The sequence below is a fragment of the Micromonospora sp. NPDC047812 genome (assembly GCF_040704175.1).
GTDB lineage: Bacteria > Actinomycetota > Actinomycetes > Mycobacteriales > Micromonosporaceae > Micromonospora.
In genome coordinates this window covers 225,664-283,334 of sequence record NZ_JBEYRY010000002.1, presented here as the reverse complement: position 1 = coordinate 283,334, position 57,671 = coordinate 225,664, and the positions used below count along the sequence as shown (strand labels likewise).

Below are 57,671 nucleotides of genomic sequence, written 5' to 3'. Positions count from 1 at the left end.
CTCGCCACCGCCAGCCTCTACGACCCCGCCGGCTCGCTCGCCACCGGGTACGCGATGACGTGGGCGTTCGGCAACTACCCCGACGCGCTCGCCGCGTACTGGCCGCAGTTCGGGCGGTCCTTCGGCTACGCCGGGGCCGCGCTGGTGCTGGCGCTGCTGGCCGGCTACCCGCTCGCGTACGCCATCGCGCAGAAGGCCGGCCGGTGGAGGAACCTGCTGCTCGTCTGCGTGGTCGCGCCGATGTTCACCAGCTTCCTGGTGCGTACGCTGGCGTGGAAGACGATCCTGTCGGACAACGGCTGGCTCGTCGGGCTGCTGCGCGACGTGCACCTGCTCGCCCCCGACGGGCGGCTGCTGGCCACCCCCGTCGCGGTGGTGCTCGGCCTGACGTACAACTTCCTGCCCTTCCTGGTGCTGCCGCTCTACGCGAGCCTGGAGCGGCTGGACCCCCGGCTGCTGGAGGCGGCCGGCGACCTCTACGCCGGCCCGTGGCGGACCTTCCGCCGGGTCACGCTGCCGCTGTCCATGCCTGGCCTGGTCGCCGGCACGCTGCTGTTCTTCATCCCGGCCAGCGGCGACTACATCAACGCCGAACTGCTCGGCACCCCCAACGAGTACATGATCGGCAACGTCATCGACTCGGCGTTCCTGGTCCGGCTGGACTACCCGCAGGGCGCGGCGCTGTCGTTCCTGCTGATGGCGGCCATCCTCGCGGTGGTCTTCGGCTACCTGCGCCGGACCGGCCCGAAGGAGGTGATCTGACCGGTGGGACACCGTTTCGGGCGCTGGCTGGCCGACCGCTGGGTGGCGGGTGTGGCGCTGCTGGTGCTCGGCTACCTGCTCCTGCCGGTCGCCGTCGTCGCCGCGCTCTCCTTCAACCGCCCCTCCAGCCGCCTGTCGTACGACTTCAACGAGTTCACCCTCGACAACTGGCGCAACCCGTGCGCCACCTCCGACATGTGCGACGCGGTGGTGCGCAGCGTCCAGATCGGCTTCGTCTCGACCGTGGTCGCCACGGTGCTCGGCACCCTGATGGCGTTCGCGCTGGCACGGCACCGGTTCCGTGGCCGCGCCGGGATCAACGTGCTGATCTTCCTGCCGATGGCCACCCCCGAACTGGTGATGGGCACCTCGCTGCTGGCCCTCTTCGTCTCCGCCGGGGTGCCGCAGGGCTTCTGGACGGTCGTCGTCGCGCACGTCATGTTCTGCCTGTCGTTCGTGGTGGTCACCGTCAGGGCGCGGCTGGCCGGGATGGACTCCCGGCTGGAGGAGGCCGCCATGGACCTCTACGCGAGCGAGTGGCAGACCTTCCGGCGGATCACCCTGCCGCTGGCGCTGCCCGGCATCGTGGCCGCCGCGCTGCTCGCGTTCTCGCTCTCCTTCGACGACTTCATCGTCACGAACTTCAACGCCGGCACCACCGTCACGTTCCCCATGTACGTCTGGGGCGCCGCCCAGCGGGGCATCCCGCCCCAGGTCAACGTCATCGGCACCGCGATGTTCGTGCTCGCGCTCGTACTGACCCTGACCACCACCCTGCACCCCCGCCGCAAGAACCACCCCACGTAACCCACCCGCGCGGGCGGGAGAAGAGGAGGGGCCCCTCGCCAGGCGGGAGCGTGGCGAAGGGCCCCTTGGACCCGGGGTCGGCCCGGGGCGGTTCGGGCTAGAGGGTCAGGGTCCAGCCGTCGATGTAGCCGGTGTCGCCGGAGGCGGCGTCCTGGACGCGCAGGTTCCAGGTGCCGTTACGGGTCTCCGTGGAGAGGTTGACCGTGTAGGTCTGGTTGATGTTGTCGGCGGAGCCGCCGGTGCGGTTGTGCAGGGTGTAGGCGCTGCCGTCGGGGGCGACGAGGCTGACGGCGAGGTCACCGACGTAGGTGTGCACGATCTGCACGGCGACCTTGCTGGTCGACGAGGCGGTGCCGGTGCAGCCGGCGATCGCGACGCTGCTGGTGACCGTCGCGTTGTCGCCCACGGTGACGTTGTTGGCGTTGGTGCCGGTGCAGTTCGTCGTGCCGGAGCCGCCCAGGTTGAGCGTCCAGCTGTTCACGTAGCCGGTGTCGCCGGCGCCCGCGTCCTGGACCCGCAGCTTCCAGGTGCCGTTGGCGACCTCGGAGGAGAGGTTGACGGTGTAGGTCTGGTTGATGTTGTCGGCGGAGCCGCCGGTGCGGTTGTGCAGGGTGTAGGCGCTGCCGTCGGGGGCGACGAGGCTGACGGCGAGGTCACCGACGTAGGTGTGCACGATCTGCACGGCGACCGTGCTGGTGGAACCGGCGGTGCCGGTGCAGCCCGCGATCGTGATGGTGCTCTCCACCGTGGTGTTGTCGCGGATGGTCACGTCGGTGCCGTTGGTCTGGGTGCAGCCGGTGGGCGGCGGGGGCGTGGTACCGCCGTCGCCGACGTACAGCAGCTTGTTGGGCGAGCCGGTGCCGGGGCTGGTCACCGCGTTGCTGGTGGCGTCGGCGACGAGCTTGTCGCGCACCTGCTGCGGGGTGAACGTCGGGTTGGCGGCGACCACGAGCGCGGCGGCGCCGACCACGTGCGGGGTCGCCATCGAGGTGCCGCTGATGCTGTTGGTGGCCGTGTCGCCGGTGTGCCAGGCCGAGGTGATCGAGCTGCCGGGGGCGAAGATGTCCAGGCAGGTGCCGATGTTGGAGAACGACGAGCGGGCGTCGGTGTTGGTGGTCGAGCCGACGGTGATGCCGGCGAGGAGACTGGCCGGCGAGCTGTTGCAGGCGTTCGCGCCGTAGTCGTTGCCGGCGGCCAGCCCGTAGGTGACGCCGTCGGCGATGGACCGCGCCACCGCGTCGTTGAGCGCCTGGCTGAACCCGCCGCCGAGGCTCATGTTGGCCACCGCGAGCTGGCCGGCGGCGTGGTCGCCGGTCACCCAGTCGACGCCCTGGATGACGCCGGCGTCGGTGCCGCTGCCCTCGCAGTCGAGCACCCGGACGCCGACCAGCGTGACGCCCTTGGCCACGCCGTAGGCGGTGCCGCCGACCGTGCCGGCCACGTGCGTGCCGTGCCCGTTGCAGTCGTCCGCGCTGCCGCCGTCGATGGAGTCGAAGCCGGAGACGGCCCGGCCACCGAAGTCGCTGTGGCCGAACCGGATGCCGGTGTCGATGATGTACGCCTTCACGCCCGAGCCGGTGTTCGGGTAGGCGTACGAGTTGTTCAGCGGCAGGGCGCGCTGGTCGAGCCGGTCCAGGCCCCAGGAGGGGGTGGGGCTCTGCGTAGCGCTGATCCGCATGGTGTGGTTCTGCTGGACGTAGCGCACCGAGGGGTCGGCGGCGAGCCGCTTGGCCTCCGCCTCGGACATCCGGGCCTCGAACCCGCGCAACGCGTTCTGGTACGTCCGGTTGACCGCGCCCCGGTGCCGGCCGGCGAGGTCACGCGCCTTCTTCGTGACGTCGGTCCGGCCCACGGAGGCGTCCTTGAACACCACGATGTACGAGTCGTCGACGGCGGTGGCGCCGCCCGCCATGAGGATCTGTCCCTCGGCGGGGGCGGCCGTCGCGGGGGCGCCGAACGCCACGGCGGTGGCGACGGCGGCGGTCAACACACCGACGCGCCAGCGGCGCGCGGCGGGGTAGGGGAGTGTCATCCCTCGGGTGTTCCTCTCGCTACACGACGGCGGGTACGCCATCGATCGCAATTGATCAAAGTGAGCAAGAGCGTAGGGCCTCCACGGCAAAATGTGGAGACGTGAGGGGATCTTGTATTAGGGGGGTGGACTGCGGTAAGGGATCAACCGGGCTCACTGCCGCGCGGAGGTCTACGCTGCTGCGTGTGGACCCGGTCGCCTTTCACGTCGCCTCCCGCCCCGCCCACGGCGAGGGCGAGCTGACCGTCCACCACCCGTACGACGGGCGCGCCGTCGGTCGTACCACCCTCGCCACCGCCGACCAGGTCGAAGCGGCCGTCGCGGCAGCCGCCGGGGTGGCCGCGGTGGCCGCGGCCCTGCCCGCGCACGCCCGCGCGGCGGCCCTGGACCACGTGTCCCGCCGGCTCGCCGAGCGGGCCGAGGAGTCCGCGCGGCTGATCACCGCCGAGAACGGCAAGCCGCTGAAGTGGGCCCGCGCCGAGGTCGCGAGGGCCGTCTCCACCTTCCGCTGGGCCGCCGAGGAGGCCCGGCGCTTCTCCGGCGAGCTGCAACGCCTCGACACCGACCCCGCCGCCACCGGGCGCATCGCCCTGGTCCGGCGGGCGCCAAAGGGGCCGGTGCTCGGCATCGCGCCGTTCAACTTCCCGCTGAACCTCGTCGCGCACAAGGTCGCCCCGGCCATCGCGGTCGGCGCCCCGATCGTCGTCAAGCCCGCCCCCGCCACCCCGCTGTCGGCGCTGCTGCTGGGCGAGCTGCTCGCCGAGACCGACCTGCCGGAGGGGATGTTCTCGGTCCTGCCGCTGCCGAACGAGCGCGCGGCCGAACTGGTCCTCGACCCCCGGCTGCCGGTGGTCTCGTTCACCGGCTCCGGGCCGGTCGGCGCGACGATCCGTCGCCGCGTGCCCGAGAAGCACGTCACCCTGGAGCTGGGCGGCAACGCCGCCGCCGTGATCTGCGAGGACTGGAACACCGACGAGGACCTGACCTTCGCCGCGCACCGCATCGCGACGTTCGCCAACTACCAGGCCGGGCAGTCGTGCATCGCCGTGCAGCGGGTCTACGTGCACGAATGGCTCTACGACGCGTTCCTGCCCCGCCTCGTCGCGGCGGTGCAGGAGCTGCGCGTCGGCGACCCGTCCGACCCCCTCACCGACGTCGGGCCGCTGATCTCCGTCGACGCCGCCCGCCGCGTCGAGGCGTGGGTGGACGAGGCCGTCACCGCCGGCGCCACCATCGAGCTGGGCGGCCGGCGCGACGGTGCCACCTACCCGCCGACCGTGCTCTCCGGCGTGCCGGCGGACGCCAAGGTCTGCGCCGAGGAGGTCTTCGGCCCCGTGCTGGTGGTCGCCCGCGTCGCGCACGACCAGGCCGCGTTCGCCGCCGTCAACGACTCGGCGTACGGGTTGCAGGCGGGCGTCTTCACCCACCGCCTCGACACGGCCTTCGCGGCGCACCGCACGCTGGAGGTGGGCGGGGTGATCGTCGGCGACGTGCCGTCGTACCGGGCCGACCAGATGCCGTACGGCGGGGTGAAGGGCAGCGGCGTCGGGCGCGAGGGCCTGCGCAGCGCCATGGACGACTACACGGAACCCCGGGTGATGGTGCTGACCGGCCTGTCGTTGTAGCGGCGCGTCCGGCGCCGCCCGCTCACCAGGTGCCGTCGTCGCGTACGCGGGCCGGCGCCCGGCCGAGCAGCAGGGTGGTCAGCGCGGCGTCGATGTCCTCGCCGAGGAACCACTCGCCGGCCTGGTCCAACGCGAAGACCCACCCCCGCTCGTCCACGGCGAGGATGCTCTCCTGCCGCTCGGTGCCGATGGGGAAGAGCCGTACGCCGAGCACCGCGGCGAAGTCGGCCAGCGTGTCGGCGGTGTGCGCGACCTGTCGTGGACGGATGTCGAAGCGGGAGATCCACACCTGCTCGCCGGGACCGCGCCGGGCGCCCACCAGGCTCGGAAAGGCGGTCAGTGTCGACAGGACCGCAGGGAAGTCGGGATGCGTGGACGTCTCACCCCTGACGGCACTGACGTCCCTGATGGCGGACAGGGCGACGATCTCGTCTCCGAAGTGCGGCCGCCAGCCGGCCGCGACGAGTGCCTGCGCGACGTCCGGGTGAAACCGGCCCGGCGCAGGGTCGGGCTGCGGGTCCGGCTGCCACGGCATCGTGAAGGCCCGGTCGGACCAGGGCAGGACGTTGAAGTCCACCAGCAGGTCCACACACGAGTCGCAGGGGCGGTCGGCGAGGCCGCCGTTCGGATCGCCCGGCTCGCGCACCCGGAAGACCTCGAACCGGCCGGTCTGGAGGATGTCCTTCGCGTCGGCCATGCCGAGCGGCGCGATGCCCTCGGCGGCGCGGCGGTGGTCGTAGTCGTGCAGGACGTCGGAGACGACGATCAGCTCGGCGTGCCGGTCGCCGCCGCGCACCAGGTGCCCGGGGGGCAATCCGTCCAGGTAGGACCGCACCAGCGGGTGGTGGTTCAACGTGACGTCGCCCTTGGCGCCCTGCGCGCGGAACAGCCGCCCCCCGACCGTCAGGTGCGCCGCCGTAGCGGGCGTCGGCAGCCGGCGGATCTCGCGGAGCAGTTGGCTCGCCGGATCGACCGTACGGGGCACCGCGGGGCCCTCCGGCCGGCTCCGGCGGTACATCTGCGCGACCACGTCGACCGGCACCCGCGGCCAGGTGGTCACCTCGCCGGTCAGCTTGTCCACCACCGTGGTCGGCAGGTCGCCGGGCATCGTCCTCGCCTCGATGGGCACGGTGGACGTGATGACGTAGCCGAGTTCGAACTCGTCGACGCTGGGGCGGCACTCGTGTCCCAGGCGCTGTGACTCGCGGCGGGCCCACACGGCGGCGAGCTGCTCGGCCTGCTGGCGATCGATCACGGCTTGAAAGTACCGGACCCCACGGATTCGTGGCGCCCGGTATGGTTCGCCCTACCGACGGTAACCGGGGGAGGGTGGCGTTGGCCGAGAGTGTGGACCGCGACGCCAACCGCGCGCTGCGGGCGCGGTTCGACGAGGTGTACGGGGACTACCAGCGACTGAGGTCCGGTCTGGACGAGCTGCAGGGTCGGCTCGCCGAGCTGCGGGTGACCGAGCGCTCCGAGGACGGTCAGGTGACCGCCACCGCCGGTGCCCGGGGGGAGGTGATCTCGGTCGAGCTGCACCCCTCCGTCTTCCAGGACCGGGACGCCAAGGCGTTGAGCCGGAAGATCACCACCACCGTCCACCGGGCCGGCGCCGCGGCGGTCGCGGCCACCCAGGAACTCGTGGCCGGCTACCTGCCCGCCGGCTCCGGGGCGACTGACTTCCTGCGTACGGGTGACTTCGGTTCGTTGCTGGGCCGGGCCGACGCCGTGCTGCGCCGGGGCGAGTGATGGACGGTCAGCTCTGGCTCGACCCGCAGCGGGCCCGGCGCGGGGGCGTCGACCTCTCGCTCTCCGGTCAGGCGATCACGGCACGCCGCCGCCAGGCGGGCGGCGCCATCGCGGCGGCGAGCGACCGGTCGCCGTGGGGCAAGGACGACATCGGGGCCGCGTTCGAGCAGAAGTACCGCGGCTTCGAGGAGCTGGTCCTGCGCACGTGGGAGGGCGTGGGCCGGCACCTGGAGGGCCTCGGCGCGGACGTGGTCCGGTCGGTGGATGCCAACCTGCGGACGGACGCGGCGAGTGCGGGTCGGCTCGGCCGCGTCGGCGACCGGCACCAGCAGCGCTGATCTGCTGAGGAGACCCGGATGAGTGTGTTGCCGAGCCCCATCCCGCACCCGCTCGACTACTCGCCCTGGCAGTTGCCCGGCTGGGTCTACGAGGCCCTGGACTGGGTCATCGGTGTCGAGTGGCCAGAGGGGAACGAACGCGCGGTCTGGGAACTCGCGGACCAGTGGTACGCGGTCGCCGCCGCGCTGGCCGGACCGCGCGCCGACGCCGTTGCCGCCGCCGGTGAGGTGCGCAGCGGGTACGGCGGCGTCGGGGCGGTCGCTGCCGCCTTCGACACCGCCTGGCGTCGGGTGGCGGAGGGCGACGAGGCGCCGTTGCCCGTGCTGCTCGCCGTCAGCACCGAGCTGGGTCGGCTGGTGGAGGAGTGCGGCTGCGACATCGAGGGCGCCAAGCTCGAGGTCTGGATCGAGCTGGGCATCCTGGTGGTCGAGCTGCTGTCGCTGGCCGTCGCGACCGTGCTCACCGCCGGCGCGGCCTCGCCCGCCGCCGGGGCGGCGATCACCGCCACCAGGCTGATCGTGCAGCAGATCTTCAAGCGGCTGATGGCGCAGCTGGCCCGCAAGTCGCTCAAGCAGGGGCTCAAGGAGGCCGGCGAGCGGGCGGCGAAGGAGGTCACGAAGGGCGGCGTGCGGGGGTTCAGCCGTCGCGCGGCGCTGAGCGGTGTGTCCGAGGCGGCCGAGGAGAGCGGCATCAACCTCGCCACCCAGGCGTACCAGAATTCGACCGGCCGCCGGCACGGGCTGGACGTGACGGAGTTGGGCACCACGGCGCTCGGCGGTATGGCCGGCGGGGCGGTGGCGCCGCTGGCCGGTCTCGGGCGGCACGCCACCGGCCGGGGTGCCCGGATCGGGGAGCACTTCGGCCGCGAGATGGCCGGCGAGGTGATGGCCGATCAGGCCGCGAGCCTCGCCACGGGCCAGGGGCTGACCTCCGTGGAGGACGCGGCCCGCGCGGCCGCGTCCGGCGCCCGGGGTTCCGCCACCGCGCAGGCCGACGCGGCGTTGCAGGCACGGCTGACCGGCCAGATGAGCGACCTGGCCGGGATGCCGCTGACGTCGACGGGAGCCGGCGGGCTCTCGACGCCTCCCGAAGTGCCGGCAGCGGATGGGCCACCTGTCGCCCAGCCCAGCGCGGGGGTGGCGCCGTCCGTCACCGTGCCCGACGCGGGAGCGGGTCCCCCGGTCCACGGAGCGGGGGCATCGGTCAGCGCGCCAGATGAGGGCCAGCGAGGGGTGACCGCTGCGGAGACGGCACCGTCGGCCCGGCCGTCGGCGGAGGCCCAGACGGGGCCGAACGGTCCCGCGACGACCACCGCCGCCGCCCAAACTGGTGACACGACCGCGCCTGTGACCGCTGCCGGAACCGAACGGGCCGGCGCGGCCGTCGCGACCACGTCGCCCGCGCTGCCAGAGTCCGCACTCAGCCCGACTCTCTCCTCTGTCACGACGGCAGCGCCCGTCAACAGCGCCGCCGGGGGCGTCTCGGCCGGCGTGGAGGGTCAGGCGACCGTTTCCGGAAACGCCGCGAGCGGCGCCGCCTCCCTCAACGTAGCGAGTGCTGCTGGCCCGTCGAATGCGCCGCCAGCGGCTCCGGTGAACGGGCCCAGCACCGGCGTGGGCACCGCGACGGTCGGGCCGGCCCCCGCCTCGTTCCCCGAGCCGAGAACGGTTGCCTCCGTCCCCGGTGCGGGTGACGTTCCGTCGGTCGCCAATCCCGAGCCCGCCGTCGCACGAGGATCCACCGGAGCGGTGCCGGCACAGCCGCAGCCGGCACCACCGACGATGCTGCCTTCGCCCGATGCACCGGCAGCCGAGCCGAATCCGCACGTCCGTAGCGACACGCCGGCACCGGCCGGTCAGCATGATTCGGCCGGCCCCCGGGTCAGAAGCCCCGAGTGGTACGCGGCCAAGTGGGCCCTCGACCGGGACGCGTTCGAGAGACGTCGCTACCGCGGCTACTACGAGTCGCAGCGGGCGTGGTTCGAGGACAAGCGCCGTTATGACGAAGCTTTGCGCCTCAGGGCCCGCGCGGACGAGCACCACCAGAGGGCGCGGGACTTCGCCGCCCACGCCTTCCATCTGCACCAGACGGGCCAGGCGCGCCAGGCTGACGGGTGGCAGCGGGCAGCGAACGACGAGATGCGGGCGTACGGGGAGTACCTGGACTACGCGGAAGCCGTACTGGCCGGCGGCGTCGTGCCGTCCGTCGTGGGCGTCGTCGATCCCGCGGACTTCCGCCGGATCAACGACGACGTCGGTGACCTGGCATACGGTGCCGTGGAGACCGCCGACCGCTCGGCCTTGACAGGCGACGACCATCCGCCGCCGATCGACCGGTCCCGGAACTACGGCCGGCCCGGCGGTCTGCGTCCACCGCTGGCCCTGCACCAGACCGACATCGAACGGCAGGTGCCCCGAGAACCCGACGGGAGTGTCCGGCGCAACGCCGACCCGCGAGTGGGTGGCTGGTTCGGGTTGGTCAACGACGGCGGACCGCAGGCCGACCCGACCCGCGGCATCAACTGCATCGACTGCACCCTGTCGATGTTCGACACCTGGATGCACGGTCGCCCCCGGGTGGCCGCTCCCCGCACCTTCGACGCCTACCTGGCCGGCGACATCACCTGCCCCATCAACGGCGAACGCGACGGCATCGGGCGGGTGGAGGACATCACCGGAGGCCGCTTCCAGCGCCTCTGCCAGCCGACCGAGGACGTCCAGGGCGTTGAGCGGCAGCGGGCCATCGACACGGGATACCGCAACCTCCACGACCAGCTCCGCCTCGGGGGCCACGGCAGCTTCGCCTTCGTCATCAACAACTGGGAACAGGGCGGTTCCCACATCTGGGTCGCCCTCAACCAGAACGGCACCATTCTCTACCTCGACCCGCAGACCGGCGCCGTTTCGACGACGCCCCTGTACCTGCACCAGGGCGTCCCGCATCCGCACAACGCCGTCGACACCGAGGTCCTGGTGATCGGCTCGGACGGCAGACCGATGCCGCTGGGCGGGCTGCGGCGGGGGCGGTTCAGCCAGCGACCGGACCTGCCGGAGTACCCACCCGTCGAAACCGACCAGGGATACGGCGAACTGTTCCTCAACCGCATGCACCTGCTGGACGGGCCGGGCTCGGCTCCGTCCGACGGGTCGATGCCATCGGGGCTCCCACGACAGTCCGACGAGGCAGGACCGGCTCCCGACCGCAGCGACACACCGTCCGAGGACCTGCGGACGGCGCGGGAACGCGCGCAGGCGGACCGGGCGGGGAACCCGGTTGCCGTCGGCGTGATCCTGGCCGCAGAGCCCGACCTGGGACGGGTCTTCGCCGCCGGTGTGACGCCGGCCGAGGTGGCGGCCGGCGTAGACCCCCCGACACTCCGGCGACTCGTACCGCAACTTGACGACGCGGGCGCCGAAGACGTGGCACGGCTGTTCGCGGATCCACGCGTGCAGCGGATGCTGGAAGAGACGTGGCGGCAGCCGCCCAAGGACGAGCCGATGTTGGCCGAGAACCTCGTCCGACAGTTGGCGCAGCGACCTGACCTGGCGCGGATGGTCCTCGCTACGCCTGAGTTGGCCACGTCGCTGACGGCTCGACCGTTGACGATGCTTCATCTAGCTGCACAGCAGCAGGCGATCGACGTCCTCGGCTCTGTGCTTGACGACATAGCGGAACGAGGCGCAGCCTCGATCGCCTCCGAGGGAGTCCCTGACGTTCTACCGACGCCTTTGAGCGACGCGCAGCGGCAGATCAGTGCCAACTTTCCCGCCGAGGAGGAAAGAGCATTACAAGCCGGCTTCGACATGGCCCGTAAGAGTGATGACGGGTATCGTCGTGAGTATCTTGATCAGTTGTACGCCGACGCAGCCGAGGCGCAACGAGAGGTCCTGGCGCTTGCGGAGCGATTGGCCGCAGATGCTCCTGGCTTCGCTAAACCTGCTGGTCGTCCTGGGCCAAAGGATAGGAGGCGAGCCGAGGACAAGATTGCCAAGTATCGGGGTAACGCTTCTATGCTCACCGATCTTGCTGCGGCAAAGGTCGTGTTCCGTGACCTGTCGGATCTTTACGTGGCGCTAGACGTACTCCATCGATATGAAGGCGTGCACGTCGTCGAGTTCGAGGACCGCTTCCTTGGTCCCCAGGAGAGTGGTTATCGAGACATTCAGATGTCATTGCGGATGTCGAACGGTCACATCGCGGAGTTTCGCTTGCATCTCGAAGCACTGGATGAAGTGGCGTCCTGGGAGCATGCCCTGTACAAGGTTCGGCGTGACCTCAAAGCGGTGGCGAAGGAGCAGGGCCGTATCATGTCTCCGATGGAGCGAGCCCTTTACAATGGCGTTCTCAAAGAGGAGCAGCGCCACTTCTGGCAGGCGCTGCAGACGACGTTGCGCGGAGGCTCGCAGGAATGACCGAGATGCCCGGCCTCACGCTTCCAGCTTATTTCAGCTATTACAAGTCGCCGGTGAAGATGACTGGTACGCCGGATGGCGGCATCAAGGCGTGGCGTCTGTCGCACGACACCGGCGGGTGGGAGTCCGCCGATGATCTCATCGAGGAAATCTTGTTTGCCGTCGGCGGGGAGATCAGCTCGCTGACCGTGGACTCCTTCATCCAGTGGACGGAGCATGATCGTGGTCGCTATCTGCAGGGCGAGGGGCCGGTCTTCGCGTTGTACGAGACAGTCAGGGCGATCGTAGAGAGCGCCCAGGCCGAAGGGCGACGTTTGACGACGACGGAACTGGCGTTGGTTCGGGGGATCAGGCGGAAGACGTTTGTCATGTTCGAGGAGCAACTTCAGCAAGCGGGTGACCCCGCGGCTGATCCTTCCTTAGGTGCTGAGGGAAGTAGCCCTTCCTGAATTGATACCGCGCCGGGTGAACCTGTGGCGGCTCCGGTTGGGCCTCGATGGGCCCGAGGTGGCTGACCCCTCCGCAGCCATGCCACCGCCGTCCCTCTCAGCGACACGTACACCCGGCGAATCGGCGACACGCACACCCGGCGAATCGGCTGGTCGAACAAGTCCCTGCACCTCCGACGGCGCCCTCGCTCCGACGGCAACTTCTCCGGATGAGCGGACCGAGCTCGTCGAGTGCCTGCGGGAGCAGCGGCTCACCTTGGGCTGAAGTGCGTCGACGGGCCCGCGGAGGGCGCTCGCGCGGCAGGGCTGTGGCGCCGTCGATGCCGTCATTACTCGGTCTGTCGGCACTTGACGCAGGATGGAGCGACTGGTTCCGGCGGACGGTGGCCGGTCGGGACGCGCGAAGCACCACGGCTCGGGAGACCGGCCAGTAGGCGTCTGCCGCCCTGCAGGGTCGCGGAATCGAGGCGGCTTGCCGGGCCGGAATACCATGGCGAAATGGCTGAATCAGACAATGGGCAGAAGTCGTCCGGCCCTGGTAGGTGGCGTTCCAACACCTGGACCTGGCCGGTCGGCCTCCTGCTCGGTCTGGTCATCGGCCTGGCCGCACTGGACGGGGCCGCCGGTGTGGGCGTCGGCATCGTGATGGGGGTGGCCTTCGCCGTCGCCCTGGGAGCCGGCAGCACCCAGGACGACGACAGCGCGGACGAGGACAGCGACGGTGAGGACGACGTCAGTAAGGACGCCGTCAGCGATCCCGGCAGCGAGGACGGCGACGGGCGGAACGCTTACGAGCAGGACGCCGGGCGGCAGCGCGTCGGCCCGGAAAGTGCCGGGCCTCCGGGTACCGACGGGCAGGGCGCCGATTCGGCGCGTACCGACGGGCCGTCGTGACGTCGGGCGAACCCGGGGCCGTGCGGGTGGAGACGACCGGGGCCCCGGACCCTCGGACGGTCGCGCCGGGCAGCGTGGCGGAGGCGCTGGCCGTACAGGAGCGGTTGCGGCCGCTGGTGGACCTGGTCGGGCCCGGTCCCGCCGAGCCCGCGACGGTGGCCGGCCTGGACGTGGCGTACGCCGAGAGTGGTGACCGGCTCGCGGCGGCCGTGACCGTGCTGGACGCCCGGACCCTCGCGGTGGTCGACTCGGCGGTGAGCGTGGGCCGGCCCGCGTTCGCGTACGTCCCGGGGCTCTTCGCCTTCCGCGAGCTGCCCGCGCTGCTCGACGCGCTCGACCGGCTGACCGTGCGGCCCGAGCTGCTGGTCTGCGACGGGCACGGGCTGGCCCACCCGCGCCGGTTCGGGCTCGCCTGCCACCTGGGCGTGGTGACCGGCCTGCCGGCCATCGGTGTGGGCAAGACGCCCCTGCTGGGGGAGTGGACGCTGCCGGCCGACCGCCGGGGCTCGTGGGCGCCGTTGCGCGACGGGGACGAGACCGTGGGTCGGGTGCTGCGTACCCGGGACGGCGTGAAGCCGGTCTTCGTCAGCGTCGGGCACCGGATGAGCCTCGACGACGCGACCGCGCGGGTGCTGGCGTTGACGCCGCGCTACCGGCTGCCGGAGACCACCCGTACCGCCGACCGGCTCTGCCGCGACGCCCTGGCCGCCGCCGAAGCGACCGCCCGGCCCACCTGAAGCCGCCGCCGAAGCGACCGCCCACGCCACCTGAAGCCCGCCCCGGAGGGGCCGCCCCGCCGTCCTGGGGTCGCCGCCGGAGGGACAGCCCGCGCCACCTGAAGCCGCCGACGGAGCGACCGCCCGCGCCGTATGAGGCCGCCGCCAGTTCCGGCGACCAGGCCCGACCGGCACGCGAGGCGACCCGCCGCCGGCCAGGTACGCGGACCGGGTCGCGGGGTAATACGGCGCACATCCGGGGCGCTCAATGACCGGGCCCCGACCGGGCCCGGTAGTAGCCTGACCGGCGGACCCCCGTCGGGGGAGGAACGGCGAGGTGATCATGGCGGTACGTCGGCACGCGGCGCGGCTCGCGACGGTCTGCGCGTTGTTGGGCGGCCTGGTGGCGCTCGGCGCGACGCCGGCGCTCGCCGCAGGCGACTCGGTCCGGGTGCGTTCGGCCGGCAGCTTCACCGCCGGCGGTTCCGCCGGGGGCGTCTCGATCGAGGTGCGCAAGCGCAGCGACGGCTGCGTGCTGCTGCGTACCGCACTGGGGCTGCGCCTGGCCGACCTGCGCGCCGACCAGGTGAGCGCGCAGGTCAACGTGGGCGGGCGCTGGTTCCCGGTGCCGCTCTCCGGCGGCCGGGGCAGCGCGGCCACGTCGGCCACCTCGCCGCTGAACCCGAGGCTCTGCAAGGGCAAGAGCATCACGGTGCGCTACCGGGTGGCGTTCGCCGCCGAGGTGCCGGGCGGCCGGCTGACCGTGAGCGGCGCGGCCAGCGACGCGCTCGGGCGGGCCCTGGGCCGGGGCGCGGTGGCGTCCCGGGTGGTCGGCGACCGGGCCACGCCCTCGCCGACGCCGAAGCCCTCGAAGAAGCCGTCGCCCACCCCGAGCGCGGTCGCCACCCAGGTGCGGGCCGGCGCGGCGGACCCGGACCTGGCCGCCGGCCAGGGCGCCGGCGCCGTCAGCAACGCCGCCGAGGAGGAGTCCTCCGGCGGCTCGGTGGTCATGTTCTTCGGCATCGCCATGGTCGCCGTCGGGATCCTGCTCATCGTCCTGCTGTTCCGCCGCTCGCGGGCGGACAAGGAGCCGGCCGACCAGGGCCACGTCCCGCTGCCCCGCAACCCCGGCGGCACCACCTACCGCTCCGGGCAGGGCCCGGCCGCCGCCCCCGGCCCACCCGGCCAGGTGTACGGGCAGCAGCCTCCCGCCCCCGGCCTGTACGGCGGCACGCCCGCGCCGCCCCCGGCCGGCGGTGCGCCCGCGCCGCGCCCGGCCGGCGGCGTGTACGGCAGCCGCCCGGCACCGGCCCCGGAGGCCACGCAGGTGGTGCCCGGCGCGCCCGCCTCCCCGCCCGTGTCGGCCCCGCCCGCGAGCCCGAGGCCGGCGCCCCCGGTGCCGGGGCAGTACGGGGCGCCGCCGCCCGTGCCGCCCGCCCAGGGCAAGCCCGGCGACCCGCCGCCGGAGACCGGTGGTGGCGACCACACGGTGTTCATGCCCCGGCTCCCCGGCTGAGCCGGGCCGCGCCGCGCCCCTCCGATACGCTCAGGCCGTTGAGGACCTGCGGCGCAAGGAGCGAGACCGGTGTCTGATCTGTCCCAGATCGTGAAGGCCTACGACGTTCGTGGGACGGTGCCGGACCAGTGGGACGAGCAGGCCGCCGAGGCCCTCGGCGCAGCCTTCGCGCAGGTGCTGGACGGCTTCGGCGAGCAGGACGAGGCGGTGCTCGTCGCGCACGACATGCGCGCCACCGGACCTGGTCTGGCCGCCGCCTTCGCCGCCGGCGTCCGCGCCGAGGGGCGCGCGGTCGTCGAGTTGGGCCTCGCCTCGACCGACATGCTCTACTACGCCTCCGGGGCGCTGGGGCTGCCCGGCGCGATGTTCACCGCCAGCCACAACCCGGCGCAGTACAACGGCATCAAGATGTGCCGCTCCGGGGCTCGCCCGATCGGGCAGGACAGCGGGCTGGCCGAGATCCGCGAGCGGGCGCAGGCCCTGCTGGACAAGGGCGAGCGCCCGACCGGGACGCCGGCCGCGCCGGCCGAGCGGCGCGACCTGCTGGCCGACTACGCGGCGTACCTGCGGCAGCTGGTCGATCTCTCCGGCGTCCGTCCGCTGAAGGTGGTCGTCGACGCCGGCAACGGCATGGGCGGCTACACCGTCCCGGCCGTGCTCGGCGACACCGTCCTGCCGGCGCTGCCGCTGGAGATCGTGCCGCTCTACTTCGAACTCGACGGCACCTTCCCCAACCACGAGGCCAACCCGCTGGACCCGGCCAACCTGGTCGACCTCCAGCGCGCGGTGATCGAGCACGGCGCCGAGATCGGTCTGGCGTTCGACGGCGACGCGGACCGCTGCTTCGTGGTCGACGAGCGCGGCGAGCCCGTCTCGCCGTCGGCGATCACCGCCCTGGTGGCGGCCCGCGAGCTGGCCAAGCACCCCGGCTCGACGGTGATCCACGGTTTGATCACCTCCAGGGCGGTGCCGGAGATCATCCGCGAGCACGGCGGCGAGCCGGTCGTCTCCCGGGTCGGGCACTCCTTCGTCAAGGCGGAGATGGCCCGGACGAACGCGATCTTCGGCGGCGAGCACTCCGCCCACTACTACTTCCGGGACTTCTGGTTCGCCGACACCGGCATGCTCGCCGCGCTGCACACCCTGGCGGCCCTGGGTGAGCAGTCGCTGCCGCTGTCCGTGCTGGCGAGCGAGTACGAGCGGTACGTGGCCTCGGGTGAGATCAACTCGACGGTGGCCGACCAGGCCGCCAAGGTGGCCGAGGTGCGGGCCGCGTACCCGCAGGCCGACGCCGACGAGATGGACGGGCTGACCCTGCGCTTCCCGGACGGCGCGTGGTTCAATCTGCGCGCCTCCAACACCGAGCCGCTGCTGCGGCTCAACGTCGAGGCCCCGACGCGGGAGCGGATGGCCGCCCTCCGTGACGAGGTGCTCGACCGGGTTCGCCGATAAGATCGCCTGCGCCGGTCGGCACCGTCGATCGGTGAGACCGCATACGTGGAAGGAGCCGCGCCGTGGCCCTGGACCCGCAGTTGCTGGAAATCCTCGCCTGTCCGGACACGCATCACGCCCCGCTCGACTACGACGCGCAGGCGCAGACGCTGACCTGCACCGAGTGCGGCCGGATCTTCGAGGTCCGCGACGACGTGCCGGTGCTGCTGCTGGACGAGGCGCGCGGCCCTTCGGAGCAGTCATGATCGACGGCACGGCCGGGGTCAGCGGCCGGCGCGAGCCCGACGAGGCACTTCTCGACGACCCGGCCGCGCTGGCCGAGCACGACCCGGGCGGCATGCTGCGGCACACCGCCTCCGCCGGGGCACAGGTCCGCGAGACGGCCGCCCTGGCCGCCGAGGCCAACCTCCAGGTGCTCGCCGACGAGGGCCGCCCCCGGGCGGTCGTCATCGCCGGCATCGGCACCGCCGGGCGTACGGGCGACGTGCTGGCCACCGTCGCCGGGCCGCGCTGCCCGGTGCCGGTCATCCCGCACCGCAGCGCCGGCGTGCCCGGCTGGGTGGGCGCCGCCGACGTGGTCATCGCCGTCAGCGCGTCCGGTCGCAGCCCCGAGGCGCTGGGTGCCGCCGAGGCCGCGCACCGGCGGGGCGCCCGGTTGGTCGCCGTCGGCGCGCCCGACTCGCAGTTACAGTCCGTGGCCGAGCGGGCCCGGGCGCCGTTCATCCCGGTGCCCCGGCGCGCCCCGGCCCGGGCCAGCCTCTGGGCGCTCACCGTGCCGGTCCTGCTCGCCGCCCGTACGCTCGGGCTCGTGAAGGTCAACGAGGCGGACCTGGCGGAGACCGCGGCCCGGCTGGACGCGGAGGCCGACCGCTGCCGTCCCACGGCCGAGTCCTTCGTCAACCCGGCGAAGTCGCTGGCCCTGGGCCTCGCCGGCTCGGTGCCGATCGTCTGGGGCTCGTCGCCGCTGGCGACGGTCGCGGCCCGCCGGTTCGGCGACACCCTGTCCGCCAACGCCCGCTACCCCGTGGTCAGCGGTGCGCTCGGCGAGGCGGGGCGCGGTCGGGTCGGCCTGCTCGACGGCGTCTTCGGCGGCCTGGCCGAGGGGGAGCGCGACATCTTCGCCGATCCCGACGCGGATGAGCCGTCGGGCACCCGGCTGCGGTTGGTGCTGCTGCGTGACGGGGGGCTGAACCCGGAGGACGACGCCGACGAGCCCCTCGACGTCGAGGAGCGCCGCGCGGACGCCGTGCAGACCCTCGCCGAGCGGCGGGGCGTGCGCTGCGACGTGGTGACCGCCGAGGGCGGCTCCGCGCTGGAGCGGCTCGCCTCGCTGGTCGCCGTGCCGGACTTCGCCTCGATCTACCTCGCCCTGGCACACGGACTGGACCCGATGGCCGTGCCGGCCATCACCGAAATGAAGGAGCTGGCAAACCAGTGAGCGATAGCAGGGAACGGGTCGAGCGGCGCGCCGCGTCGATGCCCGGCGGTGCCGCACGACGGAACGGAGCGACGGCGTGAGCGCCAACGGTGGTACGAAGGCGATCGTCGCCGCCCTGTTGGCCAACTCCGGCATCGCCGTCACCAAGTTCGTCGCGTTCCTGCTGACCGGGTCGTCGTCGATGCTGGCCGAGTCGGTCCACTCGGTCGCCGACGCCGGCAACCAGGGCCTGCTGCTGCTCGGCGGGCGGCGGGCCAAGCGCGCGGCCACCCCTCAGCACCCCTTCGGCTACGGCCGCGAGCGCTACATCTACGCGTTCATCGTCTCCATCGTGCTGTTCAGCGTCGGTGGCCTGTTCGCCCTCTACGAGGCGTACCACAAGTGGTCGCACGCCGAGGGCATCACCTCGTGGCACTGGGTGCCGGTCGCGGTGCTGGTGGCCGCGATCATCATGGAGATCTTCTCCTTCCGCACCGCGATCGTCGAGTCCAACCTCGTCCGGGGCAACCAGTCGTGGGTGAAGTTCGTCCGGCGCGCCAAGGCGCCCGAGCTGCCGGTGGTGCTCCTGGAGGACCTGGGCGCGCTGGTCGGTCTGGTCTTTGCGCTCTTCGGCGTGGGCATGACGCTGATCACCGGCAACGGCCGGTGGGACGCGGCGGGCACCGCGATGATCGGTGTGCTGCTGGTGGTCATCGCGATCATCCTGGCCATCGAGACCAAGAGCCTGCTGCTCGGTGAGGGCGCCGAGGCGCACGACGTCGCCGCGCTGGAGAAGTCGGTCACCGACGGCCCCGAGTTCGAGCGGATCATCCACATGAAGACGCTCTACCTCGGCCCCGAGGAGCTGATGGTGGCCGCCAAGGTCGCCGTGCCGGCCGGCGTCACCGCGGAGGTGTTGGCGCAGAGCATCAACACCGTCGAGGATCGGATCCGCGCCGCCGTGCCGACCGCCCGGGTGATCTACCTGGAGCCGGACATCTACCGCGCCACCGCCGAGCGGGCGGGCGCCGGGAGCGCGTCGCCCTCCGAGCCGGGTGAGGTCGCCGGGCGGCCCGGGAGCTGACCGGTGGAACTGCTGCACGGACCGATCCGCGACTACGCCTGGGGGTCCCGCTCGGCGATCGCCGAGTTGCAGGGGCGCCCGGCGCCGAGCGACGGCCCGGAGGCCGAACTGTGGCTGGGCGCCCACCCGGGCGGCCCGGCCCTGGTCGACCGCGACGGTGCCCGGGTGAGCCTGACCGACCTGCTGCTCGCCGAGCCGCACCACTGGCTCGGCGAGCGGCTGGTCGGCCGGTTCGGCACCCGGCTGCCGTTCCTGCTCAAGGTGCTCGCCGCGGACGCCCCGCTGAGCCTCCAGGCGCATCCGGACGCCGAGCAGGCACGCGCCGGGCACGCCGCCGACGCCGCCCGCCCCGACGGGCAGCGCAACTACGTCGATCCGTACCACAAGCCGGAGTTGCTGGTCGCGCTCTCGCCGATGGAGGCGCTCTGCGGGTTCCGGGACCCGGTGGCCTCGGCGGTGGCGCTGGCCGGCTTCGGCGTACCCGAGCTGGAGCCGGTGCTGGCGGCACTGCGGACCGGGCCGGCGGGCCTGCGCGACGCCGTACGGCTGCTGCTGACCTGGCCCGCCGACCGGCGCGACGCGCTGGTGGCGGCCGTGGCGGCGGCGCCGGTCGCGGGGCCGGACGCGGAGTTGGCCCGGGACCTGGCCGCCGCTTACCCGGGCGATCCCGGGGTGCTGGTGGCGATGCTGCTCAACCGGGTGCGCCTGGCGCCCGGCGAGGCGATCTGGATGCCGGCGGGCAACCTGCACGCCTACCTGCGCGGCACCGGCGTGGAGATCATGGCGGCCAGCGACAACGTGCTGCGCGGCGGGCTGACGCCGAAGCGGGTGGACGTCGAGGAGCTGCTGCGGGTGCTGCGTTTCGAGGTGCTGCGCGACCCGGTGGTGCCGCCGCTGGAGGTCGCCCCGGGCGTGGTCACCTGGCCGGTGCCGGTGGAGGACTTCGCGCTGCACCGGGTGACGGTGGGCGCAGGGTTGCCGGAGGTGACGGTCGAGGTGCCCGGGCCCCGGGTGGTGCTCTGCCGCTCCGGCGAGGTCTGCGTTGACGACGGGGCCGGCGCGGTGACGCTGGCGCCCGGGCGGGCGGCCGTCGGGAGCGCCGCCGCCGGGGCGCTGCGCCTGCGCGGCGCGGGGGAGGCGTACGTCGCGAGCTGCGGCCTGCGCTGAGGCGTGGAGCTGGGGCGCGGGCGGCGGCACAAGTCCGACTTTCCCGGAATAACTTGACTCTGCTGTGGCTGGGTGTGACCCTGTGAGTACGCAGCGTTATCGCGACGAAGGTCCGAGAACGCGCGGGGGAACCAAACCGGGGGGATGCACGGGGCGGGCGGCTGGTGGACGGGACACCGTTCACGACCGACCGCCCCGTGCGCTGTCCGCTGATGTCTTCGTGCTCTCTTCACCGGCCGGTCCTCGCGGCGGCGGTCCGCGAGCGTAAGGTGAATGGTCGCGCAGCACATCGTCCGACAGGAGATTTCATGACCAGCACCCTCCCGGCGTCCGCCAGCGGCACGCCGTCCGAGGCCCGGCCGAGCACTCTCGCCGAGGGCGACTACAAGGTGGCGGATCTGTCGCTCGCCGAGTTCGGGCGCAAGGAGATCCAGCTCGCCGAGCACGAGATGCCCGGCCTGATGGCGATCCGTCGTGAGTTCGCCGACGCCCAGCCGCTCGCCGGTGCCCGGATCACCGGGTCGCTGCACATGACCATCCAGACCGCCGTCCTCATCGAGACCCTGGTCGCGCTCGGCGCGCAGGTCCGCTGGGCGTCCTGCAACATCTTCTCCACCCAGGACCACGCCGCCGCCGCGATCGTGGTCGGTCCGGAGGGCACCCCCGAGGCCCCGGCCGGCGTCCCGGTCTACGCCTGGAAGGGCGAGAGCCTGGAGGAGTACTGGTGGTGCACCGAGCAGGTGCTCGCCTGGCCCGACGGGCAGGGCCCGAACATGATCCTCGACGACGGCGGCGACGCCACCCTGCTGGTGCACAAGGGCGCCGAGTTCGAGAAGGCCGGCGCCGTGCCGCCGGTCGAGTCCGCCGACTCCGAGGAGTACGCGGTCATCCTCGGCGTGCTGCACCGCTCGCTCGCCGAGGACGGCCAGCGGTGGACCCGGATCGCCGCCGGCATCAAGGGCGTGACCGAGGAGACCACCACCGGCGTGCACCGGCTCTACGAGATGCACCGCGCCGGCACCCTGCTCTTCCCCGCCATCAACGTCAACGACTCGGTGACGAAGAGCAAGTTCGACAACAAGTACGGCTGCCGCCACTCGCTCATCGACGGCATCAACCGGGCCACCGACGTGCTGATCGGCGGCAAGATGGCGGTCGTGCTCGGCTACGGCGACGTCGGCAAGGGCTGCGCCGAGTCGCTGCGCGGCCAGGGCGCCCGGGTCGTGGTGACCGAGGTCGACCCGATCTGCGCGCTCCAAGCGGCGATGGACGGCTACCAGGTCGCCACCCTGGACGACGTCGTCGACAAGGCCGACATCTTCATCACCGCCACCGGCTGCTTCGACGTCATCACCAACGAGCACATGGCCCGGATGAAGCACCAGGCCATCGTCGGCAACATCGGCCACTTCGACAACGAGATCGACATGGCCGGTCTGGCCAAGCGTTCCGACGTCGAGCGGGTCAACATCAAGCCGCAGGTCGACCTCTGGAAGTTCGCCGACGGGCACGCCATCATCGTGCTGTCGGAGGGCCGCCTGCTGAACCTGGGCAACGCCACCGGCCACCCGAGCTTCGTGATGTCGAACTCGTTCGCCAACCAGACGATCGCCCAGATCGAGCTGTACACCAAGACCGAGGAATACCCGATCGGCGTCTACGTGCTGCCGAAGCACCTCGATGAGAAGGTCGCCCGGCTGCACCTGGAGGCGCTCGGCGCCAAGCTGAGCACCCTGACCAAGGAGCAGGCGGCCTACCTCGGCATCTCCGTGGAGGGCCCGTTCAAGCCGGAGCACTACCGGTACTGACACCGACCGCACCGACCGGGCCGGCCGCTTCTCTTCCAGCGGCCGGCCCGGTCGGCGTTTCCGGGGCGGGAGCGCGCGGCCACGGGTCGAGCCCGCCGGCGTCCGCGCGGGCGGGCCGCGCCGCCACGGGTCGAGCGCGCGGGCGGACGCGCGCCGCCGGGCGGTCAGTCCCGGGGGGAGCGGCGACGGGCGGGGCGGATCCAGCTCCACACGCACCAGACGAGCCAGGCCACCGAGACCACGGCCGCCAGCGTGCGCAGGCGCAGCGCGTCGAGCAGCAGCACCACGGCGAGGACGGCCAGCCACGGCCCGAACGCCCTCACGACCGCCACCGGCCGAGCACCATCCGGCGGACCAGCGGCGGAGCGATCCACGACCAGACGCAGAAGAGCATCCAGGCCAGGGCGAACAGGCCGCCGAGCACGTCCAAACCGGCGGCGTTGAGCAGCACGATCACGCCGACCGCGAGCAGCCAGGTGCGGAAGATCCCCAGCCGGTAGAGCGGGCGCAACGGCAGCAGCAGCGGGTGCGCGTACACCCGGGTCTCCCAGGCGGCGTCCGCGTAGTCCGCGTCGGTCGGGTCGTGCGCCGCCGCCTGACCGAAGGCGCGGTGGGCGTCGGCCACCCGGCCGCGCTGGGCGGCGGCGACGCCGTGCAGGGCGAGCGCCACCGGATTGCCCGGCCACGCCCCCAGGAACTCCCCGGCGACCCGCTCGGCCGCCCGGTTGTCACCCCGGGCGTACGCGAGCTGGAACCGGGAGGCGAAGACGGCCGGCGCGTCCGGGACGATCGCCGCGGCGCGGGCCACCAGGCGTTCCGCCTTGTCGGTCTGGCCGACGGCGCAGCAGAGGTCGGCGTACTGGCAGAGCAGCCACGGGCTCTCCGGCTCGATGGCGAGCGCGTCGAGCAGCGCCCGCTCGGCGAGGTGGTGCTCGCGGCGGTGCCGCAGCGCGAGGCCGAGCCGGCCGAGCAGTTCGGCGTCCGGGCCGTGCTCGGCGAGCCCCTGCCGGGTCACGGCGACCACGTCGTCCCAGCGGTCGAGGACGGTCAGCGCGCCCGCCCGCAGCCGGAACGCGAGCAGGCTGGTGGCCAGCGGGGCGGGCAGCCGGTCGACCTCCGCCAGGGCCTGCTCCGGGCGGTTCACCTCCAGCAGCTGGGCCACCCGGGCGAGCTGCATCTCCGGGGCGGTCACGCGACGGCCACCAGGAAGACCAGCACGGCCTCGGCGAAGCCGAGCAGGAGCACCGCCCCGAGGCCGGGCAGCCACAGCGAGGCGGGCTGGCCGCCACGCAGCTCGTACGCCCGGAACTGTCGCTTCTGGGTGGTGGCGGCGACGAGCCAGACCAGCCCGCCGGCCAGCGCCCCGACCAGTCGTACGGGACGGTTGCCGCCGTCGTCGAAGACCGCGAGCGTGATCGCCAGCCGGGCGACCAGCCCGACCAGCCCGGCGCCGAGCACCGCCAGGCGTGCCGGGCGGGACACCCCCAGCCGGTGCCCGTTGACCAGGGCCAGCACGGTGACGGCCGTCGGGCCGCCGAACACGGCCGGGAAGATCAGCGACTGGGGCCGCCACGGCGGGCGTCGCACCTCGTACGTCGGCGGCGCGATCGTGGGGGTGAACAGGTCGTCGGCCACGGTCATCCTGTCTCGTAGGGGCGAGCCGGATCCTGCCACAGCCGGCGCCCGGCCCGCTTCCGCGCAGCGGCTCAGGTGCGGGAGTCGACCGTGGACGGGGCGTCGTCCCGCGTCGTCGGCACGACCGCCGGTCGTACCACCGGGGCGGCCTGCGCCGGCACGGCGGGCCCGGCCACCAGGTCGAGGTCCGGCGCCGCCGGCCGGATCGGGCCGGGCCGGGCGGTGGCGCCGGGCGGGCCGGTCACCAGCTCGGGCCAGAGCGTCGCGGCGGCCGTCCGGCCGAGCCCCAGCCGGTACCGCGCCCGCCGGTGCCGCTCGCCGAGGACCGCGGCCAGGTAGACCGACTCGGGCATGCCCGGTGGCGGGGGCGGCGCGATCACCGCCGAGACCTCGGTCCACAGCCCGCGCCCCAGCTGCCCGCGCGCCGGCTCCGCCAGCTGGCGCACCCGGGCCAGGTACTGCCGGGCGGCCAACGCCAGGCCGTCGTCGAGCCGGCTCAGGTCCACCGTGCCCGCCCAGCCGGCCAGCGCGGGAACCGCCGTGGGGACGGGCCGCCAGGCGGTCGCCGTCCGGGTGTGCACGACCAGCGTGCCCGCCACCAGGTCGCCCAGTCGACGCCCGCGCCGGTCGGTCACCATCACCGTCACCCCGGCCACCCAGCTCAGCAGCGGCAGCACCAGACCGGGCCACTCCACCGCCACGCCGACCAGCGCCCGGATCAGGGACTGCCGCGCCGCGACCGGAGCGCCGTCGGCGCTGACCACGCGCAGCCCGACCGCCATCTTGCCCAGCGTGCGGCCGTGGTTGAACCGCTCGCACAGCACCGGGTAGCCGACCAGCACCAGGATCAGGCCCACCGTCGCGAGGCCGCCGGCCAGGGCGCCGTCGACCAGCCCCTCCGGCAGGTTGAGCAGCGCGACGCCGACGCTCATGGACAGCACCAGCATGAGGGCCGCCTGCGCCAGGACGTCGAGCAGCAGCGCGAGCACCCGGGAACCGATGCGGGCGGCCCGGACGTCCAGCTCCACGGCCTCCCCGCTGACCAGCCCGGCGTCGCCCCACGGGGCGGGTCCGGCCGGCGGTCGCGGTTGTGCTCTCACCCCGACAGTGAACACTATGATCGCCGGACGGGGGTGACGGTGGATCTCGACGCGTACGTCGCGGAACACGGCGGGGAGTGGCGACGGCTGGAGGAACTCTCCGGGCGCGGCCGGCTCGACGCCGCCGAGGTCGACGAGCTGGTCGCCCTCTACCAGCGGGCGACCACCCAGCTGTCGGTGCTGCGCAGCCGCTCACCCGACCCGGCGCTGGTCAGCCAGCTCTCCCAGGTGGTGCTGCGCGCCCGGGCCCGGCTCACCGGGCGCCCGCGCCCGTCGTGGGCGGCGGTCGGGCGGTTCCTCGTGGCCGGCTTCCCCGCCGCGGTCTACCGCGCCTGGCCCTGGTGGTGCGGGGTGGCGACCGGGTTCAGCCTGCTCAGCCTCTTCCTCATCTGGTTCGTCGCCGGCAACCCGCAGACGGCGGCGGCCTTCATCGGCGACGCGGCGGCCGCCGACCTGGTCGAGTCCGGCTTCGCCGGCTACTACACCGAGTTCTCCGCGCCGACGTTCGCCTTCCACCTGTGGACGCACAACGCCTGGCTCGCCGCCCAGTGCCTCGCCGCCGGGGTGCTGATCGTCCCGGTGCTCTACCTGCTCTGGCAGAACGCCCTCAACATCGGCGTGGTCGGCGGGGTGATGGTCGCCTACGGCCGCGCGGACGTCTTCTTCGGCCTGATCACCCCGCACGGGCTGCTGGAACTCACCGGCGTCTTCGTGGCCGCCGGGGTGGGCCTGCGCATCGGGTGGGCGTGGATCGCGCCGCCGACGCAGCTCACCCGGGGGCAGGCGGTGGCCCGGGCGGGACGCGAGGGCGTCCTCGTCGCCCTCGGGCTGGTGGGGCTCTTCGCGGTCTCCGCCGTCATCGAGGCGTTCGTGACCCCCGCGCCCGTGCCGGTTCCGCTCCGCGTCGCCGCGGGCGCCGCCGTCTGGCTCGCCTTCCTGGCGTACGTGGTGGTCCTCGGTCGCCGCGCCGTCGCCGCCGAGCCTGATCAGAGCTGACCGAGGGCCTTCAGGCGCAGGTAGGTGTCGGCGAGCGTGGGGGCCAGCCGGCCCGCCGGGGCGTCGACCACTGTCACGCCGTGCCGGCCCAGGGCGGCGCGGACCCGGTCGCGTTCGGCGAGCGCCCGCCAGGCCGCCGCCGCGGCGTAGGCGTCCCCCGGCCGCTGCGGGACGCCGGTGGTGAGGGCGGTCAGCACCGGGTCGTGCGTCGCCGCGATCACCACCCTGTGCCGGGCGGCCAGCCGGGGGAGCACCGGCAGCAGCCCCTCGCCGAGGGCACCGGCCTCCAACGCGGTGAAGAGCACCACGAGGCTGCGTTGGCGCTGCCGGCGCAGCAGCTCGCCCGCGATCAGGTCGAAGTCCGTCTCCGCCAGCGTCGGCTGGAGCGGGGCGAGGGCGTGCACCACCCGGGAGAGCAGGGCCGGCCCGCCGGTGCCGGTGACGGTGGCCCGCACCGCCGTGTCGGCGGCGAGCAGGTCGACCCGGTCGCCGGCGCGGGCGGCGAGGGCGGTGAGCAGCAGCGCGGCGTCGATCGCGGTGTCCAGCCGGGGTTCGTCGCCGACCCGCACCGCAGACGTCCGCCCGGTGTCCAGCACGCAGAGCAGCCGGCGGTCCCGCTCCGGCCGCCACGTGCGCACCAGCACGTCGGCCCGGCGCGCGCTCGCCCGCCAGTCGATCGACCGCACGTCGTCGCCGACCACGTACTCGCGGAGGGTGTCGAACTCGGTGCCCTGGCCCCGCCCGCGGCTCACCTGGGTGCCGTCGATGACCCGTAGCCGGGACAGCTTCTCCGGCAGGTGCCGGCGGGAGTCGAAGCGGGGCAGCACGCGCACCGTCCACGGTGGGGTGGCCGGTCGGCCGGCGCGCTGCCGGAACCCGAGCCCCAGCGGCCCGAACGAGCGCACCGTCAGCGCCACCGCCGGCCGGTCGCCCCGCCGGACGGGGGTGAGCCGGCTGGGCAGCGCCACCGTCGTGCCCGGTTCGACGCGCACCAGCCGCGCCGGGGGCACGTCGGGGCGGGCCCCGGCAGACGGCACCCAGGCGTCGCGGACCCTGGCCCGCAGCGTACGGCCGGAGGGGTTGTGCAGCAGCAGCGTGACGGTGGCGGTGCCGCCGAGCCGGACCGCGCGGTCCCCCTCGCGGGCGGCGGTGAGCGCGCCCGGGGGCGCGGCCAGCGCCCGGTCGAGCAGCACCAGCAGCAGCACCGCCCCGGTCATCACCAGCAGCCCGGCGAACGGCGACGGCCAGGCCGGCAGGGTCAGCGCGCCGACCGCCAGCAGGAGCGCCGCCCGCCAGGTCATCGCGGCGTCGGCACGGTGGCGAGCACCGTGTCCAGCACCGCGTCCACGCCGACGCCCTCCAGCTCCACCTCGGGGCGCAGCCGCAGCCGGTGCCGCAGCGTCGGCCGGGCGACCGCCTTCACGTCGTCCGGTACGACGTGGTCGCGGCCGGCCAGCCAGGCCCACGCCTTGGCCGTGTTGAGCAGCGCGGTGGCGCCCCGGGGCGAGGCGCCCAGCTCCAGCGCCGGGGTGTTGCGGGTGGCCCGGCAGAGGTCGACGATGTAGCCGAAGAGCGGCTCGGCCACGTGCACCCGGCCGACCGCCGCCCGGGCCGCCGCCAGGTCGGCCGCGTCGGCCACCGGCCGTACGCCGGCAGCGGCCAGGTCGCGGGGGTCGAAGCCGGCGTGGTGCGCGCGGAGCACGCCCAGCTCCTCGTCCCGGTTGGGCAGCGGCACGGTGAGCTTGAGCAGGAACCGGTCGAGCTGCGCCTCCGGCAGCGGGTAGGTGCCCTCGTACTCGATCGGGTTCTGGGTGGCGGCGACGATGAACGGGTCGGGCAGTGCCCGCCGTTCGCCCTCCACCGAGACCTGCCGCTCCTCCATCACCTCCAGCAGCGCCGACTGGGTCTTCGGCGGCGTCCGGTTGATCTCGTCGGCGAGCAGCAGGTTGGTGAAGACCGGCCCCTCGCGGAAGGTGAAGGCGGCGGTGCGCGGGTCGAAGATCAGCGAGCCGGTGACGTCGCCCGGCATCAGGTCCGGGGTGAACTGCACCCGCTTGGAGCCGAGGTCGAGGGCGGTGGCCACGGTGCGGATCAGCAGGGTCTTGGCCACGCCCGGCACGCCCTCCAGCAGCACGTGCCCGCGGCAGAGCAGGGCGATCACCAGGCCGGTGACGACCGCGTCCTGCCCGACGACCGCCTTGGCGACCTCGGCGCGCAGCCGGTGCAGGGCGGCGCGGGGGTCGACGGGGTCGGTGGTCGGCGGCTCGGCGGTACCGGCGGGTCGGGTCACCGGGGGTCTCCTTCGGCTCGGTGCGCGTGCGGTGCGGCTGGCGGGTGCGGTCCTTCGGCGGGCGGCGCGGCGGGCGGGGGCGGCCCGACGGTGGCCGGCGGCGGTGCCTCGGCGGGCGGGTGCGGGCCGGCGGTGGCCGGCGGCGGTGCCTCGGCGGGCGGGTGCGGGCCGTCAGCGGCGACGCGGGTCAGCCGGTCCAGCGCGCGGGCCAGGTCCAGCAGGTCCTGGTCGGTCTCGGGCCCGGCGCCGTGCAGCACCTCGTGGGTCCACCGGGGGTCGTCGCCGGTGCGGGCGGCGACCGCCGCGGCCACGTCGGTCGGCGGCGCGGTCGGCGGCAGGTGCAGCCGGGGCGTCAGGCGGTCCAGGGCGGCGGTCCGCAGGGTCCGCGCGGCCGCGTCCCGGGCGCCCGCCTTCTCGTAGAGCCGCGCCCGGCCGAGCACCGTCTCCGCCGAGCGGACCGTGACCGGCAGCGGCTCCACCGCTGGCGGGCCGAGCCGGCGGGCCCGCCAGAGCGCGGCCAGCAGGGCGGCCACGGCGAGCTGGGCCAGCAACGCCCACAGCCAGGCGGGGAAGGCGGACCAGAGCGGGTTCGGCGGGTCGGGCCTGTCGGCCCGGGAGTCGTCGCGGCCCTCGCTGTCGCTGTCGTCGTCGGGCTCCCCGCCCGGGCCCGCCGGGTCGCCGGGGCGTCCGTCGCCGGTGCCGTCCCCGGTGCCGGTGCCGCGGCCGGGGCCGCCATTCCCGGTGGAGCCGCCCGGCGTCGGCGACCAGGCCGGGCTGCCGTTGTCGCCGTCGCCGAAGACCGGCGGGGGCTCGGGGCCGTCCAGGTCGAGCCACACCACCCGACCGGACCCGCCGAGCAGCGCGGTGGCGAACGCCCGGTTGTCCCACTCGTCGATCCGGTCGTTGCGGAACGGGTCGCTGGCGCCCACCGCCACGGTGCTCTCGGGGACCCGGGACAGCAGGGCGAGCCCGTCGGCGAAGCAGAACCGGACGGGCGCCGACGCGCCCGGGGCGAGCGCGTAGCGTTGCAGCCCGACCGCCACGCGCCCGAGCGGGCGCAGCTCGGGCAACGGGCAGGGCAGGCCCCGCGCGTCCGGCCCCACCGCCTGCGCGGCCCACCGGCGACCGGCCGGTTCCACCGGCAGCAGCCTGACCGCCTCCAGCACCCGCCGCGGCGGGTCCACCAGCACCAGCCTGGTGGCCGAGGGCAGCGAGTCCAACGCGCCGACCGTGTCCGGGTGTAGCAGCGCCGGCGCGGGCACGAAGAGCGTGGCCGCGCCGCTGCGGGCGGCCAGCAGGGCGCGCAGCGTGTCCGTCTCCCGCTGCACGGTGACGCCCCGCCCGCGCAGCGCGTCGGCGAGCCGGCTGCCGCCGTCGTCCCCGGTCGCGACCGGGGAGAGGAAACCCCGGTCGCCGGGGTCGGGCTGGTCGACCGCGTGGGTGACCAGCGTGGTGGCCAGCAGCGCCGCGGCCAGGCCCAGCGGGATCAGCAGCCGGTGCCGGCGGCGTCGTCGCCGGCCGGCGACGACCGCGCGTGGCGCCGGTGGGACGGCGGTGGCCTGTGCGCTCATGGTCGTGGCCCGTCCTCGGGTCGGCCGGTCAGCACCCGGTCCAGGTCGGCGGCGTGCTCCCGCATCCGGTGGTCGTGCTCGGCGGAGGCGGGGCGCTGGCCGTACCAGAGCTCGGAGAAGATCGCGCCGGCGGCGCTCAGCGGTGGGCCCACCTGGGGCCGGGTGTCCGTCGCGGCGCGCACCAGCTCGGCGACGGTCATGCCGGGCTGCGGCTGCACCACGCGCCGGGCGGCCAGCTCCCGGACCATCGCGCGCAGCCGCTCCCGGGCGGCTTCGGCGTACCGGCCCTCGGCGGCGAGCCGGTCCGCGAGGGAGACGTACGCGGCGGCCGGCAACTCGGGCTCGCGGGGAGCGGGGACGACCGGCGGCGGGGCGTCCGGCGGCGGACTCTTCCGGCGGCGTCGGCGCAGCCGGGGCAACCGCCGGGGGACCCAGGCCGGGAACGTGTACCAGCCGGCGGCGACCAGCACCGCGGCGAGCACCAGCAGCAGCGCGACCAGGGACAGCGGCACCCGGTCGCCGAGCGCCGCCGTGGTCTCGGTCCACCACCGGCTGAAGCTCATCGCCCGGCCGCCAGCAGGACGGTCTCCGGCGTGCCCGCCCGGGCCCGGGAGAGCCGGATGTCCAGCCCCTCGGTACGCATCCGGGTCTCCAGGTGCAGCACCGCGTCCAGGCAGGCCAGGGCCGGGTAGGCGACGCTGTTCACGCCCGCCCAGACGGCGAGCGAGAGCCACCCGGCCCAGGCGCGGTCGACGAGGTCGAACGAGTCCAGCCCGAGGTAGACGCCGACGCCGAGGCCGACGCGGACGATCCACCACACCAGGTAGCCGAGCAGCCGGATCCAGCCGGCCCGGCCGGCGCCGCGGACGGCCAGGGCGGCGGCGCGCAGCGGGGCGCGCAGCGGGTGCACCCGGTCGACGACCAGTGCCGGCGCCACGGCGCCGAGCAGGGCGAACCCGACGATCCACGCCGGCCCGAACAGCGCGACCCCGCACATCAGCACGCCGACGAGGACGGCGAGCAGCGCGGTGGCGCCCCAGCGCGCGCCGGCCGGGCGGAGCAGTTCCCGGGGGCCCGCCGCGCGACCGAACAGCGCGGCCCCGGCGGCCCGGGCGGCCGGGTTGCCGAGCAGCAGGACGATCACCGCCTCGCTCGCCGCGCCCACCGCCAGCAGCAGCCAGTACGCGCCGAACCGCCCGAACTCCGGCAGCCAGGCGGGTGGCGCCGTGCCGGCGGCGAGGCGCAGCGGGTGCAGCAGGAGCTGCTCGGCCACGGCCAGCACGAGGGCGACCGGCACCAGCACCCGGGCCTGGCCGCGCAGCAGCAGGACCGCGGAGTCCAGCAGCTCGCCGACCGTGAGGGGGCGGCGCGGGAGCACGGCGGTCGGGCCGGCGTCGGGCACGCGTACTCCTGGGGAGGGACGGCGGTGGCGCGTGACGGCGCACGCGGGGATCATGGTGACACGCCCGTTCCGATCGGGTGGACCCGCACGTCGGGGCGGCGACGCCGGGCACCTGCTGCTGGGCGGCGACCTCCCACGGCAGTACCGTGCCGGGTGACGGGGATCCCACCGAACTGAAGGGGATGGAAACATTAACCCCATGAGAGCCCGGGTACTGGTGGTCGACGACGACCCCGCGCTCGCCGAGATGCTCGGCATCGTCCTGCGCAGCGAGGGGTTCCTCCCCTCGTTCGTCGCCGACGGGGAGCGGGCACTGGCCGCGTTCCGCGAGAACCGCCCCGACATCGTCCTGCTCGACCTCATGCTCCCCGGGATGAGCGGCATCGACGTGGCGCGGTCGATCCGGGCCGAGTCGGGCGTGCCGATCGTCATGCTGACCGCCAAGAGCGACACCGTCGACGTGGTGCTCGGCCTGGAGTCCGGGGCCGACGACTACGTGGTCAAGCCGTTCAAGCCCAAGGAACTGGTCGCCCGGATGCGGGCGCGGCTGCGCCGCGGCGAGGACGTCGCCCCGGAGATGCTGACCATCGGGCCGCCCGGCAACCAGATCACCATCGACGTGCCGGCGCACACCGTCAGCCGCAACGGCGAGGAGGTGAAGCTGACGCCGTTGGAGTTCGACCTGCTGGTCGCGCTCGCCCGCAAGCCGCGCCAGGTCTTCACCCGCGAGGTGCTGCTGGAGCAGGTCTGGGGCTACCGGCACGCGGCGGACACCCGGCTGGTCAACGTGCACGTGCAGCGGCTGCGGGCCAAGATCGAACCGGATCCGGAGCGGCCGGAAATCATCCTCACCGTGCGGGGCGTGGGCTACAAGGCGGGCACCGGATAGCCTGGTCACACTGTGGCCACCTCCCCGATTCCGGACCCCCCGACGGCAGCTCCGCGCCGGCGTGTCGCCGCGCGCGAGCTGTGGCGTGGCGTGAGCGGCCGGGCCGCGCGCCTGCTCGCCGGGTTGCACCAGAGCTGGCGGCGGTCGCTCCAGCTTCGGGTGGTGACCATCACACTGGTCGCGTCCAGCCTGCTGGTGGGTGGTTTCGCCTACCTGATCGCCGACAAGATCACCGGCATCCTCGTGGAGAACGTCGAGACCGACGTGCGGCTACGGCTGGGCAGCGGCGCGGACTACGCGGCGAAGCAGTTCGGCCTCTACAACCAGCCGCAGGAGGGGCAGCTCCAGGAGACCATCGACGGCACGGTCAACTACCTGGCCGGCGGTGACCCGCAGCAGACCACCGGCGTGATCGTGGCGCTCACCGCCGACAACCACACCGGGGCCATCCAGCCCCGGTCCTCGCCCGCGGTCAACGTCCGCCCGCTGATCAGCCGCGAGCTGCGCGAGACCGTGGCCGGAGGCAAGGTCGCCAGCCAGATCCGCACCGGCCGACTGGGCGAGAAGCGCACGAAATACCTGGTCTACGGCTCGCCGGTGCCCACCCGGTTCGGCCAGGTGGAGCTCTACTACCTCGTGCCGCTGGCCCGGCAGGACGCCACGGCCGCCGACGTACGGGGCACCGTGGCCGCCACCGGAGCGGCCCTGGTGCTCCTGCTCGCCCTGCTCGCCGGCCTGGTCACCCGGCTGGTGGTGACCCCGGTACGGGTGGCCGCCCGCACGGCCCAGCGGCTCTCCGCCGGCCTGCTCGACCAGCGGATGGTGGTCAACGGCGAGGACGACCTCGCCCTGCTCGCCGCGTCGTTCAACCAGATGGCGACCAACCTGCAACGGCAGATCCTGCGGCTGGAGGAGATGTCCCGGCTGCAACGCCGCTTCACCTCCGACGTCTCGCACGAGCTGCGTACGCCGCTGACCACGGTCCGGATGGCCGCCGACCTGATCTTCGCCGAGCGGGACGAGTTCGACCCGGCGGTGGCCCGCAGCGCCGAGCTGCTCCAGGCCGAGCTGGACCGGTTCGAGGAGCTGCTCACCGACCTGCTGGAGATCAGCCGCTTCGACGCCGGCTTCGCCATGCTGGACTCCGAGCCGACCGACCTGGTGCCGGTCGTGCACCGGGTGGCCGACCGCCTGGCCGGTCTCGCCGAGCGCGTCGGGGTGGCCATCGAGCTGGACGTCCCCGGCACCCCGGTGATCGCCGAGGTCGACCCCCGGCGGGTGGAGCGGGTGCTGCGCAACCTGGTCGGCAACGCCGTCGAGCACGGCGAGGCCAAGCCGGTGCTGATCACGCTCGGGGTGGACGACACGGCGGTGGCGATCACCGTCCGCGACCACGGGGTGGGGCTCAAGCCGGGCGAGGAGAAGCTGGTGTTCAACCGCTTCTGGCGGGCCGACCCGTCCCGGGCCCGGCAGACCGGCGGCACCGGGCTCGGCCTGTCGATCAGCCTGGAGGACGCCCGGCTGCACGGCGGCTGGCTGGAGGCGTGGGGCGCGCCCGGGCAGGGTGCCCAGTTCCGGCTCACCCTGCCGTCGCGGGCCGGCGACCGGTTGACCACCTCGCCGCTGCGGCTGGTCCCGGCCGACGCCACGCTGCCCTTCGGCGGGCCCCGGTCGGGCGGGTTGCTGGCCATCGGTCCCGGCACCGGCGGCGCGCTCACGATCGGCCCGGGCACCGACGGCGCGCTGGCCGTCGGCCCGCGCCGGCCGGGCAACGGGGGGCACGCGGAGGTGGGGTCGTGAGGCGTCGGCTGCTCGCCGGCCTGCTCGGCGGCGCGCTGCTGCTGGGCGGCGCGGTCGGCTGCGGCATCCCGGAGAACACCGAGGTCAGGGTGGACGGGCCGGGGCCGGCGGCGGAGGGCGGCTCGACCAGCGGCAGCCGGGGCGAACCCCCGAGCCGGAGCGCGGCCGGCGCCGACGCGGAGCTGTTCGTCGAGAACTTCCTCTCCGCCGCGGCCGGCGAGCCGGACCGGGCCTACCAACGGGTCCGGCAGTTCATCGCGCCGGCCGACCGCGACCGCCTCCAGGTGAAGCAGGGCAGCGAGGTCGCGCTGGCCGTCGTCCGGCTCACCGAGGAGCCGGTGATCGCGCCCGCCCCGGACCGGACCGAGGTCACGCTCAAGGTGCAGCAGGTCGGGCAGCTGCGCAACGACGGCACGCTGGGCCCGCCGGAGACGAGCACCACGACGTACACGTTCGAGCTGCGCAGCCAGCCCGGGCAGGAGGGCCTGGCGGACGGGGGCCTGTACGTGGCGAACCCGCCGACCGCCCTGCTGCTCAGCGTCGAGGCGCTGGAGACGTACTACCAGAGCCGGACGATCTACTTCTGGAACAACGACCGCAGCCGCCTCGTCCCCGACCAGCGCTACCTGCCCCTCGCCGTGCCGGACGAGCGGCGGGTGAGCGAGGTGGTCAAGTGGCTGACCGCCGGCCCCTCCGCCTGGCTCGGCACGGCCGTGAGCAGGCTGCCGGACGGCACCCGCCTGATCAACAACGCCACCCGGACGGACGGCCGCTGGGAGGTCGACCTGGAGATGCCGGAGAACAAGGCCCGGCTGGAGCAGCTCGGCACGCAGCTCGCCTGGTCGCTGCCGGACTTCGACGGGCCGCTCGACATCAAGATCCGCAACCAGTCCCAGGAGTTCATCCCCGACCTGGAACGGCGCCGCCTGGACCGCCCGGTGCACCAGCTCCCGGAGAGCTTCCAGCGGTTCTGCGTCTACGAGGGAGCCGTCCACCCGCTGGCCTACGCCGGCGAGTCGAGCGGCCCGGTGCCCGTGGACGCCAAGGCCAACCGGAACGTCGTCTCCGCCGGGCTCAGCCGGGCCGACAACCAGATCCTGGCGGCGCTGGTGGTCACCGACGCCGGCCGGCAGTGGCTCTCCGTCGGCACCGGCACCGACCCGGTGGCCGTGTTCAGCCGCAGCGCCAAGGGCTACGCCGCCATGAGCCGGCCCGTCTGGCTGCGCTCGACGCACCGGGGGCAGCCGGCCGGGCTGGTGGTCGCCGACGGAAGCCTCTACCGCTTCGACGCCCAGGCGCAGCTCACCGCTGTGTCGCTGGGCGTACCCGGCCCGGTGACCGCGGTGGCGGCCTCGCTGGACGGCCACCGGATCGCCGCCATCGCCGGGGGCGCGCTCTACGTCGCCGCGCTCAGCCCCGACGGCGCGGGGGTCACCCCCGGCCCGGCCCGTCGGCTGCACACCCGGCTGACCAGCCTGTCGGCCGTCGACTGGTACGGCGAGAACGCCCTGGTCCTCGCGGGCGCGGTCGGCCGCCCGGCGGTCTATGAGGTCAGCGTGGACGGCGCCCGGGAGAGCCGGCTGGAGGACAAGATCGGCGCCCGGGTGACGCACCTGGCCGCCTACCCGGCGAACGCCGCGGGGCGCGTCGGCGCCGCGATGTACGAGGCGAACGGCGTGGCGTACCGCAGCGGCCCGTTCGAGCGGATCCAGCCCGAGCAGGTGCAGGAGGTCCCGCCGTCGGCCGGGGCGCGCGCCGGCAACCCGACCGCCCCCTTCTTCCTCTACTGATCTCCGTGCGGGATCTCGGCGGGCTCTGGGCGGACCTCACCGACCTGGTGCTGCCCGCGGAGTGCGCCGGCTGCCGCGAGCGCCGGCCGGGGCTGCGGCACGGCGTCTGCCCGGAGTGCGTGGCGGCGCTCGGCGCTCTGCGCCCCCGGGCCGTACGCCCCACTCCCGCCCCGCCCGACCTGCCGCCCTGCGTCGCCCTCGGCCCGTACGCGGGACCGCTGCGGGAGGCGCTGCTGGCGTACAAGGACCACGGCCGGCACGGGCTGGCCCGGCCGCTGGGGTCGCTGCTCGCCGAGGTCGTGGCGGCGGCGGTGGGCGGGGTCCGCCCGGTGACGCTGGTGCCGGTGCCGGACACCGCGGCGGCGGCCCGCGCCCGGTACGGCGACCACCTCGGTCGGATGACCCGGCACTGCGCGGACCGGCTGCGCCGGGCGGGCTGGCCGGTGCGGGTGCGGCGACCGCTGCGGGCCCTGCCCCGTCCGGACTCGGTGACGTTGGACAGCGCCGGTCGGGCGGCGGCGGCCGAGGCGGCCTTCCGGGTGCGCCCGCGGGTCCCGTCCGCGCCCGACGGGGCGGCGGTGGTGGTGCTCGACGACATCCTGACCACCGGGGCCACCCTCGGCGCGGTGGGGCGGGCGCTGACGGCGAGCGGGCTGTCACCGACGGTCGCCGCGGTGCTCGCCGCGACCGAGAGACGGCGCAAGTTGTGACGGTGCGTGTTTCCGTTTCACCCGTTGGTGTATGAGCTGTGAAAAATTGTTGGCTGTCGTGGCGACCGGGGGTGACTGTCGGGCGAACAGGAGTTAGCGTTTTCGTGTCGGGGGTAGGAGGTCTTCCCACCCGCCCCCGGCGGTGAAAGGAGGCGTAGCCGCACTGACCGGTCGACGCCGAGTGGGACCTCCCCCAGGGGCGCGACCGGATGCCGGAACGAACGACCGTCCGAACTAGGGAGGTCACATGGACATCGTGGTCAAGGGCCGTAACGTCGAAGTGCCGGATCATTACCGGGTGCACGTGGCGGAGAAACTCGCGAAGATCGAACGCTACGACCACAAACTTATTCGTGTCGATGTAGAGCTGTTTCACGAGCGCAATCCACGCCAGGCGGACCACTGCCAGCGCGTCGAAATCACCTGCGTTTCCCGTGGCCCGGTGATCCGGGCGGAGGCCTGCACGAACGACTTCTACAGCGCGCTCGACGCGGCCATCGCCAAGCTGGACACCCGGTTGCGGCGGGCGGCCGACCGCCGCCGCGTCCACCGGGGCCGGCACGCGCCGCTCTCCGTCGCCGCGGCCACCGCCGGCCTGCCGGTAGCCGGCCTCGACGCGCCGCTGGGCGCGTCCTCCGACGGCGCCGGGACGGCCACCGCCGTCGCCGAACGGGTCGAGGAGGAGGAACGCGACCAGCCCTGGCACATCGCGCGGGAGAAGGTGCACCCCGCCGAGCCGATGACCGTCGACGACGCCCTGTTCCAGATGGAGCTCGTCGGCCACGACTTCTACCTGTTCCAGGACAAGGAGTCCGGCCGTCCGAGCGTCGTCTACCGGCGGCACGCCTACGACTACGGAATCATCTCCCTCGCCGTCTGACCCTCCGGTGCCGTGGTGGCGGGCCACCCGCCACCACGGCCCGCCAGGGACGGGAAGTCCCGCCGGGCACCCGGGGCCGAGGCCGCACGGGGCGCCCCGAGGCCCGATCCGGGCGGTCGGGCGGGTCAGCGGAGTTCGTCGGGGAGCAGCCCGAAGACCAGGTCGTCGAGCCGGGTGCCGGCGAGCCCCGGCAGCCGCCCGCGCAGCAGGCCCTCCCGGCGGAATCCGACCCGCTCCAGCACCCCGTGCGAGGCGGTGTTGTCGGGCACGGTGCCGGCGACCAGCCGGGCGATGCCGGCCGGGCCGAACGCCCAGCCGGCCAGGAGCCGCACCGCCCTGGTGGCCAGCCCGCGTCCCCGCTGGTCGGGCAGGAGCGCGTAGCCGATCGAACCCTCACTGGCCTCCGGGTCGGAGAGGCTGAGCCCGCAACTGCCCGCCGGCTCGCCGGTGCCCGCGTCGACGATCAGCAGGCGGGCGATGGCGCCGGTGAGCCACGCGCTCTCGGCCAGCAGGCAACGCCGCTCGATGGCCGCCCGGGTCGGGGGCACCGGCGGGGCCTGGTTGGCCACCACCTCCGGCCGCGTGTGCAGGCGGTACATCACGTCGACGTCGTCCGGGCCGAGCCGGCGCAGGGTCACCACGCCGTCGGTGAGCCGGCCGTCGGGCAGGTCCGGCAGGAGCCGGGGGGCGGGACCGGGCGGGTCGTCGGCGAGCCGTACCCACGCGAGCAGGTCCGTCCGGCCGCCGCCGCGCAGCTGGCCGGCCGCCCGGCGTACCCCCTCGTGGGTGAAGCCGGCGGCGAGCGCCACCCGCTGGCTGGCCGGGTTCTCGGCGTGGGTCATCAGTTCCAGCCGGTCGACACCGTGCCGGAGCGCGGAGTCGGCCAGGGCCCGCGTCGCGGCGGTGGCGATCCCGCGCCGCCGCGCCCACGGCGCGACCCAGTAGCCCACCTCCGCCTGCCGGCGCGGCGCCACGACCTGGCCGATGCCCGCGCCGCCGACCAGCCGGTCGGTGGTCGGGTCGGCGATGGCGTACGCGGCCCCGCCGGTGGCCCAGGCCGCCGGGGCGCCCTCGGCGATCCACCAGCGGGCGTCGGCCTCGGTGTACGGCTGCGGCATGCCGGGGTTGAACCGCAGGTTGACCGGGTCGCCGCAGCCGGCGGTCAGGTCGGCGGCGTCGGCGGGGCGGAACTGTCGCAGCCGCACCCCGTCGGCCTCGATCACCTCCGGCGTCACGTCAGGTCCCCGGCGAGCAGCGCGCCGACCCAGACGTCCACCCGCTCGTCGCGGTGGGTGAGCCCACCCCGGGCGGTGCCCTCGACCGTGAAGCCGGCCTTCTCGGCGACCCTTCGGGAGGCGGTGTTGCCGACGTTGGCCCGCCACTCGATCCGGGCCAGGCCCAGCGTGGTGAAGCCCCAGGCGCCGAGCGCGGTCAGCGCGGCCGACAGGTGGCCCCGGCCCCGGGCCCTGGGATCGGCCATGAACCCGACGTCGGCCAGCAGCGGGTCGGCGGGGGAGAGCCGCAGGTCGATCGTGCCGACGTAGCGGTCGTCGGCGTCGGCGACCACGAAGCAGGCGCTGGTGCCGCCGGCCCAGGTGCTCCGGGTGTAGCCCAGGTACGACTCGGCGTCCGCCCGCTCGTACGGGTCGGGCACGCTTGTCCACCGGATGGTCTCCGGGTCCCGGCAGGTGTCGACGACCGCGTCCAGGTCGCGCTCCTCCATCGGGCGCAGCCGCAGCTCGGTGCCGCCGGCCGTGGCGAAGAGGACGGGCTGGGGCCCGCCGAAGACGGCGGCGCGGCGGGTCTCCAGCGTGCCCGGCCCGGCCGGACCGGTCTCCCCGGGGGCGGGCACCTCGCCGGGGAGCAGCGAGCCGATCCAGCCCTGCGCACTGCCGGCGGGGGCGGGGTCGGCGAGCCGCAGCCGGCCCTCGACGCGGAAGCCCGCCCGGAGCGCGACCAGGCGGGAGGCGTGGTTGCCCACCTCGGCCTGCCAGATCAGCCGGCGCAGCTTCAGCGCGTCGAACGCCCAGCGGGCGACGGCCCGGCTGGCCCGGACGGCCACGCCCGCGCCCCGGGCCCAGGGCGCGGTCCAGTAGCCGATCTCGCCGGAGCGCAGGCCGGCGTCGATGGAGACGAGCCCGCAGGAGCCGAGCAGCTCGCCGGTGGCGGCGTCGCAGACCGCGAACGGTGCCCCGGTGCCCGCCGCCCAGTCCGCCGTGGCCACTTCGGTGACGAACTTGAGGGCGTGTTCGGTCAGGTACGGGCGCGGTACGGTGGTCCAGCGCTGGATGTCCGGGTCCTGGCACGCCCGGTGCACCGCGTCGGCGTCGGTCGCCCGCCAGGGTCGCAGCAACAGGCCGTCCTCGGTGATCTCCACAGGTTCCACCCGAGCCATCGTGCCGGACCGTTCGCGGACGGCGTAACCGGATTTCGGCGGGCCGGCGCGAGTCGAGCGTGTTATGTCGGTTTCGCCGGCTCGGAGGGCCGCCACCAGTGACCATCGCGCCGATGAAGCGCCTACGATGGTTCGAGACTGTCTAGGGGAGCGTTGATCCGTGTCGATTCTGGAAAAGGTCCTCCGCGCGGGCGAGGGCCGTATGGTGCGCCGGCTCAAGGCCATCGCCGCCGCCGTCAACTCGATCGAGGACGACTACGTCAACCTCACCGACGACGAGTTGCGCGGCATGACCGACCAGTTCAAGGAGCGGCTCGCCGACGGCGAGACCCTCGACGACCTGCTGCCGGAGGCGTTCGCGGTCTGCCGTGAGGCGGCCGCCCGGGTGCTCGGCCAGCGGCCCTACGACGTCCAGGTCATGGGCGGCGCGGCGCTGCACTTCGGCAACATCGCCGAGATGAAGACCGGTGAGGGCAAGACGCTGACCTCGGTCATGCCGGTCTACCTCAACGCGCTCTCCGGCAAGGGCGTGCACGTCATCACGGTCAACGACTACCTGGCCCAGCGCGACGCCGCCTGGATGGGGCGGGTGCACGAGTTCCTCGGCCTCACCGTCGGCGTGGTGCTGCCCAACCGGCCGGCCACCGAGCACCGGGCCGCCTACGAGTGCGACATCACCTACGGCACCAACAACGAGTTCGGCTTCGACTACCTGCGCGACAACATGGCGTGGTCGAAGGAGGAGTTGGTCCAGCGCGGCCACAACTTCGCGGTCGTCGACGAGGTCGACTCGATCCTGATCGACGAGGCCCGCACCCCGCTGATCATCTCCGGCCCCGCCGAGCACTCCGCCCGCTGGTACGGCGAGTTCGCGGGCGTGGTGGCCCGGCTCCAGCCCGGCAAGGACGGCGAGGGCGACTACGAGGTCGACCACTCCAAGCGCACCATCGCGGTCACCGAGCGCGGCGTGGCCAAGGTCGAGGACCGGCTGGGCATCGACAACCTCTACGAGTCGGTCAACACCCCGCTGGTGGGCTACCTCAACAACGCCATCAAGGCCAAGGAGCTCTACAAGCGCGACAAGGACTACATCGTCAGCGACGGCGAGGTCCTGATCGTCGACGAGTTCACCGGGCGAATCCTGCACGGCCGCCGCTACAACGAGGGCATGCACCAGGCGATCGAGGCCAAGGAGGGGGTGGAGATCAAGCAGGAGAACCAGACCCTGGCCACCATCACCCTCCAGAACTACTTCCGCCTCTACGAGAAGCTCTCCGGCATGACCGGTACCGCCCAGACCGAGGCGGGCGAGTTCAACAAGGTCTACAAGGTCGGCGTGGTGACGATCCCGACCCACCGGCCGATGGTCCGGCAGGACCGGCCGGACGTGATCTACAAGACCGAGAAGGCCAAGTTCAACGCCGTGGTGGAGGACATCGCCGAGCGGCACGCGATGGGTCAGCCGGTGCTCGTCGGCACGGTCTCGGTGGAGAATTCCGAGATCATCTCCCAGCTGCTGCGCCGGCGCGGCATCCCGCACTCCGTGCTGAACGCCAAGTTCCACGCCCGCGAGGCCGAGATCGTCGCCCAGGCGGGCCGCAAGGGCGCCGTCACCGTCGCCACCAACATGGCCGGCCGCGGCACCGACATCCTGCTCGGCGGCAACGCCGAGTTCCTCGCCGCCAACGAGCTGCGCCAGCGCGGTCTCGACCCGGTCGAGCAGGAGGAGGAGTACGCCAAGGCGATGGAGGAGGTCCTGCCCCAGTGGAAGCAGGCCTGCGACGCCGAGGCGGAGGAGGTCGCCGCCGCCGGTGGCCTCTACGTGCTGGGCACCGAGCGGCACGAGTCCCGCCGCATCGACAACCAGCTGCGCGGTCGGTCGGGCCGCCAGGGTGACCCCGGCGAGTCCCGCTTCTACCTCTCGCTCCAGGACGAGCTGATGAAGCGCTTCCGCTCCGGCGCCGTCGAGGCGGTCATGGAGCGCTTCAACATCCCGGAGGACGTGCCCATCGAGTCGAAGATGGTCACCAAGCAGATCAAGAGCGCGCAGGCCCAGATCGAGGGCCAGAACGCCGAGATCCGCAAGAACGTCCTCAAGTACGACGAGGTCATGAACAAGCAGCGCCAGGTGATCTACGCCGAGCGGCTGCGGGTGCTCAACGGCGAGGACCTCTCCGACCAGGTCCGCAACATGATCGACGACGTCGTCGAGGCGTACGTGCGGGGGGCCACCTCCGATGGCTACGCCGAGGACTGGGACCTGGAGCAGCTCTGGGCCAGCCTCAAGCAGCTCTACCCGGTGGGCATCACCATCGAGGAGCTGGAGGAGGAGGCCGGCGGCTCGCGGGCCGGCATCGACGCCGACTTCCTGCTCTCCCGCCTCAAGGAGGACGCGCACGCCGCGTACGACCGGCGCGAGGAGCAGCTCGGCGAGGAGGGCACCCGCCAGCTGGAGCGGATGGTCCTGCTCCAGGTCATCGACCGCAAGTGGCGCGAGCACCTCTACGAGATGGACTACCTCCAGGAGGGCATCAGCCTGCGGGCGTACGCCCAGCGCGACCCGGTGGTGGAATACCAGCGCGAGGGCTTCGACATGTTCGCCACCATGATGGACGGCATCAAGGAGGAGACGGTCGGCTTCCTCTACAACCTCGAGGTCCAGGTCAACGAGCCGGAGCCCGAGGCCGAGGAGGTCCAGCTGCTCGACAAGCCGGTCGAGATCCGGGCGAAGGGCCTGGGCCGGGCCCCGCAGCAGCAGGGCCTGCAGTACTCCGCGCCGACCATCGACGGCGAGGCCGGTGCCGGCGCGGTGGCCGTCGAGCGTGACGAGCAGCAGGCTCCCGCGCTGGGTGTCGGTCGTCCGGTCCCGGCCGCCCCGGCCGCGCCGGGGACGACCGCCCCGGCGGCGCCGCAGCGTCCGGCGTCCGGTCTGCGCGGCCCGGGCGTCCCGGCCGGCAACAACCGGCGGGCGGTGTCGGGGCAGGCGGAGGCCGGCAACGGCCCGTCCCGCAACGCGCCGTGCCCGTGCGGGTCCGGCCGGAAGTACAAGCGCTGCCACGGCGCCCCCAACGGCGGCGCGTGACCAGCAGTTGAGCGGGCCCGCGCCCGCCCGAGCAGTGTGGAGCCGCGGTCCTTCGGGACCGCGGCTCGCCTGCGTTTCAGAGCACCTGGAGGGCCGTGCAGAGCCAGCTGCCCCGACGGTGCTCCAGGCGCAGCGCCATCGCCCAGGTGCGCCCGCCCGTGCTGGCGAGCACCGCGGCCACCTCGACGGCGGCGGCGCGCGGCTCGCAGACCCGCAGCCGGAGCAGGCGTACGGCCGGTCGGGTCGACCGGCGGCGCACCGGACCGGAGCGGGCGGTGGCGCGGGCCAGCTCGGGCAGCAGCCCGGCCGCCCGCGCCGGGTCGAGCAGCGGCCTGAGCTGCCCGGGTGGGCGGTAGCCGTTGAGCACCTCCAGGCAGGCGCGGACGAAGCGGTGCGCGGCCCGGGTCGCCTCGGGGGTGGCGGTCACCAGCGCGTCCAGTGGCATCGGGGCGGCGGGCCGACGACCGGGGCCGCTCGGGACCGGCCGCTGCCGCCGGCCGGGCGGCCGGTCGGCCTCGCGCCGGGACGGCTCGAACAGGTCGAGGACGAGCTGGGCGTGGCCCGCAGCCGGCCAGTGGGCGGCGTCGTCGTCGGTGAACGGCGGCTCGAACGAGGGGGCGGGTCGCAGCCGGACGGGAGGTCGCGCGGGCCCGGGGCGGCGGGGGTCGATCATCCGGTTACCTCCCGTGATCTTGCGTTTGCTTTCGTTTGCTTCCGACATCGTCCATTCTCGGGCATGGCAGAGCCCACGGTCAATGCCCGTGCGGATCGGTCCGGTTACTCCGGGTCGCGGTCGGCCAGCGGGTTGCTCCGCACCCAGTCGGCGGTCTCGGCGTACTTGCGCTCGATGTACTCCTCCAGCCGGGCGCGTTCCACCCGCCACTGGCCACGCCCGCCGATCTTGATCGCGGGCAGTTCGCCGCTGCGCACCATGTGGTAGACCTGCGAGTCCGACACGTTCAGCTCGGTGGCCACGTCGGAGAGCAGCAGGAACCTCGGCTCCACGGAAACCCCCGGGGTTGGCGTCGTTTGGTTCAGTTTGCCACCGACGGCCGACATGGCCCAGCCGCCGGCGCGCGACCTGCGGCGACACGCCCCGGGACACACCGGCGGGACGCTTCCACCGCGAAGGTGCGCGGTGTATGACGGTCACGGCGTAGGGCATGATCGGCCGGGACCGGCGGAGGCCGGCGCAGACCTGAGCGGGGGAGACGACCGGTGACCGAGGAGCTTGTCCGGGTGTACGTGCCGGCGACCGTCCCGATGCTGACCCTCCTGCGCGGCGCGGGCCTGCCGGTGGCCGCCGCGCACGCGGTGACCCCCACCCTGCGGGAGTGGTACGCCGAGGGCGACGAGGAGGAGCTGGAGTACGTCGCCTTCACCCGGGCCGCCCAGGACGCGTTGCAGCTGCTCCGGGCCGACCCCGACGCGCCCCGCCGCCGGGTCGTCGTCTCGGTCGACCTGCCCGCCTCGGCCGTGGGCCGGGGCGACGGGGAGCTGGGCTCCAGCGCGGTCGAGCTGGGCGCCCCCGTGCCGGTCGGCGCCGTCGCGGCCGTCCACGTGGACGGCGCCGACGCGGTCGACGACGTGTCCGCCGCGGCGGAGGTGGTCACCGAGGCCCTGGCCGGCGACGAGGACGCGCAGTTCACGGTCGACGGTGCCGAGGACCACGAGCTGGAGTGGTACGACGTCACCGAGCTGGACCTGCTGCTCCGCGCGACCTCCTGACCTCCGCGCGCCACCTGCGGCGCCCGCCGACGGGGTGTCGACCGACGCCGACCGCACCAACGGGCGGCGCCCGGCGCCGGGGGCGCGCCGGGTGCCGAGGTCAGCGGGTGGGGCGGCGGGTGCCGGGATCAGCGGGTGGGGCGGCGGGTGCCGGGATCAGCGGGTGGGGGCTGCCTCGGCCGGCTCGTCGTCGTCGGCGTGGGCCGGCCCCAGGGTGCGGCCGAAGGCGATCATCGCGGTCAGGGCGCCGACGAAGAGCACCCAGATGGCGTTGTCGATCCGGGAGGTGCCGAGCGAGGTCTGGGCCACCGCGTCCGCCTCGCTCAGCGCGCCGGCCAGGTCGAGCAGGGACCGCCCGCCGACCCGGATGATCACCTCGGCGACGATCAGGAGCAGGCCGGGGCCGGCGCCGGCCAGCAGGTAGGCGGGCCAGCGGGGCGCGGGCGCCGCCGCGTCGTGCCGGGCGGCCCGGCGGCGGGCCAGGGTCAGGTATCCGAAGGCCAGCAGCCCGGCCAGCAGCCCGGCGAGCAGCGACTCGGTGCGGGACACCCACTTGGCGGCGCTGAGCAGCGACTCCTGGCTGTCGCCGCCGCCGAACAGGTCGAAGAGCGGGTCGCGGGCCCGGCTGAAGGCCACCACGAAGATCAGCGTGCCGAGGGCGGCGGCCACCACGGCCCCGACCACGGACCCGCTCCGGGCGCCGGCGATGGCCCCGCCGACGGTCGCGGCGGCGGCGGTGGTCGCGGCGATCACGTTGGTGGTCGCGTTGTCGGCGTACGTCAGGTTGATCGCGAACGCGGCGGCGAGCCCGACGAGCAGGCCGGTGCCGATCGCCGCCACGAAGCGCAGGGTGACCCGGTCGCTGCCCCGGCGGGCGAGCAGGTCGACGCCGAAGAGGGCGAAGCCGGCGCCGGCGACCAGCGCGGCCGAGATCACCCCCGGCAGGGCGAACGCGGCGAGGCTGATGGCGGTGAGCCCGGCGGCCGCGGAGCTGATCACCTCGCGGGTCGACCAGAGCATCGCGGCCAGCCACCCGAGCGCCAGGAGCGCGAGCACCGGCGCACCGGGCGCGAGCGCCGGCACCGTCCCGTCGGCCGAGCGCCCGGTTCCGGCACCGGTGTCGCTCGTCGCGTCCGCCGGCGCGGTGGCGCTGTCGCCGGCGGGGTCCGACTCCGCGGCTGCGGAGCTGCCGGGCTGCTTGGTCATCGTCTTCCCTCCGACGGACGCCCGGCCCCGGTGGGCCGGCAGTTCACCGGCCACCCAGCGTACGCGTCCACCACCCCCACCACCCGTGGCCCGCCCCGCGCAGGGTGGGAAGGCCGAGGGGCCGGGGCGTGGAAGAATCGGGGGAGGTCCCGCTGCCGTGACCGGTCAACCCGGCGCGGCGTCGGCTCCGGTCACCCGGCCGGTGCCCGCGGGTCCGGTTTCGTCACCGCTGTCGAGATCGCCAGGAGCCCTGATGGACGCCGTGTTCTCCGTACCTGAGCCGCGCAACGAGCCGGTGCGCAACTACGAGCCGGGCAGCACCGACCGGGAACGGCTCCAGCGGAGGCTGACCGAGCTGGCCGCCGAGCGGATCGACCTGCCGATGACCATCGCCGGCGAGCAGCGGATGGCCGGCGGCGAGTCGATCGACGTCGTGCAGCCGCACAAGCACGCGCACGTGCTCGGCGTCACGGCGCACGCCACCCACGACGACGCCCGCGCCGCCGTGAAGGCCGCGAAGGACGCCGCCCCGATGTGGCGGGCCCTGCCGTTCGAGGAACGGGCCGCGATCTTCCTGCGCGCCGCCGAGCTGCTCGCCGGCCCTTGGCGGGACACGCTGAACGCGGCCACCATGCTCGGCCAGTCGAAGACCGTGATCCAGGCCGAGATCGACGCCGCCTGCGAGTTCATCGACTTCCTCCGGTTCAACGTGCACTTCGCGCGGGAGCTGATCGAGGCGCAGCCGATGTCGTCGCCGGGGGTGTGGAACCGTTTCGACCACCGCCCGCTGGAGGGCTTCGTCTACGCGGTCACGCCGTTCAACTTCACGGCCATCGCCGGCAACCTGCCCTCTGCGCCGGCCCTGCTGGGCAACACCGTGGTCTGGAAGCCGGGCCCGACCCAGCAGTTCGCCGCGCACTTCACGATGCGGCTGTTCGAGGCGGCCGGCCTGCCCCCCGGCGTGATCAACATGGTCACCGGGCGCGGCGAGGAGGTCTCCGACGTCGTGCTCGCCGACCCGGACCTGGCCGGCATCCACTTCACCGGCTCCACCAAGGTCTTCCAGCACCTGTGGCGGACCGTCGGCGAGAACATCTCCCGCTACCGGGGCTACCCCCGGCTGGTCGGCGAGACCGGCGGCAAGGACTTCGTCGTCGCCCACACCAGCGCCGACGTCAACGCCCTGCACACCGCCCTGATCCGCGGCGCCTTCGAGTACCAGGGCCAGAAGTGCTCGGCGGCGTCCCGGGCGTACGTCCCCCGGTCGCTGTGGGAGGGCGGGCTGCGCGACCGGCTGGCCGCCACCGCGGAGTCCCTCACCTACGGCGACGTCACCGACTTCGGCAACTTCGGCGGCGCCGTGATCGACGCCAAGGCGTTCGAACGGCACACGGCCGCGCTGGAGCTGATCTCCGGCGACGACGCCTGCCGGGTCCTCGCCGGCGGCACCGCCGACGACTCCGTCGGCTGGTTCGTCCGCCCGACGCTCTTCGAGTGCACCGACGCGGCGCACGAGACGTTCACCACCGAGTACTTCGGGCCGATCCTCGGCGTGCACGTCTTCGACGACGGCCGCTTCGACGAGGTGGTCGGCCAGGCCGAGTCGATCGCGCCGTACGCCCTGACCGGGTCGGTCTTCGCGACGGACCGCCGGGTGGTCGACGCGGTCGCCGAGAAGATGCGGTACGCCGCCGGCAACTTCTACATCAACGACAAGCCGACCGGCGCGGTGGTCGGGCAGCAGCCCTTCGGCGGCGCCCGGGCCAGCGGCACCAACGACAAGGCCGGCTCCTGGCACAACCTCGTCCGGTGGATGTCGCCCCGGACGATCAAGGAGACCTTCGTCGCGCCGACCGACCACACGTACCCCCACATGGGCTGAGGTGTGGCGCAGGGGCCCTCTCCCGACGTAGGGGAGAGGGCCCTGCGCGCGCCCGCACCGCCAGAGGCGGGGGCGGCCGGGCGGCGGTACGGTGGCCGCTGTGACCCACCCCACCCCCGCGCAGGATCCCCACTTCGGCGAGCAGGGTGGCCTGCTCACCTACACGGACTATCTGCGGCTGGCCGACCTGCTGGCCGCACAGGTGCCGGAGTCCGACCCGGCCTCCCACGACGAGCTGCTCTTCATCACCATCCACCAGGTCTACGAGCTGTGGTTCAAGCTGCTGCTCGCGGAGCTGACCGACGCCCGGGACCGGCTGCTGGCCGGCGAGACCTACCTGCCCCGGGTGCGGCTGGAGCGCTGCCACGTGGTGGAACGGGTCCTGATCGGTCAGGTCGACGTGATCGACACGATGACCCCGCAGGACTTCCTGGCCTTCCGCACCAAGCTCGCCCCGGCCTCCGGCTTCCAGTCCGCCCAGTTCCGGGAGATCGAGTTCCTCTCCGGCCTCAAGGACCCGGACTACCTGCGCCGCTTCCGGGGGCTGCCCGACGTGGAGCGCGAGCGGTTGGAGCGGCGGCTGGCCGAGCCGAGCCTCTGGGACGGCTTCCTGGCCGTGCTCGGCCGGGCCGGCTTCGACGTCGCCGAGGAGGAGGCGCGCTTCGCCGCGTACGCCACGATCGCCGGGGACCGGGAGCGGTTCGGGCCGCTGTGGGACCTCGCGGAGGCGCTGGTCGCCCACGACCAGGCGTTCTCGCTGTGGCGGGCCCGGCACGTGCTGATGGCCGAGCGGCAGATCGGCACGAAGCCCGGCACCGGGGGCTCGGCCGGTGGGGCGTACCTGCGCTCCCGCGTGGAGACCCGCTTCTACCCCGAGCTGTGGGAGCTGCGTAGCCGACTGTGACCGTCGCGCGCCTCCCCGGCGGACTGTCTCGCGCCGACAGTGCACATAGGAACCCGACCGGGTGGCGAAAATGCCAAATCCTGGACGCCGCGTCGGCAAAGTGGCAGCGTGAGGGGCATGGCGGATTCCGGAGTCAACCCCACGGCGGCGGCCCTGCTCGGGCTGCTCCACGAGGGCCCCATGACAGGTGGCCAGTTGATGGCCGCCGCCGAGCGCCGACTGGCGCCGTACTGGTCGATGACGCGTAGTCAGGTCTACCGGGAGCTGCCGGTGCTGGCCGAGCGGGGCCTGGTCCGGATGGGCAAGCCCGGCCCGCGCTCCAGCCAACCGTACGCGATCACGGCGGCGGGAAAACGGACATTTTCCCGCTGGCTGGCGGAGGAGCCGGGGCGGGACACCATCCGCAACCCGATCGCCCTGCGGATCGCCTTCGGCGAGCTGCACTCGGCCAGCCAGCTCAAGAACCTCCAGGCCGCGGCCAACGACTACCACACCGAGGCCCTGGCCAAGGTCCGGGAGCAGGTCAAGAACGCAAAGAAGGAGGGCGACGCGTACGACGCCAGCGCGCTGGAGTTCGCCGTCGCCTACCACAAGGCCGCCCTGTCCTGGCTGAAGAGCGCCCCGGTCGGCTGACCGCCGCCGGCCCGACGGCACCTTCTTGGCTCGTGACTGCGCGGCTGGCAGGCCCGCTCCTCGCCCGAGCTGGACCTTTTTGGCTCGTGACTGCGGGGTTGACAGGCTCACTCCTCGCCCGAGCTGGACCTTTTTGGCTCGTGACTGCGGGGCTCGCAAGCTCACTCCTCGCACGAGCAGTACCCTTGTCTGTCGTGACCGCTGCCGATTACGCCGAACAGCTCAAGGACCTCGACGCCACCCTGCGCAACATCGAGGCGGTGCTCGACATCGACCGGCTGCGCGCGGACAAGGACCGCCTGGAGCAGGAGGCCTCCGCGCCCGACCTGTGGGACGACCAGGCGAAGGCCCAGCAGGTGACCTCCCAGTTGTCGTACGTCAACGGCGAGATCAGCAAGCTCGGCAGCCTCCGCTCCGGGCTCGACGACGCCAAGGTGCTGCTGGAGCTGGCCGAGGCGGAGTCCGACCCGGGGGTGCTCGTCGAGGTCGAGACGGAGATCGCCGGGCTGCGCAAGGCCATCGAGGAGATGGAGGTCCGCACCCTGCTCTCCGGCGAGTACGACTCCCGGGAGGCGCTGGTCGCCATCCGGGCCGGCGCCGGGGGCGTGGACGCGGCGGACTTCGCCGAGATGCTGCTGCGGATGTACCTGCGCTGGGCGGAGCGGCACGGCTACCCGACGGAGGTCTACGAGACCTCCTACGCCGAGGAGGCGGGCCTGAAGTCGGCCACCTTCACGGTCAAGGTGCCCTACGCGTACGGCACGCTCAGCGTCGAGTCGGGCACCCACCGGCTGGTGCGGATCAGCCCCTTCGACAACCAGGGACGCCGGCAGACCAGCTTCGCCGGTGTCGAGGTGCTGCCGGTGGTCGAGCAGACCGACAGCATCGAGATCCCCGAGAACGAGATGCGGGTCGACGTCTACCGCTCCTCCGGTCCGGGTGGGCAGAGCGTCAACACCACCGACTCGGCCGTGCGGATCACGCACATCCCGACCGGCATCGTGGTCACCTGCCAGAACGAGAAGTCCCAGTTGCAGAACAAGGCGTCCGCGCTGCGGGTGCTCCAGGCCCGGCTGCTGGAGCGCAAGCGCCAGGAGGAGCAGGCCAAGCTCCAGGGCCTCAAGACCGACGCCGCCGGCTCGTGGGGCGACCAGATGCGCTCGTACGTCCTGCACCCGTACCAGATGGTGAAGGATCTCCGGACCGAGCAGGAGACGGGCAACCCGACCGCGGTCTTCGACGGCGATCTGGACAAGTTCCTCGAGGCGGGCATCCGGTGGCGCAAGCAGCAGCAGCTCGCCGGCGACGCTGCGTGATCAACCGTGGGCGGAGCGCGTCGTCGATCTCTCCGGTACGCCCGAATTGGATGACGCGACTCGCAACGGCGGGGCGTGGGGCTTGGCTCCCCGGTTACACCGCGTAGACTCACGACCCGTGATTCAGCTTGAGCAAGTGACGAAGACGTACCCGAAGGCGTCCCGGCCTTCGCTCGACAACGTGTCCGTCTCGATCGAGAAGGGCGAGTTCGTCTTCTTCATCGGTCCATCCGGCTCCGGCAAGTCCACCATCATCAAGTTGCTGCTGCACGAGGTCTCGCCCAACAAGGGCCGGGTCGTCGTCAACAGCAAGGACGTCACGTCGATGCGTTCCTGGAAGCGACCCCACTTCCGGCGTTCCATCGGCTGCGTGTTCCAGGACTTCCGGCTGCTGCCGAACCGCACCGCGTACGAGAACGTGGCGTTCGCCCTCGAGGTGATCGGCAAGACCAAGGCGGTCGCCCGCCGGGTCGTGCCGGAGGTTCTGGAGCTGGTCGGGCTCGGTGGCAAGGAGCACCGCTACCCGCACGAGCTCTCCGGTGGTGAGCAGCAGCGGGTCGCCGTCGCCCGGGCGTTCGTGAACCGTCCGCTGATCCTGCTCGCGGACGAGCCGACCGGAAACCTGGACCCGGACACCTCGATCGAGATCATGCGCCTGCTGGACCGGATCAACCGCACCGGCACGACCGTCGTGATGGTCACGCACGACTCCAACATCGTGAACCAGATGCGCCGCCGGGTCATCGAGATCGAGAGTGGTCGCATCGTGCGCGACCAGGCCCGCGGCGTCTACGGCTGAGTCGACGCCACCCCTGCGCAGCCTGACGACGAACACCTCATGCCGGAGACCCGGAGGAAATCCCGATGCGCGTGAAATACGTCCTGTCCGAGGTACTGGTCGGACTGTGGCGCAACGTGACCATGACCATCGCGATGATCATCACGATGGCGGTCTCGCTGACCATGCTCGGCGCCAGCGGTCTCATGTACCGCCAGGTCGACGACATGAAGGACCTCTACTACAAGAACATCCAGGTCTCGATCTTCCTCACGCAGGAGGTGACCCCCGAGCAGCGTGACACCCTGAAAGCGAAGCTGGAGGGCGACTCGCTGGTCAAGGAGGTCATCTACGTCAACAAGGACGAGGCGTACAAGCGCTTCCAGGAGATGTTCCAGGACGCTCCCGACCTGCTCAGCGCCGTCAAGGCGGACAGCCTGCCCGAGTCGTTCCGGCTCACGCTGAACAATCCCGAGCAGTACAAGAACATCTACGACCAGTACAAGGACGCCGAGGGCGTCGACGAGATCGTCGACCAGAGCCGGCTGCTGGACAAGATCTTCGACATCCTCACCTCGATCCAGAACATCGCCCTGGCCGCCGCGATCGTGATGGCCATCGCCGCGCTGCTCCTGGTCGCCAACACGATCCAGGTGGCGGCGTACAGCAAGCGGCGTGAGGTCGCGGTCATGAAACTGGTCGGCGCGTCGAACTGGTTCATCCAGGCGCCGTTCGTGCTGGAGGCCGTGGTCGCCGGCCTGATCGGCTCGCTGCTCGGCCTGGTGGCCCTCATCGCGGCCAAGTACCTGCTCTTCGACGGGTCGCTCCAGGCGCTGCAGGGTCTGCTCTCGCCGGTGAGCTGGGGCGACATCCTGTTCATGTTCCCGCTGATGGCCGGCGTCGGTGGCCTGGTCAGTGCGGTGACCGCCTGGGTCACGCTCCGCTTCTACCTGCGGGTCTGACGCCGTACGGCTAGACGGGGCCCTTCCGCGCCAGGAATAAACGGCGCGGGAGGGCCCTTGTCGTTCGGGTAGCATGATCCCCGCCCCGCGGCCGGTCACGTCCGGCGCGGATCACCGGAAAGGGGGTGGCGCCGATGCCACGGGAAAAGGGACGCAAGGTCGTCGCCTCCAACAAGAAGGCCCGGCACGACTACGCGATCCTCGACACCTACGAGGCGGGCATGGCGTTGACCGGCACGGAGGTCAAGTCGCTGCGGGCCGGGCGCGCGTCACTGGTCGACGCGTTCGCGCAGGAGCGCAACGGCGAGCTCTACCTGCACGGGATGCACATTCCCGAGTACACGCAGGGCACGTGGACCAACCACGAGCCCCGGCGGACCCGCAAGCTGCTGCTCAAGCGGCTGGAGATCGACCGGCTGATCGGCAAGACCCGCGAGGGCGGGCTGACCATGGTGCCGTTGCAGGTCTACTTCTCCGACGGCTGGGCCAAGGTGGAGATCGCCCTGGCGAAGGGCAAGAAGTCGTACGACAAGCGGCAGGACCTCGCCAAGCGGGACGCGGACCGGGAGATCGCCCGGGTCGCCGGCCGGCGTGGCAAGGGCATGGATGACTGAGGTGTCCGTCCTGTCCGGTTCGGCGCGCCCGCCGGGGGCTCGGGATGAAACCCGTTGCGGCAGGCGTTACGCTTGTCAGTGCCGCCACAAGGGCGGCCCGTCGAGGGGGTGACTGGTTTCGACTTCGTACGCAGCGACAGGGGAAGCGAGCCGAGGAAGCCGACGTCGTCTCGAGAATCGGTCGTCGGAAACCAATAAGCGCCAAGAACAATCGCGCTGACTTCGCTCTCGCCGCCTGAGGCGAGTAGTGAGTCTGTCGGCCTGGGAGCGCCTTCGACCCAGTTAGCCGGCATCAGCTAGAAGGCTGGCCAATCGGACCCGGTCGCGGGGTCCGTGCGGCGAGATCAATCAGCGACTGGGCCCGTCACACCAACTTGCTCGCGTGAGCGGTGGGGCCGAGTAGAGGCATAGCGAGCTGCGCTCGGAGAAGCCCTGACAAACCGGCGAAGGACCCGGGTTCGATTCCCGGCACCTCCACCAACCAGACGATGCGCCCCGGTCCACCGGACCGGGGCGCATCGGCGTATGCCGTCCCTGTGGCGTACGGGTCGCACGGGACGGGCGCGACGGATGGGACCGATGAGGTCCGCCCCGCCTCTGGACAGGGCGGACGCGCGGGTCCACCATCGCTGTACGCGGTCAGACGCGACGCGGGAGGTGCCCATGGTCACCGGTCCGATCCAGCAGCCGACCACCCCGCCCGGAGGGCTCCGGCCGCCCGCCGCGCGCCGGCTCCCCGCCACCCCGCCCGGGGACCTGCACCCGCTCGCCCGGGCGCTGGCCGTCGCCCCGGCCGGACCGCGCTGGCGGGAACGCTTCCTCGTGGGGCTCGGCCCCGTGCGACGGGGCTTCACGGAGCACGTCCGGGTCACCGAGGGGCCCGCCGGCCTCTACGCCGAGCTGCTCGGCCAGGCGCCCCGGCTCGAACGCGGGGTGCGGCTGCTGGCCCGGGAGCACGTCGCCATCGCCGCCGCGCTGAGCGCCCTCCAGCAGGCGGCGGAGCTGCCGGACGCCCCGCTCGACGAGATCCTCGGCCGGGCCGCCCACCTGCTACGGGCCCTCGCCCGGCACCGGCAGCGCGGCGCGGACCTGCTCTGGGAGGCGTACGAGACGGATCTGGGCGGAGAGACCTGACCAGGGGAACCGGCGTGGGCGTGCCGGCGTCCAACCCACATGCGCCGTACCGCCGCCCTGCTGGGCCTTCCGCTGTTGATGATCGTCGCCGGGTGCGCGCCGGCCGGCTCCGACCCGGCCGTCGACCCGGTCGACTCCGACCCGCGTCGGGACGCCTTCGTTGAGCGGGCCACCGAGGTGGCCGACGCGTGGCGACCGCTCCCGGCGTGGAAGTCCGGTTACGTGCCGATGCAGGACCCGACGGTGCTCACCGGCGACCCGGGCTTCACCGGGGAGACCAAGATCGCCTTCCTCAACGGCTGGTACCGCGACCAGGTCGACCTGCCCGTCGCGAAGCCCGCCGACGCCACCATCCGGTTCCCGGACGGCACGCTGACCGTCCCGCTGGTCAGCGCCGCCACCGCGTACGGGCAGCTCGACCAGGGCGACCCGCCGCCGTGCGACGGCCGCCCCAAGGACCCCGGACCGAAGCTCCCCGGTGGCGGCCCCACCATCGAGCCGGGGCCCGACGGTCCGGTGAGCAGCGCCCCGCAGACCGCCTGCGTCCCGCTGACGGTCACGGCCGTGAAGCTGGGCACCGCGCCCGTGCGCACCAGCCGGGGCGAGGCGCAGGTGCCGGCGTGGCTGTTCACCGTCGAGGAACTCACCGCGCCGGTGGCCCGGCTCGCCGTGGCGCCGCAGGCCGTCACCGCCCCGCCCGAGCCCGCCCCGCCGGCCAGCCCGGCCCCGGCGGGCCTCGTCGGCGCACAGGACGTCCAGTCCGTGGACGGCACCGAGCTGACCTGGCGGCTCGGCGTGGGCAGCTGCGACACCGGGATCACCCCGCTGGTGCAGGAGCGCGACGACGTCGTGGTGGTGGGCGGCAGCGTGATCACCGCCACCGGCGTGTGCAACGCGATGCTGAAGTTGGAACCGGTCACCGCCACGCTGAAGGCGCCGCTGGGCGACCGGCCGATCCTCGACGTGCTCACCGGCGCGCCGCTCCGGCTCGCGGCGAGCTGACGCGAGCGGGCCGGCCGGCGGCCGGCGGCGGGCGGTGCGGCACCGGGCGGTCGGGCATCGGGCGGTTCGGCATCGGGCGGTCCGGCACCGGGCGGTTCGGCATCGGGCGGTCCGGCACCGGGCGGTTCGGCATCGGGCGGTTCGGCACCGGGCGGTCCGGAGCGGAACGGACCGTGGCGCGCGGCGCCGGGCCGACCGGTGCCGGGGCGGCTCACAGGAGCCGGGGCACTTCGGTGCTGACCGGCACCGGCAGCACCGTCGGGCCGTCCGCGCGCAGCCCGGCGGCCAGGGCGTCGCCGAGCTGCTCCGGGGTCTCCACGACGGTGGCCGCGCAGCCGTAGCCCCGGGCGATCGCGGTGATGTCCAGCCCGGGCAGGTCCAGCCCGGGCACCCCCGGGGTGTCCTTGAAGTCGGCGAAGGCCTTCAGGATGGCGTACTGCTGGTTGACCGGCACCACCACGACCAGCGGCAGGCGCAGCCGCGCGGCGGTCCAGAGCGCCTGCACCGAGTAGTGGAACGAACCGTCCCCGATGACCGCGACCACCGGCCGTCCCCGCCCGGTGTCGCGCTGCGCGAGCGCGATACCGACCGCCGCCGGCAGCCCGTACCCGAGGCCGCCGCTGGCCATCGTGAAGTACGACCCGGGGCGGGTGCTGCGTAGCCGGCGGCGCAGCGCCGGCAGGTTGGACGGCGACTCCTGGACCAGGATCCCGTCGGCGGGCCAGTGCCGGGCCAGGGCCGCGAAGAGGGCGTCCGGGGCCAGCGGCAGCCCGTCCGCCGGCGGGGGCGGGTCGGGGCGCGCCGGCGGCGCCGGCCGGTCCGCCGCCGGGAGCAGGTCGACCATGGCCGCCAGGACCAGCCCGGCGTCGGCGAGCAGGCTGTCGCCCACCGGCGCGCGGGCCGCCTCGTCCGGGTCGTCGGTGACGTGCAGCAGGCGGGCCCCGGCGGGCAGGTGGTCGCCCGGCACGTGCGGGTAGTAGCGGAACACCGGCGCCCCGACCACCAGCACGGTGTCGTGCCCGTCCAGCGCCTCCGAGAGCGGCCCCATCGCGAACGGGAGCACCCCCCGGAAGTGCGGGTGGTCCTCGGGGAAGGCGGCCCGCTCCGGCGCGGGCGCCGACCAGACCGGCGCGGCGAGCCGCTCCGCCAGCGCCACGGCGGCGGGCCAGCCGTCGGCCCGGTCCACGGCCGCGCCGAGCACCAGCGCGGGCGCGCGGCTGGCGGCCAGCACGGCGGCGAACTCGCGCAGCCGGCGCGGGTCGGGCGCGAACCGCGTGGCCACCGTCCGCACCGGCGGTGGCGGGTCGGCCGGCTGCGCCCAGTCGTCGAGGGGCAGCGAGAGGAAGACCGGCCCGGCGGGCGGCTGCACCGCCGTCGCGTACGCCCGCATCAGGGCCGCCGGGACGTCCTGCGCGCGGACCGGCTCGTGGCTCCACTTCACGTACGGCTGGGGCAGTTCGGTGGCCCGCCGGCTGGTCAGCCGTGGCTCCATCAGCAGCATCTCCCGGGTCTGCTGGCCGGCGGTGACGATCAGCGGCGTGCGGTTGTGCCACGCGGTCACCAGGTTGCCCATGCCGTTGCCCGTGCCGGGGGCGGTGTGCAGGTTGACGTGCGCCGGCCCGCCGGTGGCCTGCGCGTACCCGTCCGCCATGCCGACGGCCGACGCCTCGTGCAGGGCGAGCACGTAGTGGAAGTCGTCCGGGAAGTCCCGCAGGAACGGCTCCTCGGTGGAGCCCGGGTTGCCGAAGACGGTGGTCAGGCCGAGGGCGCGGAGCAGGTCGTACGTGGTGTCGCGGACCGTTGCCATCGCCCCCAGGCTATCGGGGCGACCCGGGCGATCCGGGCCTTTCGCGCTCCCCGCCTCAGGGGAGCGCGAAGGGCAGGGTGATGCCGTCCAGCGCGCGCCCGCAGGCGCAGTCCCGCTCGGCCGGCAGTGCGGCGACGGCCGCCAGCAGCAGGCCCCGCAGCCGGTCGGTGTTCTCCCCGAAGACCCGGAACACCTCCTCGTGTGTCACCGCCTCGCCGCCCTCCACCCCCGCGTCGAGGTCGGTGACCAGGGCGATCGAGGAGTAGCAGAGGGCCAGCTCGCGGGCCAGCACCGCCTCCGGGTGGCCCGTCATGTTGACCACCGTGCCGCCGATCGAGGCGTACCACCGCGACTCGGCGCGGGTGGAGAAGCGGGGGCCCTCGACCACCACCACCGTCCCGCCGTCCACCGCGGGAACGTCCCGGCGGGCCGCGGCGGCGAGCAGCGTACGCCGGCCGGTGGGGCAGTACGGGTCGGCGAAGGAGACGTGCACCGCGCCCCGGTCGTAGTAGGTCTGCGCCCGCCCGCTGGTGCGGTCGATCAGCTGGTCCGGCACCACGAACGTGCCCGGGCCGAGCTCCGGCCGCAGGCCGCCCACGGCACAGGGGGCGAGCACCTGGCGTACCCCGAGGGAACGCAGCGCCCAGAGGTTGGCCCGGTAGGGGATCAGGTGCGGCGGATGGCGGTGGTCGCGGCCGTGGCGGGGCAGGAACGCCACCCGCCGGCCGCCCACCTCGGCGACGGTGACGGCGTCGGACGGCGGCCCGTACGGCGTCTCCAGCACGTGCTCGGTCGCGCCGTCGAGCAACGCGTAGAGCCCCGAACCGCCGATCACCGCGAGTTCTGCCGTGGGGTCCACAGGTCCTCCCTCGTGTCCGTCGATCTACCGCACGTCAGACCTTAGCCACCGCCCCGGGGGCAGGCTATGGTGCCAGA

General features: G+C 73.6%; 51 protein-coding genes and 1 other RNA gene (1 of these 52 running past the window's edge). 34 read left to right on the top strand and 18 right to left on the bottom strand.

What is annotated here, in order from left to right:
• Both AB0883_RS08990 and AB0883_RS08985 read left to right on the top strand, forming a co-directional pair.
• Positions 1-762, top strand: the 3' portion of a protein-coding gene (locus tag AB0883_RS08990; RefSeq protein WP_366640723.1) for an ABC transporter permease. Its footprint begins 144 nt before the window's first position; the window shows 762 of its 906 coding nt (coding positions 145-906); the start codon falls outside the window, past its left edge; it ends in the stop codon at positions 760-762.
• Between the two features lie 3 nt (positions 763-765).
• Complete coding sequence (locus AB0883_RS08985; RefSeq protein ID WP_366640722.1) at positions 766-1,569, top strand: ABC transporter permease; 804 nt, start codon at positions 766-768, stop codon at positions 1,567-1,569.
• 97 nt (positions 1,570-1,666) lie between these two features.
• Here the strand turns inward: AB0883_RS08985 and AB0883_RS08980 are convergent, their stop codons facing one another.
• Positions 1,667-3,601, bottom strand: coding sequence for a proprotein convertase P-domain-containing protein (locus AB0883_RS08980; protein WP_366640721.1), 1,935 nt, complete (start codon positions 3,599-3,601; stop codon positions 1,667-1,669).
• Positions 3,602-3,786: 185 nt separating this feature from the next.
• Between AB0883_RS08980 and AB0883_RS08975 the strand changes: the two genes are divergently transcribed.
• A complete protein-coding gene (locus tag AB0883_RS08975) occupies positions 3,787-5,226 on the top strand; it encodes an aldehyde dehydrogenase family protein (protein ID WP_366640720.1) in 1,440 nt (479 codons plus the stop codon).
• Between the two features lie 22 nt (positions 5,227-5,248).
• Here AB0883_RS08975 and AB0883_RS08970 read toward each other — a convergent pair whose 3' ends face one another.
• Positions 5,249-6,481 (bottom strand): SUKH-3 domain-containing protein, encoded by a 1,233-nt coding sequence (locus tag AB0883_RS08970; protein ID WP_366640719.1) that lies wholly within the window; start codon positions 6,479-6,481, stop codon positions 5,249-5,251.
• A gap of 74 nt (positions 6,482-6,555) precedes the next feature.
• Between AB0883_RS08970 and AB0883_RS08965 the strand changes: the two genes are divergently transcribed.
• The 13 genes from AB0883_RS08965 to ahcY all read left to right on the top strand — a co-directional run bounded on the left by AB0883_RS08965 (position 6,556) and on the right by ahcY (position 22,229).
• Positions 6,556-6,975 carry a YbaB/EbfC family nucleoid-associated protein gene (locus AB0883_RS08965; protein ID WP_366640718.1) on the top strand — a complete coding sequence of 140 codons (420 nt, stop codon included), beginning with the start codon at positions 6,556-6,558 and terminating at the stop codon, positions 6,973-6,975.
• Positions 6,975-7,313, top strand: a complete 339-nt coding sequence (locus tag AB0883_RS08960) for a hypothetical protein (protein WP_366640717.1) — start codon at positions 6,975-6,977, stop codon at positions 7,311-7,313. The genes AB0883_RS08965 and AB0883_RS08960 overlap by 1 nt, the downstream gene beginning before the upstream one ends.
• Before the next feature lie 18 nt (positions 7,314-7,331).
• Positions 7,332-11,726, top strand: coding sequence for a toxin glutamine deamidase domain-containing protein (locus AB0883_RS08955; RefSeq protein WP_366640716.1), 4,395 nt, complete (start codon positions 7,332-7,334; stop codon positions 11,724-11,726).
• Positions 11,723-12,175 (top strand): hypothetical protein, encoded by a 453-nt coding sequence (locus tag AB0883_RS08950; RefSeq protein ID WP_366640715.1) that lies wholly within the window; start codon positions 11,723-11,725, stop codon positions 12,173-12,175. Before AB0883_RS08955 ends, AB0883_RS08950 begins: the two co-directional genes overlap by 4 nt.
• 498 nt (positions 12,176-12,673) lie before the next feature.
• Entirely contained in the window at positions 12,674-13,069 is a 396-nt protein-coding gene (locus AB0883_RS08945) for a hypothetical protein (RefSeq protein WP_366640714.1), read from the top strand.
• Positions 13,070-13,095: 26 nt separating this feature from the next.
• Positions 13,096-13,806, top strand: a complete 711-nt coding sequence (gene nfi, locus AB0883_RS08940) for a deoxyribonuclease V (RefSeq protein WP_366641682.1) — start codon at positions 13,096-13,098, stop codon at positions 13,804-13,806.
• Positions 13,807-14,128: 322 nt separating this feature from the next.
• Positions 14,129-15,301: a hypothetical protein gene (locus AB0883_RS08935; RefSeq protein ID WP_366640713.1), complete on the top strand. Its 1,173-nt coding sequence runs from the start codon at positions 14,129-14,131 to the stop codon at positions 15,299-15,301.
• 69 nt (positions 15,302-15,370) lie between these two features.
• Positions 15,371-16,753 carry a phosphomannomutase/phosphoglucomutase gene (locus AB0883_RS08930; protein ID WP_366640712.1) on the top strand — a complete coding sequence of 461 codons (1,383 nt, stop codon included), beginning with the start codon at positions 15,371-15,373 and terminating at the stop codon, positions 16,751-16,753.
• 62 nt (positions 16,754-16,815) lie between these two features.
• Positions 16,816-16,998 carry a Trm112 family protein gene (locus AB0883_RS08925; RefSeq protein ID WP_121396478.1) on the top strand — a complete coding sequence of 61 codons (183 nt, stop codon included), beginning with the start codon at positions 16,816-16,818 and terminating at the stop codon, positions 16,996-16,998.
• Positions 16,995-18,191, top strand: coding sequence for an SIS domain-containing protein (locus AB0883_RS08920; protein WP_366640711.1), 1,197 nt, complete (start codon positions 16,995-16,997; stop codon positions 18,189-18,191). Before AB0883_RS08925 ends, AB0883_RS08920 begins: the two co-directional genes overlap by 4 nt.
• A 76-nt stretch (positions 18,192-18,267) precedes the next feature.
• Complete coding sequence (locus tag AB0883_RS08915; protein WP_366640710.1) at positions 18,268-19,254, top strand: cation diffusion facilitator family transporter; 987 nt, start codon at positions 18,268-18,270, stop codon at positions 19,252-19,254.
• A 3-nt stretch (positions 19,255-19,257) separates the two neighbouring features.
• Positions 19,258-20,421, top strand: coding sequence for a mannose-6-phosphate isomerase, class I (manA, locus tag AB0883_RS08910; protein WP_366640709.1), 1,164 nt, complete (start codon positions 19,258-19,260; stop codon positions 20,419-20,421).
• A gap of 308 nt (positions 20,422-20,729) precedes the next feature.
• Complete coding sequence (ahcY, locus tag AB0883_RS08905; protein WP_121396474.1) at positions 20,730-22,229, top strand: adenosylhomocysteinase; 1,500 nt, start codon at positions 20,730-20,732, stop codon at positions 22,227-22,229.
• Positions 22,230-22,393: 164 nt separating this feature from the next.
• On the opposite strand, the gene AB0883_RS08900 is transcribed toward ahcY, so the two are convergent.
• From AB0883_RS08900 to AB0883_RS08885, 4 genes are all read right to left on the bottom strand, one after another.
• Positions 22,394-22,561, bottom strand: a complete 168-nt coding sequence (locus AB0883_RS08900) for a hypothetical protein (RefSeq protein WP_199729487.1) — start codon at positions 22,559-22,561, stop codon at positions 22,394-22,396.
• The gene (locus tag AB0883_RS08895; protein WP_366640708.1) at positions 22,549-23,421 is read right to left on the bottom strand and encodes a tetratricopeptide repeat protein; all 873 of its coding nucleotides are present in this window, start codon (positions 23,419-23,421) and stop codon (positions 22,549-22,551) included. The genes AB0883_RS08900 and AB0883_RS08895 overlap by 13 nt, the downstream gene beginning before the upstream one ends.
• The gene (locus AB0883_RS08890) at positions 23,418-23,870 is read right to left on the bottom strand and encodes a hypothetical protein (protein WP_366640707.1); all 453 of its coding nucleotides are present in this window, start codon (positions 23,868-23,870) and stop codon (positions 23,418-23,420) included. The genes AB0883_RS08895 and AB0883_RS08890 overlap by 4 nt, the downstream gene beginning before the upstream one ends.
• Before the next feature lie 65 nt (positions 23,871-23,935).
• Positions 23,936-24,964 carry an RDD family protein gene (locus AB0883_RS08885; protein ID WP_366640706.1) on the bottom strand — a complete coding sequence of 343 codons (1,029 nt, stop codon included), beginning with the start codon at positions 24,962-24,964 and terminating at the stop codon, positions 23,936-23,938.
• Positions 24,965-24,997: 33 nt separating this feature from the next.
• Here AB0883_RS08885 and AB0883_RS08880 point away from each other — a divergent pair, with 33 nt between their 5' ends.
• On the top strand, positions 24,998-25,960 hold the full coding sequence (locus AB0883_RS08880; RefSeq protein ID WP_366640705.1) for a stage II sporulation protein M: 963 nt from the start codon (positions 24,998-25,000) through the stop codon (positions 25,958-25,960).
• Here AB0883_RS08880 and AB0883_RS08875 read toward each other — a convergent pair.
• The 5 genes from AB0883_RS08875 to AB0883_RS08855 are packed head-to-tail and all read right to left on the bottom strand — an operon-like array spanning position 25,951 to position 31,223.
• On the bottom strand, positions 25,951-27,261 hold the full coding sequence (locus AB0883_RS08875; protein ID WP_366640704.1) for a DUF58 domain-containing protein: 1,311 nt from the start codon (positions 27,259-27,261) through the stop codon (positions 25,951-25,953). The genes AB0883_RS08880 and AB0883_RS08875 overlap by 10 nt on opposite strands.
• Positions 27,258-28,250: a MoxR family ATPase gene (locus tag AB0883_RS08870; RefSeq protein WP_366640703.1), complete on the bottom strand. Its 993-nt coding sequence runs from the start codon at positions 28,248-28,250 to the stop codon at positions 27,258-27,260. Before AB0883_RS08870 ends, AB0883_RS08875 begins: the two co-directional genes overlap by 4 nt.
• Entirely contained in the window at positions 28,247-29,821 is a 1,575-nt protein-coding gene (locus AB0883_RS08865; protein ID WP_366640702.1) for a DUF4350 domain-containing protein, read from the bottom strand. The genes AB0883_RS08870 and AB0883_RS08865 overlap by 4 nt, the downstream gene beginning before the upstream one ends.
• Positions 29,818-30,384: a DUF4129 domain-containing protein gene (locus tag AB0883_RS08860; protein ID WP_366640701.1), complete on the bottom strand. Its 567-nt coding sequence runs from the start codon at positions 30,382-30,384 to the stop codon at positions 29,818-29,820. The genes AB0883_RS08865 and AB0883_RS08860 overlap by 4 nt, the downstream gene beginning before the upstream one ends.
• The gene (locus AB0883_RS08855; protein WP_366640700.1) at positions 30,381-31,223 is read right to left on the bottom strand and encodes a hypothetical protein; all 843 of its coding nucleotides are present in this window, start codon (positions 31,221-31,223) and stop codon (positions 30,381-30,383) included. Before AB0883_RS08855 ends, AB0883_RS08860 begins: the two co-directional genes overlap by 4 nt.
• 199 nt (positions 31,224-31,422) lie before the next feature.
• Here AB0883_RS08855 and mtrA point away from each other — a divergent pair, with 199 nt between their 5' ends.
• From mtrA to raiA, 5 genes are all read left to right on the top strand, one after another.
• Positions 31,423-32,112, top strand: a complete 690-nt coding sequence (gene mtrA, locus AB0883_RS08850; RefSeq protein ID WP_089001893.1) for an MtrAB system response regulator MtrA — start codon at positions 31,423-31,425, stop codon at positions 32,110-32,112.
• A gap of 12 nt (positions 32,113-32,124) precedes the next feature.
• Positions 32,125-33,912 carry an MtrAB system histidine kinase MtrB gene (gene mtrB / locus AB0883_RS08845; RefSeq protein WP_366640699.1) on the top strand — a complete coding sequence of 596 codons (1,788 nt, stop codon included), beginning with the start codon at positions 32,125-32,127 and terminating at the stop codon, positions 33,910-33,912.
• Positions 33,909-35,702, top strand: coding sequence for an LpqB family beta-propeller domain-containing protein (locus AB0883_RS08840; RefSeq protein WP_366640698.1), 1,794 nt, complete (start codon positions 33,909-33,911; stop codon positions 35,700-35,702). Before mtrB ends, AB0883_RS08840 begins: the two co-directional genes overlap by 4 nt.
• Positions 35,703-35,707: 5 nt before the next feature.
• A complete protein-coding gene (locus AB0883_RS08835; protein ID WP_366640697.1) occupies positions 35,708-36,412 on the top strand; it encodes a ComF family protein in 705 nt (234 codons plus the stop codon).
• A 247-nt stretch (positions 36,413-36,659) separates the two neighbouring features.
• Positions 36,660-37,292 (top strand): ribosome-associated translation inhibitor RaiA, encoded by a 633-nt coding sequence (gene raiA, locus AB0883_RS08830; RefSeq protein WP_366640696.1) that lies wholly within the window; start codon positions 36,660-36,662, stop codon positions 37,290-37,292.
• Between the two features lie 125 nt (positions 37,293-37,417).
• On the opposite strand, the gene AB0883_RS08825 is transcribed toward raiA, so the two are convergent.
• Together AB0883_RS08825 and AB0883_RS08820 are read right to left on the bottom strand one after the other, a co-directional pair.
• The gene (locus AB0883_RS08825; protein WP_366640695.1) at positions 37,418-38,527 is read right to left on the bottom strand and encodes a GNAT family N-acetyltransferase; all 1,110 of its coding nucleotides are present in this window, start codon (positions 38,525-38,527) and stop codon (positions 37,418-37,420) included.
• Positions 38,524-39,687 carry a GNAT family N-acetyltransferase gene (locus AB0883_RS08820; RefSeq protein WP_366640694.1) on the bottom strand — a complete coding sequence of 388 codons (1,164 nt, stop codon included), beginning with the start codon at positions 39,685-39,687 and terminating at the stop codon, positions 38,524-38,526. Before AB0883_RS08820 ends, AB0883_RS08825 begins: the two co-directional genes overlap by 4 nt.
• 160 nt (positions 39,688-39,847) lie before the next feature.
• Between AB0883_RS08820 and secA the strand changes: the two genes are divergently transcribed.
• Positions 39,848-42,769, top strand: a complete 2,922-nt coding sequence (gene secA / locus AB0883_RS08815) for a preprotein translocase subunit SecA (protein WP_366640693.1) — start codon at positions 39,848-39,850, stop codon at positions 42,767-42,769.
• A 76-nt stretch (positions 42,770-42,845) separates the two neighbouring features.
• Here the strand turns inward: secA and AB0883_RS08810 are convergent, their stop codons facing one another.
• Both AB0883_RS08810 and AB0883_RS08805 read right to left on the bottom strand, forming a co-directional pair.
• The gene (locus AB0883_RS08810; protein WP_366640692.1) at positions 42,846-43,442 is read right to left on the bottom strand and encodes an Rv3235 family protein; all 597 of its coding nucleotides are present in this window, start codon (positions 43,440-43,442) and stop codon (positions 42,846-42,848) included.
• A gap of 104 nt (positions 43,443-43,546) precedes the next feature.
• Positions 43,547-43,828, bottom strand: coding sequence for a helix-turn-helix domain-containing protein (locus AB0883_RS08805; protein WP_366640691.1), 282 nt, complete (start codon positions 43,826-43,828; stop codon positions 43,547-43,549).
• Between the two features lie 159 nt (positions 43,829-43,987).
• Between AB0883_RS08805 and AB0883_RS08800 the strand changes: the two genes are divergently transcribed.
• Positions 43,988-44,497: a hypothetical protein gene (locus tag AB0883_RS08800; protein WP_366640690.1), complete on the top strand. Its 510-nt coding sequence runs from the start codon at positions 43,988-43,990 to the stop codon at positions 44,495-44,497.
• 156 nt (positions 44,498-44,653) lie between these two features.
• Here the strand turns inward: AB0883_RS08800 and AB0883_RS08795 are convergent, their stop codons facing one another.
• A complete protein-coding gene (locus AB0883_RS08795) occupies positions 44,654-45,703 on the bottom strand; it encodes a hypothetical protein (protein ID WP_366640689.1) in 1,050 nt (349 codons plus the stop codon).
• A 253-nt stretch (positions 45,704-45,956) separates the two neighbouring features.
• Between AB0883_RS08795 and pruA the strand changes: the two genes are divergently transcribed.
• The 10 genes from pruA to AB0883_RS08745 all read left to right on the top strand — a co-directional run bounded on the left by pruA (position 45,957) and on the right by AB0883_RS08745 (position 54,928).
• Positions 45,957-47,585 (top strand): L-glutamate gamma-semialdehyde dehydrogenase, encoded by a 1,629-nt coding sequence (pruA, locus tag AB0883_RS08790; RefSeq protein WP_366640688.1) that lies wholly within the window; start codon positions 45,957-45,959, stop codon positions 47,583-47,585.
• 100 nt (positions 47,586-47,685) lie between these two features.
• On the top strand, positions 47,686-48,489 hold the full coding sequence (locus AB0883_RS08785; protein ID WP_366640686.1) for a tryptophan 2,3-dioxygenase family protein: 804 nt from the start codon (positions 47,686-47,688) through the stop codon (positions 48,487-48,489).
• 117 nt (positions 48,490-48,606) lie between these two features.
• Positions 48,607-49,122, top strand: coding sequence for a PadR family transcriptional regulator (locus AB0883_RS08780; RefSeq protein ID WP_121396454.1), 516 nt, complete (start codon positions 48,607-48,609; stop codon positions 49,120-49,122).
• Positions 49,123-49,316: 194 nt separating this feature from the next.
• Positions 49,317-50,438, top strand: a complete 1,122-nt coding sequence (gene prfB, locus AB0883_RS08775) for a peptide chain release factor 2 (RefSeq protein WP_366640684.1) — start codon at positions 49,317-49,319, stop codon at positions 50,436-50,438.
• 118 nt (positions 50,439-50,556) lie between these two features.
• A complete protein-coding gene (ftsE, locus tag AB0883_RS08770) occupies positions 50,557-51,237 on the top strand; it encodes a cell division ATP-binding protein FtsE (protein ID WP_089001878.1) in 681 nt (226 codons plus the stop codon).
• 65 nt (positions 51,238-51,302) lie between these two features.
• The gene (gene ftsX, locus AB0883_RS08765) at positions 51,303-52,178 is read left to right on the top strand and encodes a permease-like cell division protein FtsX (protein WP_366640682.1); all 876 of its coding nucleotides are present in this window, start codon (positions 51,303-51,305) and stop codon (positions 52,176-52,178) included.
• Positions 52,179-52,312: 134 nt separating this feature from the next.
• Positions 52,313-52,792 (top strand): SsrA-binding protein SmpB, encoded by a 480-nt coding sequence (gene smpB, locus AB0883_RS08760; RefSeq protein WP_088979560.1) that lies wholly within the window; start codon positions 52,313-52,315, stop codon positions 52,790-52,792.
• 104 nt (positions 52,793-52,896) lie between these two features.
• Positions 52,897-53,272: a transfer-messenger RNA gene (gene ssrA / locus AB0883_RS08755) on the top strand.
• A 183-nt stretch (positions 53,273-53,455) separates the two neighbouring features.
• Positions 53,456-53,926, top strand: a complete 471-nt coding sequence (locus AB0883_RS08750) for a hypothetical protein (RefSeq protein WP_366640680.1) — start codon at positions 53,456-53,458, stop codon at positions 53,924-53,926.
• Positions 53,927-53,965: 39 nt separating this feature from the next.
• Positions 53,966-54,928, top strand: a complete 963-nt coding sequence (locus AB0883_RS08745; protein ID WP_366640678.1) for a hypothetical protein — start codon at positions 53,966-53,968, stop codon at positions 54,926-54,928.
• A 211-nt stretch (positions 54,929-55,139) separates the two neighbouring features.
• Here the strand turns inward: AB0883_RS08745 and mdlC are convergent, their stop codons facing one another.
• Entirely contained in the window at positions 55,140-56,735 is a 1,596-nt protein-coding gene (gene mdlC / locus AB0883_RS08740) for a benzoylformate decarboxylase (RefSeq protein ID WP_366640676.1), read from the bottom strand.
• Positions 56,736-56,790: 55 nt separating this feature from the next.
• On the bottom strand, positions 56,791-57,594 hold the full coding sequence (locus tag AB0883_RS08735) for an S-methyl-5'-thioadenosine phosphorylase (RefSeq protein WP_366640674.1): 804 nt from the start codon (positions 57,592-57,594) through the stop codon (positions 56,791-56,793).
• Positions 57,595-57,671: the final 77 nt, after the last annotated feature.

Excerpts from the sequence above, each read along its gene's own strand:
- AB0883_RS08745 (WP_366640678.1), top strand. The coding sequence starts at position 53,966 with ATGCGCCGTACCGCCGCCCTGCTGGGCCTTCCGCTGTTGATGATCGTC.
- AB0883_RS08860 (WP_366640701.1), bottom strand. The coding sequence starts at position 30,384 with ATGAGCTTCAGCCGGTGGTGGACCGAGACCACGGCGGCGCTCGGCGAC.
- AB0883_RS08780 (WP_121396454.1), top strand. The coding sequence starts at position 48,607 with ATGGCGGATTCCGGAGTCAACCCCACGGCGGCGGCCCTGCTCGGGCTG.
- raiA (WP_366640696.1), top strand. The coding sequence starts at position 36,660 with ATGGACATCGTGGTCAAGGGCCGTAACGTCGAAGTGCCGGATCATTAC.
- ahcY (WP_121396474.1), top strand. The coding sequence starts at position 20,730 with ATGACCAGCACCCTCCCGGCGTCCGCCAGCGGCACGCCGTCCGAGGCC.
- AB0883_RS08865 (WP_366640702.1), bottom strand. The coding sequence starts at position 29,821 with ATGAGCGCACAGGCCACCGCCGTCCCACCGGCGCCACGCGCGGTCGTC.
- mtrA (WP_089001893.1), top strand. The coding sequence starts at position 31,423 with ATGAGAGCCCGGGTACTGGTGGTCGACGACGACCCCGCGCTCGCCGAG.
- AB0883_RS08935 (WP_366640713.1), top strand. The coding sequence starts at position 14,129 with ATGGCGGTACGTCGGCACGCGGCGCGGCTCGCGACGGTCTGCGCGTTG.
- pruA (WP_366640688.1), top strand. The coding sequence starts at position 45,957 with ATGGACGCCGTGTTCTCCGTACCTGAGCCGCGCAACGAGCCGGTGCGC.
- AB0883_RS08750 (WP_366640680.1), top strand. The coding sequence starts at position 53,456 with ATGGTCACCGGTCCGATCCAGCAGCCGACCACCCCGCCCGGAGGGCTC.
- AB0883_RS08890 (WP_366640707.1), bottom strand. The coding sequence starts at position 23,870 with ATGACCGTGGCCGACGACCTGTTCACCCCCACGATCGCGCCGCCGACG.
- AB0883_RS08795 (WP_366640689.1), bottom strand. The coding sequence starts at position 45,703 with ATGACCAAGCAGCCCGGCAGCTCCGCAGCCGCGGAGTCGGACCCCGCC.
- AB0883_RS08960 (WP_366640717.1), top strand. The coding sequence starts at position 6,975 with ATGGACGGTCAGCTCTGGCTCGACCCGCAGCGGGCCCGGCGCGGGGGC.
- ftsX (WP_366640682.1), top strand. The coding sequence starts at position 51,303 with ATGCGCGTGAAATACGTCCTGTCCGAGGTACTGGTCGGACTGTGGCGC.
- AB0883_RS08945 (WP_366640714.1), top strand. The coding sequence starts at position 12,674 with ATGGCTGAATCAGACAATGGGCAGAAGTCGTCCGGCCCTGGTAGGTGG.
- AB0883_RS08980 (WP_366640721.1), bottom strand. The coding sequence starts at position 3,601 with ATGACACTCCCCTACCCCGCCGCGCGCCGCTGGCGCGTCGGTGTGTTG.
- AB0883_RS08805 (WP_366640691.1), bottom strand. The coding sequence starts at position 43,828 with ATGTCGGCCGTCGGTGGCAAACTGAACCAAACGACGCCAACCCCGGGG.
- AB0883_RS08810 (WP_366640692.1), bottom strand. The coding sequence starts at position 43,442 with ATGATCGACCCCCGCCGCCCCGGGCCCGCGCGACCTCCCGTCCGGCTG.
- AB0883_RS08820 (WP_366640694.1), bottom strand. The coding sequence starts at position 39,687 with ATGGCTCGGGTGGAACCTGTGGAGATCACCGAGGACGGCCTGTTGCTG.
- AB0883_RS08955 (WP_366640716.1), top strand. The coding sequence starts at position 7,332 with ATGAGTGTGTTGCCGAGCCCCATCCCGCACCCGCTCGACTACTCGCCC.
- AB0883_RS08875 (WP_366640704.1), bottom strand. The coding sequence starts at position 27,261 with ATGACCTGGCGGGCGGCGCTCCTGCTGGCGGTCGGCGCGCTGACCCTG.
- AB0883_RS08920 (WP_366640711.1), top strand. The coding sequence starts at position 16,995 with ATGATCGACGGCACGGCCGGGGTCAGCGGCCGGCGCGAGCCCGACGAG.
- mdlC (WP_366640676.1), bottom strand. The coding sequence starts at position 56,735 with ATGGCAACGGTCCGCGACACCACGTACGACCTGCTCCGCGCCCTCGGC.
- smpB (WP_088979560.1), top strand. The coding sequence starts at position 52,313 with ATGCCACGGGAAAAGGGACGCAAGGTCGTCGCCTCCAACAAGAAGGCC.
- AB0883_RS08950 (WP_366640715.1), top strand. The coding sequence starts at position 11,723 with ATGACCGAGATGCCCGGCCTCACGCTTCCAGCTTATTTCAGCTATTAC.